A 57,671-nucleotide genomic window follows, 5' to 3' on the forward strand; every position below is an offset into this window, starting at 1 on the left:
ATATTATGTAGCGACAGTAGGCAATATTACAGAAGAAGCTGTAAAAGAATATATACAGCAGCAAAAAGAAGAATCTAAAAGAGAAGATACACGACGGTAAGCCTCTTTCAGAGGCAAGCCGGTATGAATGCTTGAGGCATCCGCCTTTTAGGCGTGCAGGCATAGGACCCTTATAGGGTCAACAACAAACCACCACTTGAAGTGGTGGTTATGACTTTCGACAGCAAAACCTTACATATCTATTTCTTATCAGAAAGATTCACTTTCCAAAGACACAAGATTTTTTACAGCCTCAGCGTCTACGCAGACTTTCACGAGGGTCAGCCGACCCTCGTGAACATAGTCGGAGTTGACGATTAGCTCAGATTTGCGTTACCAGCGGTTGTCCGCTCCCAACGGGCATGCACTCCCTTTCGTCCGTCCTTTCGTCCGTCCTTTCGTCCGTCCTTTCGTCCGTCCTGAAGTCCTGAAGCTCCCTCTTCGAACGAACAACAGACAAGTTACAATTTCTCAATATCCCCGATCAACTGAGCCACTTCTTCCTCTGTGGTAGCCCAACTCGTACAAAATCTCGCAATAACCCCGTCCGGTGTACTTCCGGTTTTTTCAAATGTATAATTCTGTCCAAGCACTTCCTGCTGCTTTTCATTCAAAATCACAAACTGCTGATTCGTAGGACTCTCTACCCAGAAAGTAATCCCTTTCTTTGCAAAAGCATCCCGGATTTTCATAGCCAGCACATCCGCTTTTTTCGTGATTTCAGAATAAAGATCATTCTCCAGCAACGTATAAAACTGCAGTCCCAGAAGCCATCCCTTTGCCAGAACTGCTCCGTTTTGCTTCATAAAAGCTTTAAATCTCCGTTTCAGATCATTCGAAGTGATAACCACAGCCTCACCAAACAAAGCGCCGCATTTTGTTCCGCCAAAATAAAAAACATCCGTAAGAGCTGCAAAATCCTCAACGCTGATATCATTTTCCACAGCACCAAGTCCATATCCAAGACGTGCGCCGTCCACAAACAAATACATTCCATATTTATCACAAACCTCACGGATTGCTTTTAATTCTTCCAGTGAATACAAAGTGCCCTGTTCGGTAGGAAAAGACAAATAAACCATCTTAGGTTCTGTATAATATTCCGGTTCGTTTTCCTCATAATAAGCACCGGCGCATGCGTCAATCTGCGCGGCGGTGATTTTTCCGTCTGTATTTGGGATCGTCTGGATCTTGTGGTTTGTATTTTCCACGGAAGCTGCCTCGTGACAGTTAATATGTCCTGTATCTGCAGCAATCACACTCTGAACAGAAGAAAGCGCACTGGCGATCACGATAAAGTTTGCCTGCGTAGCACCCGGGAAAAAGTGAACGGCTGCATCCGGGCAATGAACTCTTTCTCGGATCAGGTCGGCTGCTTTTTTACACCATTCATCTTCACCGTACCCTCCAAAACTATTATCATTGACAGCACTCAACGCCTCCAGAATCTCAGGATGGGCACCGTGATTGTAATCATTATTAAAACGTATCATAATTAGAATTCTCCTTGTATAAAAATTGATTTACCCCTAGCCACAGGATGGAAAAGATTTGTACTTATTGTATCTGTTCCAGGGGAAAATAGCAAGATAAAATAAAGCAGGCAGTCATGATACTTGCTATCCGGTTGTGGGAATGGTAAAATTGATAAGAAAGCGGATGACTTTTTTGCTTATTCTCAGAAAGAAAAGAGGAGTATAAAATAATGTATTACGTACCAGACGGCACCAAAGAGTGCGGATTTTATGAATGTAAAAAATGCGGCAATCGGTTCCTGTCCCTGCAGACGATGAAAAGAATCCCATGCCCGGACTGCGAAGCCGAGATTGACTATGAAATCGGTCCGGATGAGTCCCTGGAAGATGTTCTTGATACCGCAGAACTGATCGAGAAAATAGAAGGTGTGGAAGAAGTAGAAAAAATGGATGCCCTGCTGAGCCTGGCGATCACCGGTGGAGATGACAGCTGGATCTGAGAAATACAAATCTGTAAGCAAATAATCGAAAAAGACAGTCATACAGAGGAAGACAAAGATTTCCTCCTGTATGGCTGTCTTTTATGTATAATTATAATGTTTTAAGCATTTCCTCCCACACAAACTGATTTTCCTCCCAGATAGTTTCAAACTGATCAGGTGAAACAGGGGTATCTCCGGTGCCGACTTCGATGGTCAGACTGGGAATCCCCTGACTCAGGATCGCCCAGTCCTTATACCCGGCGGGATCGAGAGCCTGATAATCAGCGTCCAGTGGATAGCCTGTTGCAGCAGCGATCGTGTTGGCAAAAGAGAGAGTCTGGTCGTAGAGACTGCCTTCCTGGCCGAAATACCAGTAAATGACATCTCCCTGTGTGTGATAGCTGATCGTACGGGAAAAGTGTTCCTGTAGAGTAAGCTGAATAAGAGCATTACTTTCTGCTTCACATCCGGGTGCCGTTCCTTTGTAATGATCGGCAGATGGGTGTCCGGCAGGATCCGCGTAACTGTCCCATAAAGCATCAAAGTTTCGGTTCAGATCCACACCGTTTGCATTGGATTTCCATTGTTCGAGATAATCATTATCTGAAAGAGAAGCCCCATCCATCTGTGAGATCTGTTCCAGATTCTTCCGGACTGTATCGGTCTGAACACCGTCCAGTCCCTGTTGACTGATGGAAACACCATCCGGATTTACCATGCAGATCACATGGATCGCTGTATCCTGAAGCAGATCTTTATAGGAAATATCTCCGTAGGAATCTCCGCTTTTTATATGTTTAAGAAAAGAGACTGTCTGCTTCATGACAAGCTGACAGGTGATATATTCCCGGGCGTGAATACCGCCGTTGACCAGTATTTTTCTGGAAGCATCTTCATTTCCGATAATAAAATGGAGAATCTGCCGCCCATCTGCAGTTTCTCCGAGACTGTCCGCAGAGAAAACAGAGGAATAACGGGATTTTAACAGATCAGTATCTGAAACCAGATCTTCGTAGGTATAGATAGATGGATTATGATCAACGATCAAAGGCTTATACTCCTTTCGACAGAAGAAAATAAAAACGGTGGATAAAACAAGAATAAGAACGACAGCGGGAACAGCCAGACGGCCAACGAGCCTGTGCTGCTTCTTTTTAGGCCCGGGATGTCTGGATCTTTGTGCTGACACAGCAGTCAGCCGTGTGCCGCAGGAACTGCAAAAATTTGTGCTGTCATTATAAGCCGCACCGCAGCTTGAACATTTTTTCATGAACCTTCCCCCTCATAAATAATGTATGCAGATATCTTATCACGAAAGCAACAGCTTCACAACCGGATTGATTTTACAAATAACAGATTTGTGATATGATAGTTACAGCATTTCAGAAAGAAACAGAAAGGAAGTAATCAATGGTGTTTGATATCATAGAGCATCTGCAGATCAGACCGGAATTAAAGGAGTCCATACTTGAATTTCGAAAACAATATCCCGTGGAGCCACAGTTTCAGTCCAGGATACCCGTTCCGAGTAACATTTATTATGGAACAGATATCTGGGAAAGGGCAGTGACGGCACTTTTATGCGGGAAAAATATTTTGCTTGTTGGTCATAAAGCCACCGGAAAAAATATTTTTGCGGAAAATCTTGCCGCCGCATTCGCAAGACCGCGGTGGGATGTATCGTTTCATGTCAATATGGATGCTGCATCTCTGATCGGTATGGATACTTTTAAAAAACAGGAAGTAATTTTCCGTCCGGGTCCGATCTGCTGTGCGGCGCAGCATGGTGGATTTGCGGTGCTCGACGAGATTAATATGGCAAAAAATGAAGCTCTGGCGGTACTTCATGGAACGCTGGACTTTCGAAGAAGCATCGATGTGCCGGGATATGAGCGGATCGACCTGCACCCGGCCACCCGTTTCATCGCCACGATGAACTATGGGTATGCGGGAACAAAAGAACTGAACGAAGCACTGGTTTCCCGCTTTGTGGTGATCCGGATGCCGATGATCTCGCAGGAACACCTGATTTTGTTATTACAGGATCACTATCCGACACTGAAAACTGAAGGTGCAAAAGAACTGGCAGCCGTCTACCTGGATCTTCAGAAAAAGTGTGAAAATGCCCAGATTTCTTCCCGTGCCATGGATCTTCGGGGGCTTCTTGACGGTGTGGCACTGATGGAAAAAGGATTGAACGTACAGGATGCGCTGGACATGGGAATTACCAATAAAACCTTTGACCCATATGAGCAGACACTGATTCAGGATACGATTCGGGGACGAATCTCAAAAAAGATGAAACCGGAAGATTTATTTGAAGAAAAATGTGGTTCTCGCAGAAAAGAATTCGCATAAACACTCTATCATAATAAAAGGACAGTGCAAAGACATGGAACAGCAGGAGATGCAGGAAGAACGGAGAGCGAGAAATTTTGTTTGGGCAGCGGCGGAACAGTATGGGCTGGAACCGCTGTTTCTCGCCTATGCACCGGATGGGACGGCGGATATGTATCTGAATATTATTATCGGTCTCAGTTATAAGTGGTATGATGCCCAAAAACTGGAAACATTTTTTCATATGCTCGGTGGCAGGCAGGAGGAACTATATCAGGGGATGCTGTGGATCGGTCTGGAACAGGCATTATACGAAAAAGAACAGGCGCATCGGCCGGCACTTACGGATCTTCGCCAGGAATATGCACAGGAAAATCTGGGGAGGTATCGTTCGTTTAAAGAATATGAACTGATTGATCAGCTGCGAAACGGACATTGTGCGGCTATTCTGGGTCAGGACTCCGGGTTATCCGGAAGAATGGAAGAACTGCTTCAGGAACTGACGTTTACCGGAGATATGGAGATCGAACAGATCATCGCCAGGATGAAAGTGATCCTGTGGAAATATTTTTCTTATGAACCGAAGCCGATAAAAAAAGAGCGGGGAACGTATTTTCTGCAAAAACTGCTGCCTGCATTTCATTCGATCGGCAAGATGCATGCTACCTACGTGAAGACAAAGCGGTATGACGATCCGGTGTGGGAAGAGTCCGGAAACGGAGGAACCATGGAAAGAGCCAGACATTATCTGCTTCAGTTTTCCAGGAAGGGAGACGGGGAAAAAGACCGGGCGTATATTGAGGGATGTTTTGGTTCCAGTATCTGTTCTCCCGGGGAAGAAAAACTGATGGAAGAAGAATTGTGTACAGAGAATCATAAAAACAGCCATATTTATATAACCGAAGGATATTCGAAGGCTGTTTCTCCGGCCGGAGAATGGTGGAACGAAAAAGCGGCTGAAGCGGAAAAGAAGATTGACAGAAGAGAGGCAAAGGGGATTCAGGAGTTCCGGGAGAATTGCAGAAGACAGACAGAGAAAAATCGGCAGTATTACGAGAAAAATCGAACCATCTATGAGAACAGTATCCGCAGAATGACAGAAAAACTCCGTCTGGAACTGGATACCCGCCTTGATGACGTTCCTTTACGGGCAAGACAGGGAAAAATCTGTGCCAGTCAGGTATGGAGAGCACTGTATCTGGAGGATCCAAGAATCTTTGAAAAAAGAGAAGAGGTATCAGATGCAGGGTTCTCCGTAGATATCCTGATTGATGCGTCCTCCTCCCGGAAAGACAGTCAGGAACAGATTGCAGCGCAATCCTATATTCTTGTGAAAAGTCTGGATCTTTGCAGGATTCCGCTACAGGTGTATTCTTATTGCAGTATTCGCGGATATACGGTTTTGCGGTTGTTTCAGTCTTACGGGGAGATAGACCGGGCAGAAGAGGTATTTTCCTATGTGGCGGTGGGGAATAACCGCGACGGACTGGCACTTCGGGGAGCCGGTCATCTGATGGAAAACAGTGAACAGGAGAAGAAGTTATTGCTTGTCCTCACCGATGGCAGCCCGCAGGATGACCGGATCGCAGCCGAAGGTGCATTTTACAAAAACAGAGAATACACGGATCAGATTGCAGTGGAAGACACGACCGAACAGGTACAGCACCTGAAAAGGAAAGGCATTCAGGTCGTAGGTATTTTCATGGGGACAGAGCGCGGACTCCAGACCGCTCACCGGATCTTTGGACGAGATTTTGTGCGGATCGAGAATATTCAGCAGTTTTCCGAAGTGGTGGGAAAGATCCTGCAGGAGAAAATCAGGGAGATAATTTGACAAATCCTGTTTATTGTGCTAAAGTATGACAAGAGTAATTCGTACCCGGTTTTCCAGGTGAAGACCGGGTTATTTATAAATCAAATGTTCACAAAAGGAGAAAACAGACTGTATATGAACAAACAAGAAAGCGATATCATGAAAATACTATTACAGACTCCCTTTATCAACCAGCGGATGCTGGCAGAAGCTTCCGGACATTCGCTGGGGGTGGTGAATCGTTCGGTGAAAGAACTGGTGGCTCAGGGCTATCTGGATGAGCAGTTATGGCCGACTTCCCGGGCAAAGAAAGAATTTCAGGAGCGGTCTCCGAAAAGAGCGATTATCCTGGCAGCCGGTTTCGGGATGCGGATGGTTCCCATCAACACAGAGGTGCCGAAAGGACTGTTGGAAGTCAACAAAGAACCTCTGATTGAGCGGCAGATCCGCCAGCTTCATGAAGTCGGGATCCGGGAGATCTATGTGGTAGTCGGATTTATGAAAGAGCGATATGAGTATCTGATCGATGAGTTTGGTGTGGAACTGGTGGTTAATCCGGACTATATGACGAAAAACAATTTACATTCTGTCAGGCTGGTGAGACGCCATCTGGAGAATGCGTATATCATTCCCTGCGACATCTGGTGTGACCGGAATCCCTTTGACCGGTACGAGTCCTACTCCTGGTACATGGTCAGTGATCTGGTGGAAAATGAAAGCTCTGTCCGCGTCAACCGGAAAATGGAACTGGTCACGGTTCCGGAAGGAAATGGCGGCAATGCAATGATCGGAATCTGTTATCTGACCGGGGAAGAAGCAGGTATCGTTGCGGAAAACATAGAAAAGCTGAGCAGGGATCTGCGATATGACGGTGTTTTCTGGGAGGAAGCATTATATCGAAAAGATAAAATGATCGTTGCTGCCAGGGTGGTACACGGTTCGGATGTTGTAGAAATCAATACATACGAACAGCTGCGGGAACTTGACAGCCATTCCGGCCAGTTAAAAACCGATGCGATCCAGGTAATCTGCCAGGCACTTGGTGTAAAACAGGACGAGATTACCGATATCACCGTACTGAAAAAGGGAATGACCAACAGATCCTTCTTATTTACAACTAAGGGAAAAAAATACATTATGCGCATCCCCGGTGAGGGAACGGAACAGCTGATCGACCGGAGGGAAGAAGCAGCAGTTTATCAGACCATCGACGGAAAGAAAATATGCGATGACATTGCATATATCAATCCGGAGAATGGATACAAGATCACGGAATTTCTGGAAGGTGCGAGAGTCTGTGATCCTGAATGTCCCGGGGACGTGGAAAAATGCATGAAGCGCCTGAGAAGGTTTCATGAGATGAAACTGCAGGTGGAGCATACCTTTGATATTTTCGGGCAGATGGAGTTTTACGAAAAGCTGTGGGGTAATACTCCATCAGATTACCGGGATTATCAGAAGACAAAAGAGCATGTACTGGAACTTCGTCCATATATTGAACAGTGGAGTGGGGAAAAGGTACTGACCCATATCGATGCAGTGCCGGATAATTTTCTGTTTATAGAAAAAAACGGTGAAGAGGAGATCCGCCTGATAGACTGGGAGTACGCAGGGATGCAGGATCCTCATGTAGATATTGCCATGTTTGCTGTTTATGCGATGTATGACAGGGAGCAGGTGGATGCGCTGATCGATGCTTATTTTCCGGAAGGGTGCAAAAATGAGATCCGGATCAAGATCTACTGCTATATCGCAGCATGCGGACTTTTGTGGAGCAACTGGTGTGAGTATAAAAAAAGTCTGGGTGTAGAGTTTGGCGAGTATTCGCTGCGGCAGTACCGATATGCGAAAGAGTATTATAGAATTGTAAAGGAAGAACTCAGTCAAATCAAAGGAGCAAAAAATCATGAATAAAGCAGAACGGGCAATTATAATGGCTGCCGGTCTGGGCAACCGGATGCGGCCAGTCACACTGACCACACCGAAACCACTGGTGAAAGTCAACGGTGAGCGGATGATCGATACAGTGATTCAGGGTCTTCATGAGAATGGGATCACGGAAATTTATATTGTGGTTGGTTATCTGAAAGAACAGTTTTACACGCTGGAACAGGAATATCCGGGTGTGACAATTATTGAAAATCCTTATTATGATACCTGCAACAACATTTCTTCACTGTATGTAGCGCGGGATCATATAGAAAATGCCATGATCCTGGACGGTGATCAGATTGTGTATAACAGAACAATCCTTTCTCCGGAGTTTGAACGTTCCGGTTATAATAGTATCTGGACGGACGAAGAGACGGATGAATGGCTGCAGCAGGTAGAAGACGGAATCGTTGTTTCCTGCAGCAGAAACGGAGGGAAGGGTGGCTGGCAGCTGTACAGCATCTCCCGATGGAGCAAAGAAGATGGAAAACGGCTGAAACATCACCTGGAAGTGGAATTTGAAGAGAAGAAAAACAGACAGATCTACTGGGACGATGTGGCGATGTTCTGCTATCCGAAGGAATACCGGCTTGGCATCCGACCGATGCATCCGGGTGATCTGATCGAGGTGGATAACCTGGAAGAGCTGATCGCCCTGGATAACAGCTACCGTGATTTATACACAAAAAAGGAGTAACATAGTGATGAATAAAAATATAACAAATACAAAAGGAAAGATCGACTGGATGATTACACTGGTTCCTCTTGGAATCGTGATTGCACTGTGCATCCTGTTTTTTCTCCTGCCGGATCAGTCAAATGCAGTTCTGAGCCAGATCCGGTTTTTCTTCGGAGATACTTTTGGAACATATTATCTGGTGATCGGACTTGGAATTTTCCTGTTGTCTCTGTATATCGCAGGATCGAAATACGGCGATATCGTACTTGGTGAAAAAGGAGAAAAGCCGAAATACTCTTTCTTTTCCTGGGGAGCAATGATGTTTACCTGCGGTCTTGCAGCGGATATTTTATTTTACTCTTTCTCGGAATGGGTATTATATGCGACAGATCCTCACCTGGAAGAGATGGGAAGCATCCAGGAATGGGCAGGCGTCTATCCGCTGTTTCACTGGAGTTTTATCCCGTGGGGATTCTATCTGGTACTGGCTGTGGCATTCGGTTTTATGCTCCATGTAAGAAAAAGAAACCGCCAGAAATACTCTGAAGCCTGCCGTCCGATCCTGGGGAAACATACCGATGGCTGGGCAGGAAGAATCATTGATCTTCTGGCTGTATTTGCCCTGCTTGCAGGAACGGCAACAACCTTCAGTGTGGCAACACCGCTGATGGCAACGATCATCGGAGAGCTTTTTCATATTACAGTAAGCCGGACAGTTATCAATGCCATTATTTTACTGGTAACATGTGCTGTATATACATATTCTTTGCTCCACGGATTTAAGGGGATCAGCAGACTGGCAAATATCTGTATATATCTCTTTTTTGGATTGCTGGCTGTTGTCCTTCTGTTTGGAGGTGAAACCCGTTATATCATCGAGACAGGTCTGAGTTCACTGGGAACCATGGTTCAGAACTTTATCGGTCTTTCTACCTTTACGGATCCTCTGAGAACCTCAAACTTTCCACAGAACTGGACGATTTATTACTGGGCATACTGGATGGTCTGGTGTGTGGCAGCACCGTTTTTCATCGGCAGCATCTCCCGTGGAAGAACCGTCCGCCAGACTATTCTGGGAGGTTATGGTTTCGGCGTTGGATCCACTCTGATCAGTTTTATCATCCTCGGCAATTACTCCATGGGAATGCAGGTAACCGGAAAAGCTGATTTTATCGCACAATATCTGAAAGATGGCGATCTCTATGGAATGATCGTATCCATGATCAAAACCATGCCCTGTGCCCCGGTTATCATGGTAATAGTACTGCTGACGATGGTTGCCTTCTACGCAACTTCCTTTGACTCCATTGCCCTGACAGCCTCCTGCTACAGTTACCGCAAACTCGAAGAAGGCGAACAACCCGACCGGGGAATCCAGCTGATGTGGTGCCTTCTGCTGATCGCATTGCCGATCGCATTACTGTTTGCGGAAAGCTCCATGAGCAATCTGCAAAGTGTGAGTATTGTGGCTGCCTTTCCGATTGGAGTGGTAATTTTGTTAATTGTTGGAAGTTTCCTGAAAGATGCGAAAAAATACATAAACGAAACCAAATAGAGATAAACATGAATGAAAAAAATTCTGTTTCTTAAAAAGAACAAGAATACGTGAACTGATTTAACATATCATATCTAAAAGTCAGCCGAAAGAGTCCGGTTTCCAGGGTGGACTCGCACTGTGTGGGCGGTTAGCGACTAGCTCAAAGTTGCCCTGCCCACGCGAGTCCCCCTGGAAACCGGGCTCTTTCGGCGTCCGTCAGACAACAACTTTTCATTTCCATCTCTAAAAAGCATGAAAGTACTTGCAACATCTCCCTATTTGTACTATGATAGAAGCATTGAATTTACAATAAATCCAATTTAAATTGGTCCAGCGGACCAATTATTGACATATCATGCAATAAAAACATGAAAGTAACCGACAAACACATGAAAAAATCCAAGGCTGAAACAAACAGCCGGATGTGATTATGAAGGGAAAAAAGAAAAATGGGTAAATATTTTGGAACGGATGGCTTCCGTGGAGAAGCCAATGAAAACCTAACTGCAGACCACGCATACAAAATCGGCCGATTCCTGGGCTGGTACTACGGAGAACAGAAACGCAGAAACGGGGATGATACACCGGCACGGATCGTAATCGGAAAAGATACCCGGAGATCCAGCTATATGTTTGAATACACACTGGTAGGTGGTCTGGTAGCTTCCGGGGCAGATGCATACCTGCTTCATGTAACCACAACCCCATCCGTTGCCTATGTGGCAAGAACCGATAATTTTGACTGCGGAATCATGATCTCCGCCAGTCATAACCCATATTATGATAATGGAATCAAACTGATCAATGGAAACGGAGAAAAGATGGATGAAGAGACCATCGCTCTCGTAGAAGACTATCTGGACGGAAAAGTAGAAGTATTTGGTGAAACTTATGAAGAAGTACCATATGCACATAAAGACCGGATCGGATGTACGGTGGACTATGTGGCAGGAAGAAACCGCTATGTCGGTTATCTGATTTCTCTTGGTATGTATTCTTTCAAAGGCATTAAGGTTGGTCTGGACTGTGCCAACGGAAGTTCCTGGAATATCGCGAAAGCCGTATTTGATGCTCTGGGAGCCAAAACCTATGTGATCAACGCCCAGCCGGACGGAACCAACATCAATAACAACGCCGGATCCACCCATATCGAAGGACTGCAGAAATATGTAGTAGATAACGGACTGGATGTAGGATTTGCCTACGACGGAGATGCCGACCGCTGCCTGTGTGTCGATGAAAAAGGCAATCTGGTAGACGGAGATGCCATTCTCTATATTTATGGAAAATACATGAAAGAGAGAGGAAAACTTCTGACCAACACCGTGGTAACTACGGTCATGTCAAACTTCGGTCTTTATAAAGCGTTCGATGAACTGGGTATCGGCTATGCAAAAACTGCGGTAGGCGATAAATATGTATACGAATATATGAACCAGAACGGCTGCCGGATCGGAGGAGAACAGTCCGGTCATATCATTTTTTCAAAATACGCTTCCACCGGAGATGGTATCCTGACCAGTCTGAAGATGATGGAAGTCATGATGGCTAGAAAAGCAAAGATGAGCCAGCTGACCGAAGGTCTGACTATTTATCCGCAGGTTCTGGAAAATGTAAGAGTAGTCGATAAGACAGCTGCCCAGGAAGATCCGGATGTGAAAGCTGCGGTAAAAGCAGTGGAAGAGGCACTGGGAGACACCGGACGTATCCTGGTCCGTGAATCCGGAACAGAACCGTTACTTCGTGTCATGGTGGAAGCCGAGACCGAAGAATGCTGCCGGAAATATGTCGACCAGGTAGTTGGCGTAGTAAAAGCCAAAGGTCATGTGGCGTAAAATAGAACATACTGTTCTGTCGGGTACTTCAGGCAGAATGGTGAGTGTATATGCATAATCGCGAAAACAAGTGCAGTAACACAAACGATCTGAGAGGAGAAATAATAATATGTGTGGAATCGTAGGCTATACCGGAATGCACAGCGCAGCCCCGGTTTTACTGGATGGACTGTCCAAACTGGAATACCGTGGATATGACTCTGCCGGTATCGCAGTCAGAGACGGGGAAAAACAGGCAGAGGTGATCAAAGCCAAAGGCCGCCTGAAAAAACTGATCGAAAAGACCAATGGTGGCGACTCTGTACCGGGAACCTGTGGAATCGGACATACCCGTTGGGCAACTCACGGAGAACCTTCTGAGAATAATGCACATCCTCATACGAGCGATGATGGCAATGTGGTAGCTGTTCATAACGGTATTATTGAAAACTATCAGGAATTAAAAGACAAACTGATTCGAAATGGCTACACCTTCTATTCAGAAACCGATACGGAAGTGGCTGTCAAACTGGTGGATTATTATTATAAAAAATACGAAGGCACACCGGTAGATGCCCTGACACACGCCATGGTTCGTATCCGTGGCTCTTATGCCCTGGCAATCATGTTCAAGGAGTATCCGGAAGAGATCTATGTGGCGAGAAAAGACAGCCCGATGATCCTTGGGGTGGAAAACGGAGAGTCCTTTATTGCATCTGATGTTCCTGCAATCTTAAAATATACAAGAAATGTTTACTATATCGGTAACCTGGAGATGGCCCGTGTCAGAAAAGGAGAGATTACGTTCTTTAATCTGGATGGCGATGAGGTGGAAAAACAGCCGAAAGTCATTGAATGGGATGCGGAAGCAGCAGAAAAAGCAGGATTTGAGCATTTTATGATCAAAGAGATCCATGAACAGCCGAAAGCTGTAGCAGATACGCTGAATTCTGTTCTGCATGATGGTGTGATCGATCTGAGCGATGTGGGGCTTTCCGAGGAAGAAATCAAAAACATCAGTCAGATCTATATCGTGGCATGCGGATCTGCCTATCATGTAGGTATGGCAGCGCAGTATGTGCTGGAAGATCTTGCAAGAATCCCGGTTCGTGTGGAACTGGCATCTGAATTCCGCTACCGGAAACCACTGTTAGATAAGAATGGTCTTGCTATTATCATCAGTCAGTCAGGGGAAACCGCAGACAGCCTTGCCGCACTTCGGGAAGCAAAATCAAAAGGTGTCCGTACTCTCGGAATCGTCAATGTGATCGGATCTTCCATCGCCAGAGAAGCAGATAATGTCTTCTACACTCTGGCAGGACCGGAAATCTCCGTGGCAACCACAAAAGCCTACAGTACTCAGCTGATTGCTTCTTACCTGCTGGCGATCCAGTTTGCGAAAGTGAGAGAGGAGATCACACAGGAGCAATATGACGGTCTGATTGCAGAGCTGCAGACGCTTCCGGAAAAGATTCAGAAGATCATTGATGACAAAGAACGCCTTCAGTGGTTTGCCGCAAAACAGGTCAATGCGAAAGATATTTTCTTTATTGGCCGTGGCATTGATTATGCCATCAGTATGGAAGGCAGCCTGAAGATGAAAGAGATCAGCTACATCCACTCTGAGGCATATGCCGCAGGTGAACTGAAACATGGAACGATTTCCCTGATTGAAGATGGTACACTGGTGATCGGCTGTCTGACCCAGCCGGCACTGTATGAAAAGACCGTCAGCAACATGGTAGAATGTAAGAGCCGTGGCGCTTATCTGATGGGACTGACGACATACGGCAATTATAATATTGAGGATACTGCTGACTTTGTAACGTATATTCCAAAGACAGATCCACATTTTGCAACTTCACTGGCAGTGATACCGCTGCAGCTGATGGGATATTATGTGTCCGTGGCGAAAGGACTTGATGTAGATAAACCGAGAAACCTGGCGAAGAGCGTGACAGTGGAATAGAGATAACGATTCGGAAATATGAAATCATAAAAATGCATTTTGTTTTCAGCAAACAGAGGTTTACATTGAAAACAAGATGCATTTTTATGATTTACAGAAAAGTTTATTCGGTATTTTTTAAAAACGAAAAATACCTATCTAAAACACTTCTTACAAGGCTCATACCCCCGACTTTCCGCCTCTGACCTGCTGATCTCGCTTGCCTTGCTTGGGTCAGTCTGTCCGCAGTTATTTTTATTATGGTACTTGGATCCGGTAGCTGTGATCCATACCATTTCTTCGTTGGAAGTAGAAGAAGTATCCTGTGGAGCCGCTGTTACCTGTGGGGTGGCTTCCACCTGGCTGGAAGCACCTGCACTTGCAGCAGAGACTTCCTTATTTCCGGAAGAGGAGTTTTCATTTGCAGCTGCCATCGAACCTGAAGAACTGCTGCCTTTTGATTTGCTCGTCTGTGCCTGTGTTCCCTTATCCTCTTTATCTCCTGGGCTGTAGTCATTGCACGGTTCCTGGTCCCAGGTGATGGTTGTTCCGTCACTGACAGCGATGATCGTGCCCTGTTTATCGGTACGATATACCTGAATATCCATGGATTCCAGCTTGTCCATCACATCTTTATCCGGATGTCCGTACTGGTTATCCTTTCCGCAGCTGATCACTGCATATTCCGGAACGGTTGCCTGGAGAAAATCCCAGCTGGTAGCTGTGGCAGAACCGTGATGTCCCGGAACCAGTACATCGCAGGAGAGGTCAATGCCGGATTCACACATGGCTTTTTCACTGGTGTTTTCCGCATCTCCGGTGAAAATAAAAGAATTATCACCATTTGTCAGTTTGATCGCCACTGAATTCTTATTGCTGTCATTCGGATCAATGGTTGCCGGAGCCAGGATCTGAAAACTTCCGCTTCCGAAAGAAAATTCAGTACCGACTGCAGGATGCTGCATCGGAAGTCCTTTGTCGGCAACTGTCTGGATAAAGGACTGATACAGTTTACTGTCATGTTCATAATCACTGGAAATTACATTTTTTACATCAAAAGCATTTAAACATCCGATCAGTCCTGCCATATGGTCACTGTCATAATGGGAAGAGATCAGATAGTCAATGGTGGTAACATTCTGTTTTTGCAGATAAGAAACCACAAAACTGGAAGTACTCTTATCACCACCGTCATAAATCATGGTCTGCCCATCGGACTGTACCAGGATACTTAATCCCTGTCCCACATCCAGAAAATGAACTTTCATCTCACCGGCTTCTTTTGTCGGCTCCGGTGTAGGAGTTTCTGTCGGTGTAGGAGTTGCGGTTTCTTCCGGTGTGGTCTCAGGTGTGGGAGTGTCTGTCGGAACTTCCGCAGGTGTAATCTCCGGAGTATCCGTTACAACAGCTTCCGGTGTGTCAGAGGCCTCATCAGTAATGGCAATTGTTCTGGACTGCGCTGCACTTTCCGGGGTAAACGGTGTGGCAGCGATAAAGAACAAAAGCGGCACCAGAAGCGGAACCCATCGGGCAACCGCTGCTTTTTTACGAATCAGATTCCAGATAAATGGAAAAAGAGACACTCCGGCAAGAGTAACGCATAAGCCGAACGGAACAGAAGCAGACAGATTTCCAAGTCCGCCAATGATCAGTACGACTGCGAAAATATACCGGAGAATGTAGAAAGTTTTTTTTCGTTTCATCGTAATCCTCCCTTGTGAATCAAGTAATTATTTTTATTATGATATCAACTTCTTATAATACTATAGATGGAAGGAAAGGTCAAAAATTCATTGAAATTACCCTTACCATCCAGTATAATAATAGATTGCACGGTAACTGCGCGCTATTCGCTCAGTTCCATTATTTACGAAAAAAACGATGTGACTGCCTTCTGAAAAACAGGAGCGAAACCGCAGTTGCGAAAGGATGAAAATAAAGATGGAAAATAAAAAAGAAACTCTTACCGCTGCTGAAGAACAGAAACGCCAACAGCAGTTTATTGAAAAAGCCCGCATCTATGTCAGAGAAAAATCAGAAGAACTGGGACGTCCGTTATATGCCTGTACGACTACCTTCGGGTGCCAGATGAATGCCCGCGACTCCGAAAAACTGGATGGTATTCTGGAGGCGGTCGGTTATATCAAGACAGATAAAGAAGACGAAGCAGACTTTGTTATTTACAATACCTGTACAGTCCGTGAGAATGCCAACCAGCGTGTCTATGGCCGTCTGGGATATCTTGGCAGCATGAAAAAGAAGAAGCCACATATGATGATTGCGCTGTGTGGCTGTATGATGCAGGAAGCACATGTGGTGGAAAAACTGAAAAAGAGTTACCGGTTCGTGGATCTGATCTTCGGAACCCATAACATCTTCAAGTTCCCGGAACTTCTGTGTTATGCTATGGAATCGGACCGGATGATCATCGATGTCTGGAAAGATACCGATCAGATCGTGGAAGACCTGCCGGTAGATCGAAAATACAAATTCAAATCCGGTGTCAACATTATGTTTGGATGCAACAACTTCTGCAGTTACTGTATCGTACCGTATGTCCGTGGCCGTGAGCGAAGCCGGAATCCGGAAGATATCGTAAGAGAGATCGAACATCTGGTAGCGGACGGTGTGGTGGAAGTCATGCTGCTTGGTCAGAATGTAAATTCCTATGGAAAAAATCTGGAGCATCCGATTACATTTGCACAGTTGTTAAAAGAGATTGAAAAGATTGAAGGGCTGAAGAGGATCCGGTTCATGACCTCTCATCCAAAGGATCTGTCCGATGAACTGATCGAGGTGATGGCTGAGAGTAAAAAGATCTGTCCGCATCTTCATCTGCCTCTGCAGTCAGGCAGCAGCCGGGTGTTAAAAGAGATGAACCGTCGGTATACAAAAGAGTCCTATCTGGCACTGGTTGACCGGATTCGTGAGAAATTGCCGGATATTTCTCTGACGACAGATATTATTGTGGGATTTCCGGGAGAGACAGAAGAAGACTTTCTGGAGACCATGGATGTAGTCGGAAAAGTGGGATATGACAGCGCATTTACCTTTATTTATTCCAAAAGAAGCGGAACACCTGCAGCGGCCAAAGAGGATCAGGTGCCGGAAGAGGTTGTAAAAGATCGTTTTGACCGTCTTTTAGCGCAGGTGCAGGAAATTGCACGAGAACGTTCTTCCCGTTTTGAGGGAACGGTACAGGAAGTTCTGGTAGAGAGTGTCAACGATCAGGATGCATCTCTGGTAACCGGACGAATGGGCAATAATCTTCTGGTACATTTCCCGGGGGATGCTTCTATGATTGGCACATTCAAACAGATTCATCTGGACGTATGCAAGGGATTCTACTATATGGGAACGCCTGCAGAATAGAAAATGTTACTGTTCACTCTGACTTTTACCTCAACATCATAGAATAGTATCAAAACAGAATAGTAATGTCATGGAAAAAGTATCATTTCAGTAGTAAAATACTGGCTAAAAGCAGACAGTATTTGGAAAGTACCGTTTAGACATCAGGAGGTAACATAATGGGTAAGAACACGACAAATGATATGACGCAGGGAAACTGTATGCGTTTGCTGGTACAGTTTTTCCTGCCGATCCTGGCAGGAAATCTGTTTCAGCAGTTATACAGCTTTGCAGACTCTATGGTGGTGGGAAAAGGAATTGGCGATACGGCACTTGCGGCGGTTGGAAACACCGGTTCCGTACATTTTCTGATCATCGGTTTCGCAATTGGTCTGACAGGAGGATTGGGAATCTGTATTTCTCAGTCTTTTGGAAGTGGCAATTATGAAAAACTTCGTAAAGAGCTGGCAATGTCTGTCTGGATCTGTCTGGCCGTTGGGATTGTGATCACAGTGGTAAGTCTGGCCTTCATGCGGCCATTATTTACATTTCTCCATACACCAGAAGATCTGATGACGGAAACACTGCAATATTTCGGAACAATTCTTGCGGGAACCACCATTACAATTTTTAATAATTTTGCCATGACACTTCTGCGTTCCGTCGGAAACAGCAGGGTGCCTCTGGTTGCAATGATAATTTCCGCCATTGCTAACGTTCTGATGGATCTGTTATTCGTTTTCCCGTTACACATGGGTGTTTTTGGCGCAGCGTTAGCCACTGTTCTGGCACAGGTTCTGTCTGCCCTTTACTGCTGTTACTACATAGGAAAGGAAAAAAATCTGATCCCGAAAAAAACGGACTGGAAACCACTGGGTGTGATCATCAAAAAACTGACATTGAAAGGCCTGCCGGTTGCCGTTATGAATTCTGTCACTGCAGTGGGTGGAATGGTATTACAGACATTTGTCAACAATATGGGAACAAGCTATGTGGCTGCCTATGCGGCATGCACCAAGATCCTCAGTCTTTTTGAACAGCCGGCAAATACAGTGGGCCTGGCACTTCTTACTTTTGTGGGACAGAATTATGGTGCCGGAAAAAAGGAGCGGATACGTACCGGTATCCGGGAAGGAGTTATCCTGACGATCCTGATAAATATTCCACTGGCTCTGATGTTGCTGTGTATTCCTGAGTTTCTGACTTCTTTCATGTTAAATGATGCGTCGATTATTTCTTACACAAGAGATTTTCTGGCGGTTACAGGCATCTGTCTGTTTCCTCTGGGATGGCTGTTTGTGTTCCGCAACGGGTGTCAGGGCATGGGACATACGTTTGTTCCGATGCTTTCAGGAGTCCTGGAAGTGTCTCTTCGAGTGGTCATGGTAAAGCTGCTGACTCCATATCTGGCCTTTCGTGGTGTTGCTCTGGCAGAAGTATCTGCCTGGATCGGCGCCTGGATCATGTTGATGATCACTTACTGGATCTATCAGGAAAGAACGGATTCTTTTCGGTAAGTCTGAGGAGAACATCCTACCTTGGTGCGAAACTGTCGATTGAAATTTGAAAGGTTATGAAATCCGGTATCGAAAGCAATGTCGGAGATATTGCGATCCGTATTGCGCAGAAGGTCGCATGCTGATCGGATACGTACCTGATTCAGATATTCAATGGCTCCGAGACCGAAATTCTGTTTGAAACAGCTCATAAAGTAACTGTTGCTCATATGAGCGATCTTTGCCAGCTGCTCTATGGTAACAGATTCGGAATGATGTTTCTGTATATAAGTGAGAACAGGCCGAAGTGTTTCGGTTAGCCGGGATTCTGTCGAAGCCGTGTGTTCGGTACAGAGTCCCGGTGTCGATGCCAGCAGATAAAATAAGCGGAGCAGTTCGCTTTTCAGCAACAGATCCGACGTTGCAAGATTATTGTGCGCACACTGCATAATAGTCCGGACCGAATCATGGAGTTCATGATACCCCGGGGTTTCCTGAGATACAGGGACCAGAACTCTTCGTCTGGAAGAAAAGATCGGCAACAGAATATCTGTATAACAACGGTCATCGTAACTTCCCACCAGCATATTCTGATGAAAAACAATGGTATCATAAAAAAAAGAGCTGTGCTCATCCGACATGATAGCATGAAGGACGTTGGGCTGGATCAGAAAGATGTCTCCCGGTTTGGCAGAGATGGTCTGATCCTCGTATTTGAAAAAACCATTTCCAGATTTTATGTAATTTAATTCCATTTCACTGTGCCAGTGCAGCGGTACACTCGTAAAATAATCCGGTATACCGCAGTCATAGTAACTGTATGGAACCTGAATGGATCCGTGTTGGCACTTTTCTTTTATCGCATAAAGATTCATAACATACGCCTCCGTAAAATAAATATCTCCGGCAGAATAATTAAAATCATAGGATAGTATTGCAAAGAATACTGTTTCCGGGAAATATAAAAGAATCAGTTGTAATATATCATATAATGATACGTGTCGCAACGGAAAACAGAGAAGGGTATGATGTTGCAGAATGAAAATCTGTGGCATCAGGAACCCTTTTTTGCTGTGCAAAATAATATAAATTATTTTTTGAGAATGAAATAAAGGATAAAAATAACCAAAAAAAATATATGGATAAGAAGAAACACAAGAACATTATACAAAAATAATAGAATAGTATCAGAAATAAATAGTATATTGTTTGAAACCTAAGAAAATAAATAGTATTCTGGTAAAAGAAGGTAGTTGTTATAGAGAAACGAGACAACATTAGAAAGAAAGAGGGTTTTACAAAATGTCAAAATGGTTAGATGATGCAATTTTTTATGAAATCTATCCGCAGTCATTTAAAGATACTAACGGGGACGGCATCGGAGATTTTCAGGGTATTATCGAAAAATTAGATTATATCAGAGAACTTGGATGTAACGCTTTATGGATCAATCCTTGTTTTCTCTCTCCGTTTGGAGATGCAGGATACGATGTTGCAGATTACTGTCGTGTAGCTCCTCGTTACGGAACAAACGAAGATCTGAAACAGTTATTTGAAGAAGCACATAAAAAAGGAATTCATGTACTGCTGGATTTGGTGCCGGGACATACTTCTATAGAACACCCATGGTTCATCGAATCCATGAAAGCAGATAAGAACCCATATACCGACCGCTATATCTGGACCGATAAAGTATGGGAATCACCGGAGGTCAGCTTCGGCGGCTCTCTGAGAGGTATCTCTGAGCGTGACGGTGCGGTGGCTGTCAACTTCTTCTCCAATCAGCCGGCATTAAACTATGGTTTCTATCAGCCGGATCCGGAGAAACCGTGGCAGCAGTCAATCGACGATGAAGGACCACAGGCAACTATCGCAGCAATGGAAGATGTAATGAGATTCTGGCTGGGTATGGGCTGTGATGGCTTCCGGGTAGATATGGCAGAGTCTCTGGTGAAAAATGATCCGGAGAAAAAAGGGACCATCCGCGTATGGAAACAGATCAGAGAATTCCTTGATAAAGAATTTCCGGATGCAGCAATGGTATCTGAATGGGGTGATCCACAGAGATCTCTGGAGGGAGGATTCCACATGGATTTTCTGCTGGAGTTTGGTACTTCACATTCCAACGATCTGTTCCGCTGCAAAGAGCCGTATTTTTCATCCCGTGCAAAAGGAAATATCTATGATTTCGTAGAATCCTATAAAGAAAACTGTGAAAAGACAGCCGGCAAAGGTCTGATGTGTATGTTTTCAGGAAACCATGATGTAGACCGCCTGGCACGCCATCTTCACGGTGATGAATTGAAAGTGGCTTTTGCATTTATCCTGTCTATGCCAGGTGCGCCATTTATCTATTATGGCGATGAAATCGGTATGCGTTATGTAGAAGGACTGAAATCTGTAGAAGGCGGTTACAACCGTACCGGTTCCCGTTCTCCGATGCAGTGGGATGACAGCACCAATGCAGGCTTCTCCAGTGCACCGGCAAGTGATCTGTATATTGCCATGGATCCGGATAAAGATCGGCCAACAGCAAAGAAAGAGATGGCAGCTCCGGATTCTCTGTATCATGAAGTAAAAAAACTGATCCGGATCCGTCAGAGCCACAAAGCTCTGCAGAGCCGAGGAAAGATCACTTTTGTTTATGCAGAAAAGAATGCATATCCGCTGGCATATATCCGTGAAGCCGGTGATGAGAAGATCCTCGTGATCATCAACGCAGCCGCAGAGGCAAAAACATTTGCATGCGATGCAGAGCCAAAAGAAGCAATCTATAACTTTGGCGCAGCCGCAGAGGCTAAAAATGGAAAAATAACTGTTCCGGCACAGTCAGCAGGATTTTACCGGATCTGAGAAAACATAAGATAGTTGATAGTTGTTCGCAAAGATTTATGCGATTCGTATAAATTCTGTACATCGCGAAGCGTGTTACTGGGCACAGAGTGAACAGTAACGTTATGATAATTATATATGGAGGTGTAAAATGAGGGAAAACAAAGTAGTTTACGGACTGATCGGATATGGCGGCATGGGCAGATGGCATACCGAGATCCTTTCCAATGTTCCGGAAGCTATAATCGGTGGTATCTATGACATTAAGGAAGAAAAGAGAGAAGAAGCGAAGGAGAAGGGCTTTTCTGTATATGAAACAGAAGAAGCCATGCTGGCAGATCCGGATATCGATGTGGTTCTGATCGCTACTCCGAATGACTGCCACAAACCCATCGCCATTCGTGCCATGCATGCAGGGAAGAATGTAATATCGGAAAAACCGGTGACATTATCTTCCGCTGATCTGCTGGAAATGGAAAATGCAGCCAAAGAGACAGGAAAATTACTTACTGTACACCAGAACAGACGGTGGGATGATGATTTCCTGATCATCAAAAAGCTGGTAGAGGAGCAGAAACTGGGCCATGTCTTCCGGATCGAGAGCCGTGTCCATGGTTCAAGAGGTATCCCGGGCGACTGGAGAAAAGAAAAGGTCCATGGTGGCGGAATGGTCCTGGACTGGGGCGTACATCTGCTGGATCAGATCTTATATATGTACGGTGACAGAAAGATCGAGACCGTATACGCATCACTTACCAATGTCACCAACCAGGAAGTGGACGATGGCTTCACTGCTATCCTGACATTTGAAGGTGGAACGGAAGTCCTGGTGGAAGTCGGTACCAACAATTATATTTCCCTGCCGAGATGGTATGTACTGGGAGAAGACGGTACCGCAGTGATCCGGGACTGGCAGTTAAACGGTGAGATCATCCGTAAGACCGGTAGGACGGAAGAGACGGTAGTACCGGTTAAGACAGCAGCCGGTCTGACAAAGACCATGGCACCGAGACGGGAAGATACCATTGTGAAAGAGGACTTGCCAAAGGTATCCGGAGATATTGCAGACTTCCACAGAAATGTAGTTGCAGTGATCCGGGACGGAGCAGAACCTGAGATCAAACTGTTCCAGGTGATGCGTGTCATGAAACTGATGGAAGCAATCTTCCGGTCAGCGGAGACAAACCAGGTGATCAAATTTCAGGATCAGGTGTAACAGGGAAGAACGTGAACAATTATAAGTAGAAACCATAAATAAAAATTAAAAATAAATGGGAGAAAACAGGAGGAAATAAGTATGAAACAGATTAAAATCGGAACCTGCGTGCCGGGAACAAAGGCGGAAGAATGGTTAAAGGGATTTGCGGGAAAAGGCTTCGAAACATTTTCCATCAATTTCCATATGTCACTGGAAGGAACAGACCTTGACAAACTGGCACTGACCACAGAACAGATTCTTGCCGGTACAGATTCCAAGATCACTACACTCGGATATTATTGTAACCCGATCCAGTACGCAGAGCACAGAAAGACACTGGAAAAGGTGATCTGCACTGCTGAAAAATTCGGAGCTACCCATGTAAGCACCTTTGCAGGAGCCTGGGAAGGAAAACCGGTAGAATCCGCATACGAAGAGTTCGGAAAAGTGTTCCGTGAACTGGCAGACCTTGCAGAAGAAAAAGGTGTGAAACTGGGTATTGAAAACTGCCTGATGGATGGAACCTGGGAACATGCCACCTGCAACATCGGTTTCAACCCGAAAGCCTGGGAAGTGATGTTTGAGGAAGTAAAGAATGACAACTTCGGTCTGGAATGGGAGCCGACCCACCAGATGGTACAGCTGATCGACCCTGTGGCAGAACTGAGAAAATGGTGCAAAAAGATCGTCCATGTACATGGAAAAGATGCGACCATCGACTGGGATGCAGTAAGACACGGCGGAATCTCCGGAGCAGTTCCGTTCGTATGGCACCGTATGCCGGGATTTGGTGACACAAACTGGAGAGATATCATTTCTATCTTAAGAAGCAACGGATATGAGGACGATATCTGTATCGAGGGATATCATGATCCGGTATACAACGGAGAACTGGAGATGACCGGACAGCTCCACGCACTGAACTATCTGAAATGGTGCAGAGGCGGAGAGTTCACACCAACTCCATGGGAGAAATAATACAGATATACAGAGACAGAAAGAAACAGGAGGGCATTCCTATGAAACTTGGGTTTGTTACAGCGATCCTTGACAGCTGGACCTATGAAGAGATGATGGATTTTGCGTCTGAGCAGGGATTTGAATGTGTGGAAGTGGCATGCTGGCCACAGGAAAAAGCAGAAAGAAGATATGCCGGTGTAAGCCATATCGATGCGGAACGGGTCAACCAGGATGATACATATGCAGAGCATATCGTGGAATATGCAAAAAAATCAGGAGTGGAGATCTCGTCACTGGCCTATTATCCAAACGTGATGGCGGCAGATAAAGAGAAAAGCGCAGCCGCTGTGGAACACCTGAAACAGGTGATCCTTGCAAGTAAGAAATTAGGTGTGGGCATGGTCACCACATTTATCGGAAGGGACCAGACCAAAAATGTACAGGAGAACCTGGAACTGGTAAAAGAGATCTGGCCGCCGATCATAAAACTGGCTGAGGAATGTGACGTGAAGGTTGCCATCGAAAACTGCCCGATGCTTTTCGGCGAGGACCAGTGGCCGGGAGGACAGAACCTGATGACAACACCGCCGATCTGGAGAGAGGTATTCCGGATCCTGGACAGTGACCATCTGGGCATCAACTACGATCCATCCCACTTTATCTGGCAGATGATCGACTATATCCGCCCGCTTTATGAGTTCAAAGATAAGATCTTCCATGTCCACTACAAGGACATCAAGATCTACAAAGACAAGCTGGAATCCTGCGGTATCATGGCATATCCGCTGGAATACATGTCACCGAAGCTCCCGGGACTCGGAGATGTGGACTGGGGAAAATATGTATCAGCACTTACGGATATCGGATATGACGGTTATACCTGCATTGAGGTCGAGGACAAGGCCTTTGAAGATTCCAAGGAAAAGGTTGAGAATTCTTTGATCCTCAGCAAGAGATATCTGGAACAGTTCGTGATTTGATCGAATAAACTGCGAAGCGGATTGCGAATATCCGCTTGACTATAAAATTTATTGACTACAGGTAACTATTCAGTACCTTCACAGTTACAGGCAAAAATGTATATGAAATCACCTTCGGTGCTGGCATTTTTGCTTGTATGCCTCGGAATTTTGGCGTATTCATGCCAAAACATCTCGTGGGATAGTGACTACTGAATAGTTACTACGGAATAAAAAGGAGATAATACCATGAGAAAATTAAAAGCAGGAATCGTAGGATGCGGAGGAATCGCCAACGGAAAACACCTTCCGGCTATGAAGAAAAGTGGTCTCTATGAGATCGTAGCTTTCTGTGACATCATCAGAGAGCGTGCAGAGAAAGCAAAAAAAGAATATGGTACAGAAGATGCAAAAGTATTTGAAGACTATCAGGAGCTTATCAAAGAGGACCTGGATGTTGTATATGTAACCACACCGAACCGCTCCCATGCAGAGATCTCTATCGCAGCCATGGAAGCAGGAAAAGATGTTATGTGTGAAAAACCGATGGCAAAGAATTATGCAGAAGCACAGAAGATGGTAGAGACTTCAGAGAAAACAGGCAGAATCCTGAACATCGGATACCAGAACCGTTACCGTCCAGATTCCCTGTTTCTGAAGGAGATGTGCAAGGCTGACGAACTGGGAGAGATCTACTTTGCAAAAGCCCATGCACTCAGAAGAAGAGCAGTTCCTACCTGGGGTGTATTCTTAAATGAAGAAGAACAGGGCGGCGGTCCGCTGATCGATATCGGAACCCATGCGCTGGATCTGACTTTATGGATGATGGATAACTATGAAGTAGAGTCTGTAACAGGACAGACCTTCCGCAAACTGGCTGACCAGACCAATCAGGGAAATGACTTTGGAGACTGGGATCCGAAGGAATTCAGTGTAGAAGATTCCGCTTTCGGATTCATCCGTATGAAAAACGGTGCAGTGATCGAGCTGGAAGCAGCCTGGGCACTGAACACACTGGAAGTTGATGAGGCCAAGACAAGTCTGTGCGGAACAAAAGCCGGAGCAGATATGAAAGACGGCCTGCGGATCAACTACATCCACCACAATAAACAGGTAGTAGAGAAACCGGCATTATCCGGCGAAGGAGTAGCATTCTTCTCAGGAGAAGAGAAAGAAGCACCGGACTATGAGCAGGAACTGTTCTACCACATTGTTGCTGACGGAGCAGAACAGATCGTAAAACCTGCACAGGCTGCAGTTGTCACCCGTGTACTGGAAGCAATCTATGAGTCTGCAAAGAGCGGTAAGACAATTTATTTTGATTAAAAGAGTTTTTTGGAAGCTATATTCAATAAACAGAGGGTCAGTCGTGATGGACTGGCCCTTTTCAAATGCCTGTTTCCTGGATAAATCGTAAAAATTTCGAAAATGGTCGGTGAAGCAATCTTGAAAGTTAATTATCAAAATGCTAATATAGTACGGAGTGTCATGTATTATCCCTGTAAATAACAGTAAAATCATGGAAAATGATTTACAGGAAGATGAACGTGGAAGAGAATGATACAATGGATTAGAAAGAGGTATTTTATAATTTGAACTCAAAAATATCAACAAATGTATTTGAAGAGGCCGGAATAACGCCGGAAACCCTTATAAAACTGGGACTTCCGCAAGACAGTAGGTCATTATCACCGATGATGGTCCATTACTGTCAGACAAAATGTGCGTATAAAGATTCGATTCTTTTTTATCGTCTTGGGGACTTTTATGAAATGTTTTTTGAGGATGCGAAAACTGTCTCCCGTGAACTGGAACTTACACTTACCGGCAAAGACTGTGGTCTTTCTGAACGGGCTCCGATGTGCGGGATTCCGTATCACGCAGCAGAAACATATATCAATCGTCTGATCGATAAAGGGTATAAAGTAGCCATCTGCGAACAGGTAGAGGATCCGAAAACGGCAAAGGGAATCGTAAAAAGAGAAGTGACCCGTGTTGTGACACCGGGAACGAATCTTAATATGCAGGAACTGGATGAAGGAAAGAATAATTATCTGATGGCCATCGTATGTGTGGGGGATCATTTTGGGGTATCCACTGCAGATATCACAACCGGTGATTGCTATGTGACAGAGATTGATGAGGAGCGGAAACTCTGGGATGAGATCAATAAGTTCGTTCCGGCAGAGATCATCTGTAATGACGCTTTTCTGGTCTCCGGTGTGGATGTGGACGACCTGAGGAACCGTCTGCATATCTCTGTGTTTGCACTGGAATCCTGGTATTTTGGAGATGATCTGTGTAAGCAGACATTACTGGAGCATTTTAAGATTTCCTCTCTTGAGGGGCTGGGACTGGCTGATTATGACAGCGGTGTGATCGCAGCCGGTTCCCTGTTCCGGTATCTTCTGGATACCCAGAAAAATACCATGGAGCATATGAATAAAATTATCCCGTATACTACAGAACGCTATATGGTTATCGACAGTTCTTCAAGAAGAAATCTGGAACTGGTGGAGACCCTGCGGGAAAAACAGAAACGCGGCTCCCTTTTGTGGGTGCTGGATAAGACGAAAACTGCCATGGGTGCCCGTATGCTGCGAAGCTTTGTGGAACAGCCATTGATCGATGCAGATGCGATCAACGAACGACTGGATGCGGTAACGGAACTGAACATGCAGGCGATGCTTCGCGAGGAGATCCGGGAATACCTGAATCCGGTATACGACCTGGAACGTCTGGTCAGTCGGATCAGTTATCGTTCTGCGAACCCGAGAGATCTGCTGGCATTTAAAATGTCTCTGGAAATGATTCCTCATATTAAGAATCTGCTGGCGAACTTTACCAGTCCGCTGCTGGTACGCATTAACGAACAGATGGATGGCCTGGAAGATCTGTATACACTGTTAGAAGCCTCCATTACGGAAGATCCACCACTGGCAGTCAAAGAAGGCGGGATCATCCGGGAAGGCTATAATGAACAGGTAGATACCTATCGGAATTCCAAAACCCAGGGAAAATCCTGGCTGGCACAGCTGGAAGCAGAAGAGAAAGAAAAAACCGGTATCCGGAATCTGAAGATCAAATATAATAAAGTATTTGGCTATTATCTTGAAGTGACGAACAGTTTTAAAAATCTGGTGCCGGAATACTATACAAGAAAACAGACGTTGACCAATGCCGAGCGCTATATCACACCGAAGCTAAAAGAACTGGAAGATATGATCCTCGGTGCGGAAGATAAATTATTTGCCCTGGAATACGATCTGTTCTGTCAGGTGAGAGAAGAACTGGCTGCACAGATTCCGCGAATCCAGGAGACAGCGAAAGCCATCGCGCAGCTGGATGTCTATGCATCGTTATCTGTGGTCGCCCAGCGCAATAACTATGTACGCCCAACGGTCAATACAAAAGGTGTGATCGACATCAAAAATGGCCGCCACCCGGTTGTTGAAAAGATGATCAACAACGATATGTTTATTGCAAATGATACCTATCTGGACAACGGCAGCAAGCGTGTCTCCGTGATCACCGGACCGAACATGGCAGGAAAATCCACTTATATGCGGCAGACTGCCCTGATCGTTTTGATGGCGCAGATTGGTTCTTTTGTTCCGGCAGAAAAAGCAAAGATTGGTGTGGTAGACCGGATTTTCACCCGTGTCGGAGCTTCGGACGACCTGGCCAGCGGACAGAGTACGTTCATGGTGGAGATGACAGAGGTGGCCAATATTCTTCGCAATGCGACTGCGAAAAGTCTGTTGATCCTGGATGAGATTGGCCGTGGAACCAGTACCTTTGACGGACTATCCATTGCCTGGGCAGTTATCGAACACATCAGTAATACAAAACTTCTGGGGGCAAAGACTCTGTTTGCTACCCACTATCACGAACTGACAGAGCTGGAAGGAAAGATTCCGGGCGTTAATAATTACTGTATCGCGGTGAAAGAACGGGGCGATGATATCGTATTTTTACGAAAAATCGTAAAAGGCGGTGCCGATAAAAGTTATGGTATCCAGGTGGCAAAGATTGCAGGTGTTCCGGATAGTGTTCTGGATCGTGCAAAAGAACTGGTGGATGAACTGGTACATACGGATATTACCAGTACATTTAAAGATCTGGCAGAGAATTCCAGAAAGACAAAACCGAAAGCCGTACATTATGATGAAGTGGATCTGGAACAGATTTCCCTGTTTGATACGGTACAGGATCAGGATATCATAGAGGAACTGAAAAATCTGGATATTACGATGCTGACACCGATGGATGCGATGAATACGTTATATCGGTTACAGAATAAATTAAAAAATCGATGGTAAACGAAATATAGCAGATGTTATAGCTTAGGAAGGAAATAGATCGATGAAACGACAGATTTCAGTCTTGGATCAGAGTACAATTGATAAGATTGCAGCAGGAGAGGTGGTGGAGCGCCCTTCTTCGGTTGTAAAAGAACTGGTGGAAAATGCCATTGATGCGGGAGCCAGTGCGATTACTGTGGAGATCAAGGAAGGCGGTACCACATTTATCCGTATCACCGATAATGGTACAGGTATTGAAAAAGAACAGGTTCCGCTGGCATTCCTTCGTCATGCGACCAGCAAGATCCGTAAAGTGGAAGATCTTTCGTTGATTTCTTCTCTTGGATTTCGTGGCGAGGCGCTGTCGAGTATTGCTGCTGTTTCCCGTGTGGAACTGATCACAAAACCCCATGAACAGCTGATCGGAGTCCGCTATCAGATTGAGGGCGGTATGGAAAAGGGAATGGAGGAGATCGGTGCGCCGGACGGAACGACTTTCCTGATACGGGATCTGTTTTATAATACGCCTGCAAGGGCAAAATTCTTAAAGACACCGACTACAGAAGCCGGTTATATCAGCAGTTTTATCGAACAGCTGGCACTGTCGCATCCGCATATTTCTTTCAAATATATGCAAAACGGTCAGACGAAACTGCATACTTCCGGAAATAATAATCTGAAAGAAGCGATTTATCAGATCTACGGGAGAGATATTACCAGGGAACTGATTGAGATCCATACAAAAGACCGGGAAGAGACGATCCGAATCGATGGATTTATCGGGAAACCGGTAATTTCCAGGGGAAACCGTAATTTTGAAAATTATTATGTCAATGGACGATATGTAAAGAGTAAGATCGTGACAAAAGCAGTGGAAGATGCTTATCATACGTTTATGATGCAGCATAAATATCCTTTTACCTGTCTTCATATTCAGATCAAAGGCTCTGATGTGGATGTCAATGTGCATCCGACCAAGATGGAAGTACGTTTTTCTGATCAGGAACTGATCTACCGACAGATTTATCAGACAATTATACAGGGTCTGCAGCACAAAGAACTGATTCCACAGGTGACGATTGGAAAAGACCGTTTGGCGGTACGTCCTGCGAACCGGGATAAAGCACCGGAACCTTTTGAGGTACAGCGCCGGCAGATCGAACAGCCGAGAGGATATCAGATGCAGCAGAAAGTGCAGCCGGAAGAGTTGAAAAACCGTGCGAAAGCGGCTAACTCGATAGCTGACAGGACAGTAGCAGTGGCAGCTTCCGGTGAAGAAACTCACAAAGGATCGGTTGTAAGGGAGCAGGGAACGGGATGTTACGGAGAAAAGCGTGAGACTGGATACAGGAATGAGAATCCGGCGAAGCAGAATCCGAATTTGCAGGCAGGACAAGTCGTTTCAGACAGAAGAGACAATATAGCTGCTCCGGGTGTTCAGAAGGCTGAACAGATGGATCTTTTTGACGGAAAACTGCTAAGTCCGGAAGCAAAAAAACATCACAAGATCATCGGACAGGTTTTTGATACGTACTGGCTGGTACAGATGGAAGATAAACTGTATATCATTGACCAGCATGCGGCTCACGAAAAAGTGTTGTATGAACGAATCGTAAAAGAGATGAAAGAACGGAATGTAAGTTCACAGATCGTCAGCCCGCCGATCATCATTTCTCTGAATCTGGAAGAACAGGAGAAAATGAAAAAGTATCAGAATATTTTTAAAACCCTTGGGTTTGAGATTGAATCCTTTGGAGGAAGGGAATACAGTATCCGGGCAGTGCCGCAGAATCTGTTCGGAATGACAGAACAGGGATTTTTTATTGAAGTACTGGATCATCTGGAGGAGGATCCATCCTTAAAAACGCTGGATGTCCTTTCGGATCGGATGGCGACCATGGCGTGTAAGGCAGCGGTGAAGGGAAATCAGAAGTTATCGCTTCGGGAGACAGAAGCACTGATCGATGAACTGTTGCAGTTGGAGAATCCGTATAACTGTCCCCATGGCCGACCGACCATTATTTCCATGACCAAATACGAACTGGAAAAGAAATTTAAGCGGATTGTGTAGGTGAACAGAGTGAAGAAACCTTTGATTATATTAACAGGTCCTACTGCAGTAGGAAAAACAAGCCTTTCCATTGCACTGGCAAAAGCGGTGAACGGAGAAATTATCTCCGCGGATTCCATGCAGGTCTATCGTCATATGGATATCGGTTCCGCAAAGATCCGACCGGAGGAGATGCAGGGAGTCCCCCATCATCTGGTGGACTGTCTGGAGCCGGATGAAGAATTTAATGTGGTACGGTTTCAACAGATGGCAAAAGAAGCCATGAAAGGAATCTATGACCGCGGGCGGATTCCTGTACTGGTGGGCGGTACCGGATTCTATATCCAGGCAGTAACCGGAGATATTGATTTCACTGTGCATGGAGAGGATACGACTTATCGGCAGATGCTGGAAGAAAAAGCAAAGACTGAGGGAGCGCAGGTGCTTCATGAGATGCTTGCTGCTGTGGATCCTGCATCTGCGGCGGCGATTCATGCAAACAATGTAAAACGGGTGATCCGTGCACTGGAATATTACCGGCAGACGGGAAAGCCGATTTCTCAGCATAATGAGGAGCAGCGCCAGAAAGAGTCCCCATATAATCTGGCGTATTTTGTGTTAAATGATGAAAGAACCCGTCTGTATGAACGAATCGATGCCAGAATTGACCAGATGCTTGCCGATGGATTGATCGATGAAGTGAAAAGACTGAAAAAAATGGGCTATCATAAAGGAATGGTGTCCATGCAGGGACTGGGATATAAAGAAATTCTTTCTTATCTGGATGGTACCTGGTCGCTGGAAGAAGCGATTTATGTATTAAAACGGGATACCAGACATTTTGCCAAGCGGCAGATCACCTGGTTTAAGAGAGAACGTCAGGTGGAATGGTTTGCCAAGCAGGATTTTGGGTATGATGCACAGGTGATTCTGGATGCCATGCTTGCTTCATTAAGAGAGAAAAAAATAATCAGGTGAGCGTGGAAAATTTCAAATAAATTATAAGATATGCATGAAAGGAAAAACAGAAAATTATGGATACGGCAATAACAAAAGAAATGTACAAAGAAATGGGAATTGATGGGAAAGTCTATTCTTTCGGACAGGAAATTGCTGAGAGTCTGAAACAACGATTTGAGGAGATCGATCGTGTGGCAGAGTATAATCAGTTGAAGGTGGTTCATGCCATGCAGCAGTGTCGTGCCAGTGAAGCCTGCCTGTATGCTTCCAGCGGTTACGGATATAACGATGTGGGAAGAGATACCCTCGAGGAGATTTACGCGGCTACATTTCATACAGAATCCGCTCTGGTACGTCCACAGATTGCCTGCGGAACCCATGCGCTTGCTGTTGCACTGGCAGGTAACCTGCGTCCGGGAGATGAACTTCTCTCTCCGGTAGGAAAGCCATATGATACTTTGGAAGAAGTGATCGGTATCCGGCCATCAAACGGTTCTCTGGCGGAATACGGGGTTTCCTATCGGCAGGTGGATCTGCTGGAAGATGGTTCTTTTGATTTTGAAAATATCAAAAAAGCAATCAATGAGAAAACAAAACTGGTAACTATCCAGCGTTCCAAGGGGTACCAGACCAGACCTACACTTTCTGTAGCAAGGATCGGACAGCTGATTGATTTTATAAAAGAGATCAAACAGGATGTGATCTGCATGGTGGATAACTGTTATGGTGAGTTTGTAGAAACGATAGAGCCTACAGATGTAGGAGCAGATCTGATAGTAGGTTCTCTGATCAAGAATCCAGGTGGCGGACTGGCTCCGATCGGTGGTTATATTGCAGGAAAGAAAGAATATGTAGACAACGCAGCATACCGCCTGACTTCTCCGGGACTCGGAAAAGAAGTAGGGGCAACACTGGGCGTAAATCAGTCTTTCTATCAGGGATTTTTCCTTGCACCAACAGTTACGGCAGCGGCTCTGAAAGGTGCGATTTTTGCAGCCAACGTGTATGAACGTCTTGGCTTTGCAGTAGTTCCGAACAGTACGGAGAGCCGCCACGATATCATTCAGGCAGTCACCTTCGGAGCACCGGAAAAAGTAATTGCTTTTTGTAAAGGCATCCAGGCAGCAGCGCCGATCGACAGCTATGTGGATCCTGAACCCTGGGCGATGCCGGGATATGACAGCGATGTGATCATGGCAGCAGGTGCATTCGTACAGGGTTCTTCTATTGAACTGAGTGCGGACGGACCGATCAAGCCTCCGTATGCGGTATATTTTCAGGGCGGACTGACCTGGCAGCATGCAAAACTTGGTATTATGATGAGCTTGCAGAAACTATATGAAAAAGGACTGGTAGAACTTCCATGAAAAGAGTTGTGATCATAGGCGGTGGGGCTTCCGGAATGATGGCAGCGATCCAGGCCGCCCGGGCGGGAGCCGCGGTTACGCTTTTAGAACACAATGAGAAACCCGGGAAAAAGATTCTTGCAACAGGAAACGGACGATGTAATCTGACAAATCTTGTACAGGAACCTTCCCGATATCGGAGCAGCCAGCCGGATTTCCCATGGAAAATCATTACACAGTATCCATTAGAAGATACACTGGCATTCTTTTCGGAACTTGGAATCTATATAAAAGACCGGGGTGGCTGGGTATATCCGTACAGCGATCAGGCAGCAGGTGTTGCACAGGTTCTTGAGATGGAAGCAAGACATCAGAAAGTGAAGATAAAAACTACGGAAGAGGTGACAGATATTCTCCGGGAAGATGACCGGTATCTGGTGAAGACAGCTACCTGGAAGTATCCCTGTGACAGCGTGATCGTAGCCTGCGGAAGTCCGGCGTCAAATGTAGAGGGGAGCAGTGCAACAGGTTATGCACTGGCCGAAAAACTGGGACACGCAATAGTGAAACCGTTACCGTCGTTGTGTGGAATCCGTGGAAAAGACAATTATTATCCGAAATGGGCAGGAAGCCGGATGGATGGCCGCATCATTTTGGAAGTGAACGGAAAAATCATCGGACAGGAACAGGGAGAGATTTTATTTACGGAATATGGAATATCCGGAATCAGTGTTTTCCAGCTGAGCCGTTATGCAGTGCGTGAGGCTGCGGAAGGAAAAACAGCTGTTTATCATCTGGATCTGATGCCAAAGCTGACAAAAGAAGAACTCGTACAATATCTGGCAGACAGACAACGGCAGAATGGCACTTATAAGAATCCACAGGAATTACTGATCGGACTGCTTCCGAAGAAGATAATAGATGTTCTGGTAAAGAAAACTTATGAACCGGAAAAGATCGCAGAGAAATTAAAAGACTGGCAGATATCGGTAAAAGGAGCATACGCACTGCGACAGGCACAGATCTGTTCCGGAGGTGTGGATCCGGAAGAACTGACGGACCACTTAGAATCCCGTTTCTATCCGGGAGTTTATTTTGCCGGAGAAGTGATCGATGTGGATGGTCCATGTGGTGGATATAATCTACAGTGGGCATGGTCGAGCGGAGCAGTGGCCGGAAAAGCTGCGGCCAGGGAAGGGAAAATATTATGATTCGTATTTCACAGTTAAAATTGCCGGTGGATCATACTCCGGATGCACTGGAAAAGAAAATCTGTCAGCAGTTAAAGATAAAAAAAGAAGAGATTTCTTCCTGGAAGATTGTACGCCGATCCCTGGATGCACGGAAAAAGCCGGATTTGAAATTTGTTTATGTGGTTGATGTGGATACCCCCAAGGAACGGAAAATCCTTCATCGCATGCAAAAGGTTAACGATAAAAATATTATGTTAACAAAAAAAACGGAATATCAATTTCCTGCAGGAGGAACTGAGAAACTAAAACAGCCGCCGGTTGTCATCGGAAGTGGTCCGGCAGGATTGTTTTGCGCATGGGCACTCGCAAAAGCAGGACTTCGACCGGTTGTTTATGAGCGTGGAGAGAAAGCATCAGAACGAAAGAAAACGGTTGATCAGTACTGGAAAGACGGTATTCTGGACCCGAACAGCAATGTGCAGTTCGGTGAAGGGGGCGCCGGTACATTTTCGGATGGCAAATTGAATACTCTGGTAAAGGATCCGGTGGGAAGACATAGAAAAGTATTGGAGATTTTTGTTCAGGGAGGCGCACCGGACCACATTTTATATGAACAGAAACCCCATCTTGGTACGGATCAGCTGATTGGTATCGTCACATCGTTGCGGGAACAGATTGAACAGATGGGTGGGAGATTCTGTTTTACAAAACAGGTAACAGATCTGGATATCTGCGATGGAAAGATCTGTCGGATCCAGCTGAACCGGAATGAGTGGATAGAAACACAGGTCTGTATTGCGGCTGTTGGACACAGTGCCAGAGATACCTTTTCTATGTTAAAAAGACATGGGATCTATATGGAAGCAAAATCGTTTGCGGTAGGTGTGCGTATCGAACATCCGCAGAAGATGATCAATCTGAGCCAATATGGACAACCGAAGGTAAAAGAACTTGGTGCTGCCAGCTATAAACTGACACATCAGCTGGAAAACGGAAGAGGAATCTATTCGTTCTGCATGTGCCCGGGTGGTTATGTAGTGGATGCTTCTTCTGAAAAAGGTTATCTTGCGGTCAACGGTATGAGTTATCAGGCACGGGACAGCCGGAATGCAAACAGTGCTATGATCGTAACGGTTTCACCGCAGGATTATGTGACGTATGGAATGGAGTATCTGCAGCGGATGGGGGAGGATGCTCTTGCGGCTGAACTGGATCAGAATCCACTGGCAGGAATATTCTTTCAGCGGTATCTGGAGCAGAAAGCTTATCAGCTTCATGAAGGCAGGATTCCCGTACAGACCTATGGTGATTTTCATGAAAGAAAAGAGACAAAAGCTTTTGGTGAAGTTGAACCATGCATCCGTGGAAGATATGCTATGAGTAATCTGCGGGAGATCTTCCCGGATTTTCTGGCAGAATCGCTGGATCTTGGAATCGCTGCCTGTGGAAGAAAGATTCATGGATTTGACCGACCGGATGCAATCCTTTCCGGTGTGGAGAGCAGAACCTCTTCTCCGGTCCGGATCTCTCGAAACGAGCAGATGGAAAGTAATGTCCGGGGGTTTTATCCCTGTGGAGAAGGTGCCGGCTATGCCGGTGGGATTACTTCAGCTGCAATGGACGGTCTGCGGGTGGCCGAGGCTGTCTGTAAAAAATATTGCTTATAAATCAGGAATCTTGAATTCACAGAAAATTTATGATAAGATAAATCAAAGTCTGGCAAACAGACTTTCGCTCTCAGCCTGAAGAGATCCTGGCAAGGAGAGCTATTTATGAAATATTCACAACGTATTCAGGAACTTCCGCCGGACGAACGCCCATATGAAAAATGTCTTCATTCCGGACCGGAGAAGCTGACAGACAGCGAACTTCTGGCTGTTGTTCTACGATCCGGTACCCATGGAAGCTCCTCTGTACAACTGGCCGATGAGGTTTTGCATCTTGGACAAAATGAACAGGGTCTGCTTGGAATCTATCATCTTTCCATGGAAGATCTGATGCAGATTCGGGGAATCGGCCAGGTAAAAGCCGTACAGATCAAATGTATTGGAGAACTATCCAAGCGGATTGCAACCAGAGAAGCCGGAAAACTTCTGGATTTTCACAGTCCGGACACAATTGCAGCGTATTATATGGAACGGATGCGGCACGAGGAGCAGGAGCAGATGATTTGTACGATGTTAAATACAAAAAATCAGTTTTTAGGTGACGAAGTGATCTCGAGAGGAACAGTTAATTCTTCTCTGGTATCGCCAAGAGATCTCATCCTTGCGGCCTTTCGTCACCGGGCTGTCTATATGATCCTGGTGCATAATCATCCCAGCGGTAATCCGGAACCAAGCAAAGACGATCTTCTTTTTACAAAAAGAGTATGGGAAGCCGGAGCACTGGTAGATATTCCACTTCTGGATCATATTGTGATAGGGGATCAGCAGTATTTCAGCTTTCGACAGGAGGGGTTGCTTTCCTGACAGAGATATTGCCGGAATATAGCGGTTCGGTGAAAGCGGTGAACCGTTATGTTGGGATATGCAAAACAGAAGGGATATGCATTTATGTTTAAAAACCATGTATATGGAATTGACCTGGGCAGTAATATGATCAAGATTTACTCTCAGAACAGTAATGAAATCTTAAAAGAGAAAAATATGATTGCCATTCGCAACAAAGATACTGTACTTGCCGTTGGAGATGAAGCATATGAAATATACGAAAAGAATCCGACAAATGTAAAGGTATCTTCTCCGATGCTCAATGGTATGATCGCAAACATCAGTCACCTGGAGATCATGCTTCAACTGCTGCTGGACAAGACCGGACGCAGCGTTGGGCGGCACCCGGTGATTTATTTTGCTGTTCCGGTAGATATGACAGAGATAGAAAAGCGTGCATATTACAGTATCGCCCATACCGGACAGCTCAGACAAAGTAAGGTACTTCTAGTGGAACGTCCGATTGCAGATGCACTGGCACTTGGCATTCCGATCATGCGTACCAAGGGATCCATGATCGTAAACATTGGAGCAGCTACAACAGAGATTTCTGTTATTGCAGATACCCGTGTGATCATCAGTAAGGTGATACCCGTAGGCGGTGACCGTCTGACACAGGATATCCTAACAACGATCCGCAGAAAGCTTAATTTTTCTATCAGTGAACGTACAGCCGGAAGATTGAAAGTATCTCTTGCAAATCTGGAACAAGATACGAAGGATGCGAGAAAAATCATCGGTATTGACTGTGTGAGCGGTTTGCCAAGAGAACGCGTGATTACTTCTCCGGCAGTAAATGAGGCGATCACTCCGGCGATTTGTGAGATCATCACAGAGATTCGGGCTTTTCTGGAGCGTATTCCACCGCAGATACATAAAGTGATCTTATCAGAAGGGATCTATCTTACCGGTGGCAGTACACATCTGCCATATATTGATAGGGTTCTGTCCAGGCAGATCGGCTGCCCGATCCTGCTGTCACATTATTATGAACTGTGTACGATCTATGGGCTGAAAGAAATTATCACCCACGATGCACTTCATCACTGGGCTTTCACTCCCAAAAAACAGAAATAAGGAGCTGTCATGAAAAAAAAGAACCAATATAAAATGAAAACAAAACATCTGATAACTATGATGACAATCCTGTGTCTCGGACTGATCGTCCTGTCTCTTTCAACCAGTTTTTCTTTTGCACCGGTGCGTAATGTCCTGGGTTATGTGATTGTTCCTTTTCAGAATGGGATTAATGAAGTGGGAAACTGGATGACGGATCAGAAAAACGGATTCCAGAGTATGAAAAAGCTGTCTGCGGAGAATGAAAAACTTCAGAAACAGGTGGATGAACTTCAGGCTAAAAACACCACACTGTCTCAGGACCAGGAAGAACTGGATCGTCTGAGAACATTGTATAACTTGGACACAGACTATTCGGAATTTGAGAAAGTCGCTGCGCAGGTGATCGGAAAAGATACCGGTAACTGGTACAGCACGTTCCTGATCAACCGGGGAAGTTCAGATGGTATTGCGGTAGATATGAATGTTATCGCGGATGGTGGTCTGGTAGGAATCGTTACGGAAACCGGGGCACATTGGGCTACGGTTCGTTCGATCATTGATGACAGCAGTAATGTCAGCGCAACTGTCACATCCATTTCTCAGAACTGTATGGTAACGGGAGATCTGCAGATGATGGACGACGGTAAGATCCGTTTTATTCAGCTGACAGATAAAGAGGATCAGGTACAGGAGGGAGATAAAATCGTAACCTCTTCTGTCAGTAACAAATTTTTAAAAGGAATTCTGATCGGTTATATCAGTGAGGTTTCTACAGACGCCAATAAACTGACCAAAAGCGGTACGATCATTCCGGCAGTGGATTTTAATGATATTCAGGAAGTCCTGGTTATCAAGGAACTGAAGCAGCAGAAGACAGAGGATGTGACTTCGGAGGAATCACAGACACCAGATGACAGCACAACTCCGACACCGGATCCGACGCAGGATGCACAGGAGGATGAGAAACAATGAGAAGAAAGCTGATTCTGGCGGTATTGATTCTGCTGGCATTTGTCTTACAGGGAACCGTGTTCCAGACACTGTCCATCGCTTCCATCGTTCCCAATCTGCTTTTGATCCTCACAGTATCGTTTGGATTTATGAGAGGAAAAAAGGAAGGAATGTTCGTAGGATTTTTCTGCGGTCTCCTGATTGATATTTTTTATGGAAGTATGATTGGCTTTTATGCCCTTATTTACATGTATATTGGATTTTGCAATGGCTTTCTGTATAAAATCTTTTTTGATGAAGATGTAAAAGTGCCAATGGTACTGGTTGCCGGCAGTGATATCGCATATGGAGTACTTGTATACGGATTGCAGTTTATGCTCCGTGGTCGGCTGGATTTTTTCAGCTATCTGCAGCATATTATTCTTCCGGAGATGGTATATACAGTACTGCTTACGGCAGTTTTATACCGACCGCTCTATCGATTAAACCGCTGGCTTACGGAAAATGAATGGGAGGGACCCAAGTTACCTTGATGAGACGACCAAAAAAAAGACATAAAAAATTTATTATTCCACGGACTACAGTGCTGATTTTTATTTTCGCAGCTCTGAGTATGGTATTGATTCACCGCTTGTTTTCTCTGCAGATCATCCATGGACAGGAATATGCGGACAATTTCAGTATTATGACGACAAAAACGAGAACACTGAAAAGCACCCGAGGAAATATCTACGATCGAAACGGTCAGGTGCTTGCTTCCAACGAACTGTCCTATTCGATCACACTGGAAGACAGTGGTGACTATGCAAATAATACAGAAAAAAACCGCAGCCTGAATGGAGAAATCTACAAGATTATCCAGATTATCGAAAGCAACGGAGATGCTATCAGCAGTGATTTCCGTATTAGTGTCGACAGTTCCGGAAACTACAGTTATGATGTGGAGGGTACAACACTGTCACGTTTTAAAGCGGATGTGTATGGACACAGTTATATTGACGATCTGACAACAGAGGAGGCAAATGCTTCCGCTCAGCAGATGGTAGAAGATATGCTGAAACGATATGAAATTCCATATGATCACAGTGACTATAAGGCTTCGGAACTGAAAAAAGCGCAGGAAGCCGGTCTTCCGGAGCAGCTGACAAAAGAAGAAACATTGAAGATTATATCGGTAAGATATGCACTTTCCACAACCAGTTTCCGAAAATATATTCCGGTAACGATCGCAACCGATGTTTCTGAAAATACGGTAGCTGCGATCCAGGAAAACAAGAGTCTGCTGGAAGGTGTGGATGTGCAGGAAGATTCCGTGCGTGTCTATACCGATAGTATTTATTTTGCACCGCTTCTTGGATATACCGGAAAGATTTCTTCGGACGAACTTGCAGATCTGCGGACAGAGAATCCGGATGCAGGTTACAGCACTACTTCTATTGTAGGAAAATCCGGTCTGGAGAAGGTTATGGAGTCGACGCTTCAGGGAAAAGACGGATCGGAAAAAGTATATGTAGATTATTACGGAAAAGTGTTACAGATCGGTGAAGATTCCAAAGAAGATCCGGTACAGGGCAATAATGTATATCTTACTATCGATAAAGATCTGCAGATTGCCTGCTACAAGGTGCTTGAACAGAAGATTGCCGGTGTGCTGGTAGCCAATATCCAGAACATCAAGACTTTCAAAGCAGATGAAAATACCGATGCATCCACGATCCCGATCCCAATCTATGATGTGTATTATGCGCTGTTAAATAATTCCGTAATCGATATCGATCATTTTACGGCAGCAGATGCCTCTGAGACTGAGCAGAAGATTGCGGCAGCATTGGAACGGAAGCAGGAAGAAATCTTCCGGAAAGTGGACGAACAGCTGACCGGAAGTGATACAAAACCATATAAAGACCTCAGCGAGGAGATGAAGGGATATGTCAGCTATATTGTCAATGATCTGCTGATGGACAAAACAGGTATTCTTTCTGAGACATCCATCGATAAGAATGATGAGATGTACAAGGCATGGACGAAAGATGAGACAATTTCTCTTCAGGAATATCTTACCTATGCGGCAAGCCAGAACTGGATCGATATTTCCAAGTTTTCAGATAAAAACACATATCTGGATTCCACAGAAGTATACCAGGAACTATCTGCATATATTTCAGATTATCTGTCTACGGATCAGGACTTCAGTAAGATGTTATACAAATATCTGCTTCTGGACGATGAAATTACAGGAAAGCAGCTGTGTACAGTACTGTATGAACAGGGAGTCCTTTCCACCGATGATGAGGACTATCAGAACTTCAAAGCCGGAAATCTTTCTGCGATGGATCTGATGCTTCATAAGATCAGTTCTCTGGAAATCACACCGGCGCAGCTGGCACTGGATCCTTGTTCCGGTTCTGTTGTTATCACAGATCCGTCCACCGGAGAGACACTGGCATGTGTATCTTATCCGGGATATGATAATAATCGTCTTGCTAACAATATGGATACAGATTATTACAGAAAACTGAATAAAGATTTGTCTACACCATTTTATAATAAGGCGACACAGGAACGTACGGCACCAGGTTCTACATTTAAACCGGTAACAGCGATTGCCGGTCTGTCAGAAGGAGTTATTACAGATAATGACTACATTTACTGTGGCGGCCGATTTGATAAACTGCAGGGAGCACCACTGAACTGCTGGTTGCTGAGCGGACATGGTGCACTTTCTATCAGGGATGGTATTGCCAATTCCTGTAACGTATTTTTCAGTGAAACCGCTTATCGTCTTGGACAGAATGCAGAAGGAACATTTAATGATAATACAGCGATGCAGCAGCTGATTAAGTATGCGAATCTGCTTGGGCTGGATAAAAAGTCCGGGCTGGAGATTTCTGAAGCATCGCCACAGGTTTCCAACGAACTGCCAATCCCGTCCGCTATCGGACAGGGTACTCACAGTTATACCACGTCTCAGCTTGCCAGGTATGCAACGGTTCTGGCGAGCAGTGGTAATGTATATAATCTTTCACTGTTAGATAAATCAACAGATTCCGATGGAAATCTGATTGAAGATTATACTCCGGAAATGATTGATCATGTGGAACTGAGTCAGGGGATCTGGGATGATGTCCATGTCGGTATGGAAGGCGTTATTACCAAATCCAACTGGGGTATTTTCCAGGATCTGAACGTTACACTTGCAGGTAAAACCGGTACAGCACAGCAGAGTAAAAACCGTGCAAACCACAGTTTATTTATCGGTTATGCACCGGCAGATAAACCACAGATTGCGTGGGCAATCCGTATTGCAAACGGTTATGCGTCAACAAACTCCGAACTGGTGGCAAAGGATATTCTGAACTATTACTTCGGACTGAAAGATGAAACAGAGATTCTTACCGGACAGGCAAGTACAGCCAGCAATTCCAACGCAGGTACAGACTGATCGAGATGCAAAAGACAGACAATATGAACAAATATCAGGAGGATTGGATATGAGTGAAGTAATTGTTGTTACATCCGGGAAAGGCGGGGTCGGTAAAACGACAACTGCTGCCAATATCGGTACCGGACTTGCGGCACTGGATAAAAAAGTAGTTCTGGTAGATACAGATATCGGCCTTCGAAATCTGGATGTGGTACTGGGACTCGAAAACCGAATTGTGTATAATCTGGTAGATGTCATCGAAGGAAACTGTCGATTAAAACAGGCGCTGATCAGGGATAAACGGTATGCCAATCTGTTTTTGCTTCCATCTGCACAGACCAGAGATAAAACCTCTGTTACACCGGAGCAGATGAAAAAATTATGTGAGGAACTGAAAAAACAGTTTGATTACATCCTGCTGGACTGTCCGGCAGGAATTGAGCAGGGATTTCGGAATGCCATCGCCGGAGCTACCAAAGCTCTGGTAGTGACAACACCGGAGGTTTCAGCGATTCGTGATGCGGATCGGATCATTGGTCTTCTGGAAGCGGAGGATCTGAGAGATATCCGTTTGATTATCAATCGCCTCCGCATGGATATGGTAAAACGGGGAGATATGATGTCCGTGGAGGATGTGTCGGATATTCTGGCAGTACCTCTGATCGGCATCCTCCCTGATGACGAACAGGTTGTAATTGCTACGAATCAGGGAGAACCTCTGGCAGGCAAGCCAGGTCTGTGCGGACAGGCTTATCTCAATATCTGTCATCGACTTCTTGGTGAAGAAGTCCCCTTCCAGGATCTCGATGTGAAAAAAGGAATTTTGGGACGATTGTTTGGCAGATAGGAGGGAAGCAATGAGTATCTTCGGCAAAAAACGGAAAGCCTCTGGCACCATTGCAAAAGACAGACTCAAACTGCTTCTTATATCGGATCGGGTGAGCTGCTCACCTCAGACGATGCAGATGTTAAAAAACGATATGATAAAAGCTGCGGGAAAATACATACCTGTTGATGCAGGAAAGGTGACAATCTGTTTTCATCAGTCACCACCCGTTCTCACAGCAGATATACCGTTAAAATCCAGAAAGGATACAGGATCTTAACATGTTTAAACTTTACAGATTGAAAAATTATAATTTCCGGCTGATCATCTGGCTTCTGATGATCAGCGGAATCGGAGTGCTGCTGGTGGGAAGTGCAAAAGCTTCTCTGCAGTCGAGACAGCTGATCGGTGTGATTCTTGGTCTCGTGGTGATGGTTGTAGTTTCTTTGATGGACTACAGCTGGCTGTTGAATTTTTACTGGATCATCTACGGGGTAAACATTATAATGCTCCTGATCGTTCGGTTCTTCGGGGATTCTGCAGGTGGTGCTACCCGATGGCTGGATCTTGGCTTTGTACGTTTTCAGCCGACCGAGCTTTCGAAGATCTTGCTGATCATGTTTTTTGCTCGCTTTCTGATGGATCACGAAGATACCCTGAATACCTGTAAGACTATTCTGGCTTCCGTAGTGCTCCTTGCAGTGCCGCTGGTTTTAATAAAGATTCAGCCGGATCTGAAAAACACGATCACTGTTACGATTATATTCTGTCTGATGATGTATGTGGCAGGACTGAGTTATAAGATCATAGGTGGTATTCTGGGAGTTGCCATTCCGCTGGTTATTGTGGCATTCATTCTGATCACACAGACAGATATCAAGATTATTGACTCCTATCAGAAAGACAGAATCATGTCCTGGATGTACCCGGAAGACGAGACCTACAAAGATGATGTTATCCAGCAGCAAAATTCAATTACAGCTATTGGTTCCGGTGAACTTACCGGAAAAGGATATAATAACAACAAAGTTTCCTCTGCAAATAAAGGAAATTTTGTTACTCAGATTCAGACAGACTTTATCTTTGCGGTTGCAGGTGAAGAACTTGGGTTCATCGGAAGCGTTTTTATCATATTACTCTTATTCCTCATTGTGGTTGAATGTATAATTACAAGCAGAAAGGCCAAGGACCTGTCCGGTAAGATTATATGTTGCGGCGTAGCAGGCGTCGTTGGCTTCCAGAGTTTTCTGAACATCTGTGTAGCCACCGGCGTTCTTCCAAACACAGGAACACCGCTTCCCTTTGTAAGTTATGGTTTGACATCTCTGGTCAGTCTGTATATTGGTATGGGTCTGGTATTAAACGTAGGTTTGCAAAACAGAAGATATTTGGGAGGAGAAAAAAATGAACATTGGCTTCATCGCACACGAATCTAAGAAAAAACTGCTTCAGAATTTTTGTATTGCATACAGAGGAATCCTCAGCAAGCATCAGCTTTATGCCACCGGGACATCCGGGCGTCTGATTGAGGAGGCTACGAATCTGGACGTCCATAAACTTCATGCGGGACATGTGGGCGGCGAACAGCAGATGGCATCTATGATTGAACAGAATCAGATGGATCTGGTGATTTTCCTTTGCGGACCATAACAGGAGAAAAAGCATGAACCGGATGCACATAAAATTTTCCGTTTATGTGATACACATATTATTCCGCTGGAAACAAATCTTGCCACAGCGGAACTTCTGATCAAATCCCTGGAAAGAGGAGAACTTGACTGGCGTGAAATGTATAAAAAATAGAAAACGATTATTGAAACCTATCAAAAAAAAGTATCGGGATACACTGATTCTTACAGGGATTCTGATTCTGTTTTTTGGTGTGGGAATTACCGCACTCGTACTTCTCCGCCGCTCTTCACAGCTGGATATGACTTCAGCTTATTCGGTAAAAGAAGAGATGTACGGTACACATGGTGCAGAAATCAGTACACAGAAAGCCGATTCCTTTGCCTCGTCATATGCAGTTTCCTCCGGAAATATGAGTCTGGAAGGTGTTGCGATCAGTGATACGACAAAAGCCGGTCTTTTCGATCTGGATCATGGATCTGTGATGTTTGCTCAGAATATTCATGAAAAATCATATCCGGCGAGTATCACAAAAATTATGACAGCGATTCTGGCATTTAAGCATGGGAATATGGACGACATAGTGACAATTCCGGCAGAGGCTCTGAACCAGGAATCCGGTTCCACAGAGATTGGCTTTCAGGAAGGAGATCAGGTAACACTGGATGAACTTCTTCATGGTCTGCTGATCTATTCCGGGAATGATGCTGCGGTTGCTATAGCACAGCATATCGGCGGAAGCGTGGATCAGTTTGTGGAAATGATGAATCAGGAAGCACTGGAGCTTGGTGCAACCAATACACATTTTGCCAATCCTTCAGGACTGCAGGATGAAAATCATTATACAACAGTATACGATATTTATCTGATGTTACAGGAAGCGATGACGTATCCACATTTTCTGGAGATTGCACAGCTTAGTTCTTATAATCTTACCTGTAACAGAAGTGAGCAGGAAGTAACTTTTCATCTGGATGCTACCGATCAGTATCTGACCCGTCAGGTGACGGCACCGAAGAATGTGACGGTGCTTGGCGGTAAGACCGGTACAACATCAGATGCAGGCTCCTGTCTGGCACTGTTGAGCCAGAATGCCTATGGGGAACCGTATATTTCTATTGTTCTTCACGCGGCAAATAAGACGAATCTGTACACGTATATGAATCAGTTGCTTTCTGCGATCAATCAGTAGAATCAGCTGATTTTCAAAAATATCAGAAACAGGAAAGAAATGCACCAGGCGTTGTGCGTTTATTTCCTGTTTTTTTTGAAATTTTTCAGATTTTTTCAAATTTACCATTGTATTTCTTGGTGAAATATTCTATAATTACAACAACAGAACAGTACTTTTTGGTAATATATACCAGAAATCAAAGGAGGAAACTGCTATGGTTCAATTAATTGTAGGCAAAAAAGGTAAAGGAAAAACTAAGCAGCTTTTAGATAAAGTGAACGGAGCCATTAAAGTTGCTGAAGGTAACATTGTATATCTGGATAAAAGTTCCAAACATATGTATGAACTGAACAATAAAATTCGTCTGATCGATGTATCCGGATATCCGATTAAAAATGCAGATGAATTCATCGGTTTTGTATGTGGTATTGTATCTCAGGATCATGATCTTCAGGAAATGTATCTGGACAGCTTCCTGAAAAATGCAAAATTGGAAGGAAAAGATATTACCGATGCACTGCATCAGTTAAAAGATATTTCCGAGGCATATAAAATTAATTTTGTATTAAGTGTTTCCATGGATAAAGAAGAATTACCTGCTGAATTTCAGGATGATATCATCATTGCCTTGTAAAACTGTAGCAGATGAAAAGAGGGTTGCCTGTTGGCGACCCTCTTTTCATGTTTTACGCGAGTAACGAGCCAAAGTCCGTGCATGCACGCGACCCTGGTGATTGCCGCGATAACTATGAGAAACTCGCGGAACGTGTTTCTCATAGTTATCCGCAGCTTACGGGTTAGTGTCGGCGAGACGACTGAAAAAGGTGCAAAGGTACAGACCGCTTAATCCAACCAGGATATAGATGATCCTGGAAAGCCAGGATAAATTGCCGAACAAGAAAGCAACCAGATCGAATTTGAACAGTCCTACCAGCCCCCAGTTAATTGCACCTGTGATTGTCAGTATCAGTGCTGTATAATCCAAAACTTTCATCTTAATTTGATCAACCTCCTGTTTTTTTCGTTATCTCCAGTATTTCCACGATTTCACAGAATATGCATATTTTTTTTCTTGTGTATTCGTCAGAGGAATGATAGAATAATTTTATATGAGTATAAGTCAGAAAAACGAAGGGGAGTGTTTTCATGACTACAAAAAGGAAAAATAAAATATCCGGATGGTTTCGTAAGATCCCGTTAAATATAGGAACCTTTATCTTTGGGGCACTTTTTGTGTATATGGTAATTACGGTCATTCTGTATCTTACTGCAGATCATATTCAGTCCTATCAGGTGACCGCAGGTCCCTTATCCAATAATAAGACATATACAGCACTGGCAATCCGTGAAGAATCTGTGGTAAATACGAATGCCGCCGGTTATATCACCTATTATGCAAGAGAGAACAGTAAAGTTGGAAAATCCGGAGCAGTCTATACTCTGGGGGACACTCCGGTGCAGGCTGCAGTCAATGAACTGACCGAACAGGATTATGCCGGAATCCGCTCTTCCATTGCAGGATTTGCCTCCACATATGACAGTGACAACTTTTATGATGTTTATAATTACAAATACGAGCTGGAGGGATCTATTCTCCAGTACAGTGGTCTTCAGACGGATGACTCCACGGAAACTACGCAGACGGCCAATGGACAGACAATTTACCGGGCAGCACAGGATGGTATCGTTGTTTATGCAGTGGATGGCTACGAAGGGATTACAGCAGATCAGCTGACGGCAGATCTTTTTAGTAAGAAAAACTATCAGATTACCAATCTTCAGAAAGAACGAAAGGTATCCTCCGGGGATCCTGTGTATAAACTGATAACCAGTGAGACCTGGTCAGTAGTGATACCGCTGAGCACAGATCAGATTGTTTCACTGGCAGAAAAAAAGACGATCCGAGTGAAGTTTTTAAAAGATGATGCCACGCAGACAGGTTTACTGACCATTGTTACCGGTGAAGACGGCAATTATTACGGCAAGATCACATTCAGCCGTGGAATGATTCGCTATAGTGGTGATCGCTTTCTGAATATTGAATTGGTAACAAACACACAGACAGGATTAAAGATTCCGCTCAGTTCCATTGTGAAAAAGAACTTTTATGTGATTCCGAAAGAATACATTGCTACTGATGAAGAAGATGGTGATGCCGGCTTCTACCGAAAGGTTACCAGAAGGGGAAAAGATGATTCCTCTGAATTTGTCAAGGCTACGATTTATCAGGAAGACGATGATTACTATTATGTGGATATGGATACTTTTCAGGACGGAGATGTGATTTTGAAGCCTGACAGCCAGTCTGTTTATGAAATAAAAGAAAAGAAAGCATTAGAAGGTGTGTATTGTATTAATAAAGGCTATGCTGTTTTCAGGAAAATCGTCATGATTGAACAAAATGATGAATATTGTATAGTTGAGACAGGTACCACCTATGGACTTTCCCAGTTTGATTACATTGTCAGAAACGGAAATACCGTGAAAGAAGACGATATTCTGTTTAAATAAAGACTTACAAAGGAGAATAATGTATGGTAGCAGAACAGTTACAGAACGTACGAGCTGAGATCAGAAAAGCCTGTGAAAAAAGCGGTCGGAATCCGGAAGAAGTAACTCTGATCGCAGTCAGTAAGACAAAACCGATTTCCATGATTCGGGAGGCGATGGATGCAGGACAGACGATCTTCGGAGAAAATAAGGTACAGGAACTTTGCACCAAATACGAAGAACTTCCGAAAAATCTCGAATGGCATCTGATCGGGCACCTGCAGAGGAATAAAGTAAAATATATTGCAGACAAAGCAGCACTGATTCATTCTGTGGATTCTCTGCGTCTGGCAGAAACAATCAACCATGAGGGAGAAAAGATTCAGAGAGTGATTCCTGTCCTGATTGAAGTGAATGTTGCGCAGGAGGAAACAAAGTTTGGAGTATCAGTGGAAGAAACCATGTCTTTGATTGAGGAGATCTGTAAGCTTCCGTATGTGCAGATTCAGGGACTGATGACAATTGCTCCATATGTACCGGATCCTGAAGAAAATCGGCCTGTTTTCCGAAAATTGAAACAATTAAGTGTTGACATAAGCAGTAAAAACATGAATAATGTACATATGGATATTCTGAGTATGGGTATGACGAACGATTATCAGGTAGCTGTTGAAGAAGGTGCCACTATGGTTCGTGTTGGTACCGGTATTTTTGGTGAGAGAGATTATTCCAAAACAAAATAGATAGGAGATAAAAAATGAGCGTTTTAGATAAGTTTTTAGATGCCATCCGTTTGAATGATGATTTTGACGATGATGATGAATTCTTCGATGATGAAGATTTGGAAGCCCTTGACGAGGAAAAACCGAAACATCGTTTCTTTAAAAAACTGGATGACGATGATGATGAAGATGAAGAAGTTGAATATGTAAAACCGGAGAAAAAAGTGGCACCAAAGCAGACAAAAGCTCCGAAACAGACTGTAAAGCAGGCAACTCCGTCTGCATCCAGCAAGATCACTCCGATGAGAAAGAAAAACAGCGGAAATGGCACGATGGAAGTCTGTGTGATCAAACCTTCTTCCATGGAAGACACCAGAGAGATCGCAGATACTCTGATTGACCGTTGTACTGTAGTACTGAATCTGGAAGGTATTGATGTAGATGTGGCGCAGAGAATCATAGATTTTTCTTCCGGTGCATGCTATTCTATCGCAGGAAGTCTGCAGAAGATTTCCAGTTATATTTTTATCCTGACACCAGCCAATGTGGAAATTTCCGGTGATTTCCAGGAAATATTAAGCGGCGCTTTTGACGTTCCTTCTGTTCGGACAAACTTCTAAGATGAAAGAACAGGAAGTACAGTTCAGAAAGCGGCTGGCAGATCTGGCAAGAACAGCCTATTATCGGGAGATTCCTATGTTTACGGATTTTCTGGATTTGAATGAACTTCATATGGTACATAGCTTTCGACCGGAGGAAGCGGGTGTTATGATCCGTACCTTCGGTGGCTATGAAGAAGCAGAGCGTCAGATAGCAGCATTTCTTCCTGATGCTCTTTCTTATGATTATGGGGAAAAAGAGTGTTTTCTTTCGATGTATCCGATTCGGTGTATCCGTATCTCGCCTTGTTCCGGAAAATTCAGTGAGACGCTTACTCATCGGGATTATCTGGGAGCCCTGATTCACCTGGGAATCGAACGCTCCAGACTTGGGGATATAGTGATCAAGGGCCAGGATGCGTATGTATTCTGCCATGCACAGATGGAAGAATTTCTTATGCAGAACATTACCAGAATTCGGCATACAACAGTGAAAGTGTCCGCTGTTGAGAATCCGGACGACCTTCCGAAACCACAGTTTCAGGAGATCCACGGAACAGTCAGTTCAGTACGGCTGGATGCGATGATTGCTCTGGCATTCTCGTCATCCAGAAGTAGTATGCTGGGATTGATCGAGGGCGGAAAAGTTTTTGTCAATGGTAAAATGGTTGTATCTAACGGACATCCTTTAAAACCGGAAGATATTGTGTCGGTCCGTGGATATGGAAAGTTCCGCTATGACGGAATGGCGGGAACAACAAAAAAAGGACGGTGCAGTGTTACCGTACAGAAATATATATAACGTATTCTCAAATACGATCCTGCATTTCCACAAAAATAAAACAGGATGTAACTGTTCAGTAACTTCACAGTTACGAGCAAAAATGCATTTAAAATCACCTTCGGTGATGGCATTTTTGCTTGTATGTCTCGGGATTTTGGCATATTTATGCCAAAACACCTCGTGGGATAATGGCTACTGAATAGTTACAACAGGATGATCATTTTGGAGGAGAATTTTATGAGCAAACAATTACGCGTATACAGAGAAGGCGCAAAGACAGAATTTGATTACCAGATTCTCTGGGAAGAAGATTTTACAAAACTGACGGATGCAGTTAAGAAACTGGAGCTTTCCTGTGGAAAGATCTGCATTGTAGCAGATGATATAGTGGGAAATCTGTATGGGAAAGAAGTACAGAAGGCACTGGAAGAACTGGATGTAACGGTTGATTTGTATACTTTCCCGGCGGGAGAAGCTTCTAAAAATCTGGATACAGTAAAAGAGCTGTACGCGTTTCTGATCGAACATCACTATACAAGAAAAGATGTACTGGCAGCACTTGGCGGAGGCGTTACCGGAGATCTTACCGGATATGCTGCTGCCACCTATCTGCGTGGTATTGACTTTATCCAGATTCCAACGACTCTTCTGGCTCAGGTAGACAGCAGTGTAGGTGGAAAAACAGGTGTGGATTTTGCACAGTATAAAAATATGGTAGGTGCATTCCATCAGCCGCGGCTTGTCTATATGAATCTGAATACGCTGAAAACTCTTCCGGAAGATCAGTTTGCCAGTGGCATGGGAGAAGTGTTGAAATCAGGTCTGATTCGTGATGCCAGATTTTATGAGTGGACGATTAATCATATGTCGGAGATTCAGGAACGAATCTATCCGGTTCTTGTGAAAATGGTTCGCAAATGCTGCGAGATTAAGGCTGCTGTCGTGGAAAGTGATCCGACGGAACAGGGAGAACGTGCACTGTTGAATCTTGGACATACAGTGGGTCATGCAGTGGAAAAACTGAAGAATTTTGAACTTCTTCATGGCCAGTGTGTGGCACTTGGAACCATTGCCGCTGCCTATATCTCTTTCAAAAGAGGCTGTCTGTCGACAGAGGAATTCTACGAGATCCGTGATATGAACGTGGGATTTGATCTTCCGATTTTCTTTAATGGTCTGGATAATGAAGCTGTATTGCAGACGACAAAGTCGGATAAAAAGATGGATAACGGAAGGATTAAGTTTATTCTTCTCAAGAAGATCGGACAGGCATACATCGATAAAACAGTTACAGACGAAGAAATTCTGGATGCGATTCAGTTTATTAACGGAGATATGATCGAAGGAGAATAAGGGATGGTGAAAAATAAGAAAACCATACAATTTATCGGAGTGGACTGTATTCTTATGGTGATTCTGACACTTCTGGATCAATGGACAAAAAGTCTGGTTGTGCATCAACTGAAAGATCAGAGTGACATTATACTGATTCCTGGAGTTTTCCAGTTGCATTATCTGGAAAACCGTGGAGCTGCGTTCGGCATTTTGCAGAACCAGAGAATTATTTTTGTGATTCTGACGATTATCTATCTGGCTGCAGTATTCTGGTTTTTGCATCGTTGTCCGAAAAACGGACGTTATACATTGCTGCATATTATAGCATCAGTTCTGACAGCGGGAGCCATGGGGAACTTTATAGATCGGCTCCGCCTGGGATATGTGGTGGATTTTTTCTATTTTTCACTGATTAATTTCCCGGTATTTAATGTAGCGGATATTTTTGTGGTAATTTCTTTTATTGGTATTGCAGTAAGCATTTTATTCATATATAAAGATGACGAATTTGAGTTCTTAAGCATCAGGAAAAGGGAGTCTAAGGCATAGTGGAAATCTATACATTTACACCGGATGAGGAACAGAAAAATTTAAGAATAGATAAATTTCTTTCTGAACAGCTGCCGGATCAGTCGCGATCCTATTTACAGAAATTATTGAAAGAAGGAAATGTGACAGTCAATGAAAAAACGGTAAAGGCAAATTATAAAGTACAGCTTTCCGATACAGTGAAGCTGGAACTTTCGGAGCCGGAGTGTCCGGACATTCTTCCGGAAGATATTCCACTGGATATTTTGTATGAAGATGAAGATGTGCTGATCATCAATAAATCCAAAGGAATGGTAGTTCATCCAAGTGCCGGACATTATACCCATACAGTGGTCAATGCAGTAATGTTTCACTGCAAGGAACATCTTTCCGGAATTAATGGAGTGATGCGTCCGGGTATCGTGCACAGGATCGATATGGATACAACGGGTGCTATTGTGATCTGTAAAAATGATATGGCACATCAGAGTCTGGCAGATCAGCTGAAAGAGCATTCAATCACCAGAAAATACTGCGCCCTGGTACATGGAAATCTGAAAGAAGACGAAGGAACAGTAGAAGGGCCTATTGGCCGTCATGCCACAGATCGGAAAAAGATGGCAATCAACTACAAAAACGGAAAACCTGCAGTAACGCACTATAAGGTGCTGGAACGTTTTGGTGCATACACTTTTATTGAGTGCCAGCTGGAGACCGGGCGCACTCATCAGATTCGCGTGCATATGGCAAGCATCGGTCATCCACTTGTGGGAGATATTACCTATGGGCCGGCGAAGTGTCCGTTCAAACATCTGCAAGGGCAGTGCCTTCATGCCATGGTTTTAGGGTTTGTTCATCCACGGACGAATGAATATATTGAATTCTCAGCCCCATTACCAGAATATTTTACTGATTTGTTAGAAAATTTAAGAAAATAGGTACTGTACAATTGATTTGTTTTATTTTATAATAATTATAATAAATTAAAAGAACGGGAGGGGTTGCTATGAAGACCAATACCATTATTACAATAGGTCGTCAGTACGGAAGTGCCGGACGTCAAATTGGAAGAGTCCTTGCAGAAGAGTTAGGTATTAAGTGTTACGATAAAGAGTTACTGGAACGTGCAGCAAAGGAAAGTGGACTTTGCGAAGAACTTTTTGAGAATCATGATGAAAAACCAACCAATAGTTTTCTGTATTCTCTGGTTATGGATACATACTCTTTTGGTTATACTTCATCTGCATTCTCTGATATGCCAATTAATCAGAAAGTTTTCCTGGCTCAGTTTGAAACTATCAAGAAAATCGCAGCTGAGGGACCTTGTATCATGATTGGTCGTTGCGCGGATTATGCACTGGCAGATTTTGATAACTGTTTCAGCGTATTTTTCCACGCGGATCTGCAGACGCGTATTCGAAGAATTGCAAAAATTTATGATCTGACAGATGCAAAAGCAAAAGATCGTATCATCAAAACAGATAAAAAACGTTCTAGCTATTACAATTACTACACCAGCAAACGTTGGGGTGATGCAGATTCCTATGATCTGTGTATCGACAGTGGTAAAATGGGAGTAGATGGCTCTGTAGAACTGATGTTAAATGCAATTCAGCTGAAAGAAAAGGGATATAAAACAGCTATTTACTAAATTTTATGTAACTGTTCAGTACCTTCACAGTTACAATTTTATTATACTGTCTGAAGCTGTATATTGTGTAGTATAATAAATAAGCCCGCATAACAGGTGAGAGGATCTGTTATGTGGGCTTGTTTCTTACACATATATGTAAATCAGCGGATTTTTGGTGTCCAGTCAGGAATGTTGCCGTTTACAATTGCAGAAAACATCCGCTCTTTCACACCGGGATTCTCCTGATTCAGTTTTCGGAGCAGGTCTTTTACATACTGTCGTTTTGTATATCCGTCTGCCGGACAGGGGCTTTTTACGACAGGAAGCTGATATTTGTTACAGAAGCCTTTCACATCTGCTTCAGAAACATACATCAGCGGGCGGATCACCGTAAGGTCGGTGCGGTCAAGATGGGTGACCGGAGGAAAAGAATAAAAATGCCCTTCGTAGATCAGAGACATCATCATGGTTTCTACAATATCATCCTTGTGATGGGCATAAGCTATTTTATTGCAGCCCAGTTTTTTTATCGTGTCGTTTAAAGCACCTTTGCGCATTTTTGCGCACAGGGAGCATGGATTCTTTTCGTTTCTTTCATCAAACACGATCCGGGCTATTTCGGTTTTTACCACGGTATAGGGAACTCTCATGGTTTCGCACAGGGAGTGAATGCCTGACACATCAAAATCAGGATGCCCCAGATCGACCGTAATTGCCTCCAGATCGAATTTTTTCAGATAGTAGCGTTGTAGTCCATGGAGTGCGTATAAAAGCGTTAAACTGTCCTTTCCGCCCGATATACCGATAGCAATTCTATCCCCGTCCTGAATCATGTTGTAATCATCGATAGCACGTCTTGTATAACTCATTAATTGTTGCAGTTTCATTGTATGGTTCCTCCAATTATAAAATATCAGAATAATTGTATAAATCAGAATAGATTTGTAAATTCTTTGAATAACATAAATTTACAGTTATTTAAGTATATCAAATAAAGACTTTACAGAAAAGTCATAAATAGTTAATACATGGATTTTATTCTGTGCTATAATAGATAATATATGTTTATTAACAGAAAACTCGTGGAGGCGTTCAGATGAAAAACTTCTTGGGAAAGAAATATGTCCAGATTGGAATCACAGCATTTTGCGTTATAGCTGCCAGTATGTTATTTTACTTTGGTATCTTTCATACGGCATCAATTGCCAGGGGATTGAATACGATTTATACCATCCTTACGCCAATTGTATATGCAGCAGCAATATCATATGTTCTATGGCCGGTTATCCGCTTTATGGAGCGCAGTGTGGTTTATCGGATCTGTGAGAAAAAAAACTGGAATCCAACTCATAAAGTACGCCATGCGATTCGGATGATTTGTGTTATTATTACATTACTGTTGTTTTTACTGGGAATCTATGGTTTGTTATCTGTGCTGATCCCGGAACTGATCAACAGTATCACAAACATTATCGACAATTTGCCACGATATATTAATAATATAGAAAAATGGCTGACGAATCTTCTGAAAAATTATCCGGATCTTGAAGAAAACTCCAGTATGATTTTCTCAGCCGTAACATCTAAAGCGGAAACCTGGCTGACGGATGATCTTCTGCCTAAAATAAATCTTCTGGTTGCAAGCTTTTCTACAGGATTCCTGGGAGTTCTGGTATTCTTGAAAAACTTTCTGATCGGTGCCATGATATCTATTTATCTGTTGTACGGTAAAGAATCTTACGTTGCGCAGGGAAAGCGGTTGCTGTACTGCTTGTTCAGTACCAGAACAACAAATAATATCATTCGTGACCTTCAGTATGTAGATAAGACCTTCGGTGGATTTATCATTGGAAAAGTGTTAGACTCATTTATTATTGGGATTTTGTGCTATATAGGTACAACGATTCTGAATTTGCCATATGCATTGCTTGTCAGTGTTATTGTGGGCGTGACGAATGTAATTCCGTTCTTTGGTCCATATATTGGTGCGGTGCCGAGTGCGCTGCTGATTTTGCTGGTTAATCCGATCCAATGTGTTTACTTTGTTATTTTTATCCTACTCTTGCAGCAGTTTGACGGAAATTTTCTTGGACCGAAGATTCTTGGTGGTTCCACAGGACTTTCAAGTTTTATGGTTATAGTTGCTATTCTTGTAGGAGGTGGATTTTTCGGCATTTTCGGTATGTTTGTCGGAGTTCCTGCCTGTGCGGTGATCTGTACAGTAATCCGCAATGGTATACAGAATCGTCTGACTAAGAAGTGTATGCCGATTGATCTGGAAAGTTATCAGAATATCGATCATCTGGATGCAGAAACGCTGAAACCGGTGGCACCATCTGCAGAGAAACCGGGAAGTGACAGCGTATTTAAAAGTTATCGTAAAATTCGGACAAAAGCGAATGCCAATAATGAGGTGAATACAGAGGATCACAAAACAACGGAATAAATGATATGATATACAGAAGGAGAAAAAGTCATGAAGTTTGTAATACAAAGATGTCAGGAAGCCAGTGTTTCTGTGGATGGAAAAACAGTAGGGGCGATTGAAAAGGGATTGATGGTCCTGATTGGTGTAGGGAAAGATGATACTACAGAAGTGGTGGATAAATATCTGAAAAAACTATTACAGTTACGAATTTTTGAAGATGAGAACGGCAAGACAAATCGTTCTCTGATGGACATAGGAGGACAACTTTTGCTGGTGTCTCAATTTACTTTATACGCAAATTGCAGACATGGAAATCGACCAGGCTTTACGGATGCCGGAGATCCTCAAAAAGCAGAAGAGTTGTATGAATATCTGATAGAAAGAGCAAAAGAACAGGTTTCGGTTGTTGAACAGGGGATTTTTGGAGCAGATATGAAAGTTGCTCTTGTGAATGATGGACCGTTTACAATTATTTTAGATGAAGCAGCGTTCGCTTAAATGCAAACGCTGCTTTTTTTGCATTGCATAACGAGTATAATTCGCAAATCGTATTTTATCTCGTTGCATTGCATATCAATAATTGGTCCGGTGGTTCAATTATTGATTTAAACTAAAATAAATATAAAGAACGAATGGCTTTAAGAATCGGGATTTTCACGAAGACGAAGAGCGGATGCTGCCTTTCTGCGTCGTTCATCACCGATAGCTGCATAGTGTTTTCTGGTGGTATTAACGTCTTTATGGCCTAATACGTCGGCTACCAGATAAATATCACCGGTTTCCCGATATAAGGCAGTACCATATGTGCTTCGGAGCTTATGTGGCGTGATTTTCTTTGTGGAAGTAATTTGTTTTGCATATTTTTTTACGAGATTTTCCACAGCCTGAATAC

Annotated in this window: 49 protein-coding genes and 2 pseudogenes (1 of these 51 running past the window's edge); 43 read left to right on the plus strand and 8 right to left on the minus strand. The window is 44.2% G+C overall.

What is annotated here, in order from left to right; translation table 11 throughout:
* Positions 1-500: 500 nt before the first annotated feature.
* Positions 501-1,532, minus strand: coding sequence for a threonine aldolase family protein (locus FYJ57_RS00895; RefSeq protein WP_154431187.1), 1,032 nt, complete (start codon positions 1,530-1,532; stop codon positions 501-503).
* A gap of 212 nt (positions 1,533-1,744) precedes the next feature.
* Between FYJ57_RS00895 and FYJ57_RS00900 the strand changes: the two genes are divergently transcribed.
* Positions 1,745-2,014 carry an FmdB family zinc ribbon protein gene (locus tag FYJ57_RS00900; RefSeq protein WP_022171700.1) on the plus strand — a complete coding sequence of 90 codons (270 nt, stop codon included), beginning with the start codon at positions 1,745-1,747 and terminating at the stop codon, positions 2,012-2,014.
* A gap of 91 nt (positions 2,015-2,105) precedes the next feature.
* Here FYJ57_RS00900 and FYJ57_RS00905 read toward each other — a convergent pair whose 3' ends face one another.
* Positions 2,106-3,044 (minus strand): M14 family zinc carboxypeptidase, encoded by a 939-nt coding sequence (locus FYJ57_RS00905; protein WP_205839880.1) that lies wholly within the window; start codon positions 3,042-3,044, stop codon positions 2,106-2,108.
* 37 nt (positions 3,045-3,081) lie between these two features.
* Between FYJ57_RS00905 and FYJ57_RS15085 the strand changes: the two genes are divergently transcribed.
* Complete coding sequence (locus FYJ57_RS15085) at positions 3,082-3,237, plus strand: hypothetical protein (protein ID WP_205839881.1); 156 nt, start codon at positions 3,082-3,084, stop codon at positions 3,235-3,237.
* On the opposite strand, the pseudogene FYJ57_RS16470 reads toward FYJ57_RS15085, so the two are convergent.
* Positions 3,222-3,266 (minus strand): annotated as a pseudogene (locus FYJ57_RS16470) (hypothetical protein); the annotation flags it as partial. The gene FYJ57_RS15085 and the pseudogene FYJ57_RS16470 overlap by 16 nt on opposite strands.
* A gap of 140 nt (positions 3,267-3,406) precedes the next feature.
* On the opposite strand from FYJ57_RS16470, the gene FYJ57_RS00910 reads away from it, so the two are divergent.
* The 7 genes from FYJ57_RS00910 (at position 3,407) to glmS (ending at position 14,077) form a co-directional block, all read left to right on the plus strand.
* Entirely contained in the window at positions 3,407-4,354 is a 948-nt protein-coding gene (locus FYJ57_RS00910; protein WP_154431189.1) for an AAA family ATPase, read from the plus strand.
* 34 nt (positions 4,355-4,388) lie between these two features.
* Entirely contained in the window at positions 4,389-6,167 is a 1,779-nt protein-coding gene (locus FYJ57_RS00915; protein WP_154431190.1) for a vWA domain-containing protein, read from the plus strand.
* A 114-nt stretch (positions 6,168-6,281) separates the two neighbouring features.
* Positions 6,282-8,060, plus strand: a complete 1,779-nt coding sequence (locus FYJ57_RS00920; protein ID WP_154431191.1) for a phosphotransferase — start codon at positions 6,282-6,284, stop codon at positions 8,058-8,060.
* A complete protein-coding gene (locus FYJ57_RS00925; protein WP_154431192.1) occupies positions 8,053-8,775 on the plus strand; it encodes an NTP transferase domain-containing protein in 723 nt (240 codons plus the stop codon). Before FYJ57_RS00920 ends, FYJ57_RS00925 begins: the two co-directional genes overlap by 8 nt.
* A 7-nt stretch (positions 8,776-8,782) precedes the next feature.
* Complete coding sequence (locus FYJ57_RS00930; RefSeq protein WP_154431193.1) at positions 8,783-10,312, plus strand: BCCT family transporter; 1,530 nt, start codon at positions 8,783-8,785, stop codon at positions 10,310-10,312.
* A gap of 431 nt (positions 10,313-10,743) precedes the next feature.
* Positions 10,744-12,129 (plus strand): phosphoglucosamine mutase, encoded by a 1,386-nt coding sequence (gene glmM, locus FYJ57_RS00935; RefSeq protein WP_022172174.1) that lies wholly within the window; start codon positions 10,744-10,746, stop codon positions 12,127-12,129.
* A gap of 109 nt (positions 12,130-12,238) precedes the next feature.
* Positions 12,239-14,077 (plus strand): glutamine--fructose-6-phosphate transaminase (isomerizing), encoded by a 1,839-nt coding sequence (gene glmS, locus FYJ57_RS00940; RefSeq protein WP_154431194.1) that lies wholly within the window; start codon positions 12,239-12,241, stop codon positions 14,075-14,077.
* 134 nt (positions 14,078-14,211) lie between these two features.
* Here the strand turns inward: glmS and FYJ57_RS00945 are convergent, their stop codons facing one another.
* The gene (locus tag FYJ57_RS00945; RefSeq protein WP_235904315.1) at positions 14,212-15,759 is read right to left on the minus strand and encodes a ComEC/Rec2 family competence protein; all 1,548 of its coding nucleotides are present in this window, start codon (positions 15,757-15,759) and stop codon (positions 14,212-14,214) included.
* A gap of 238 nt (positions 15,760-15,997) precedes the next feature.
* Here FYJ57_RS00945 and miaB point away from each other — a divergent pair, with 238 nt between their 5' ends.
* Together miaB and FYJ57_RS00955 are read left to right on the plus strand one after the other, a co-directional pair.
* The gene (gene miaB / locus FYJ57_RS00950; protein WP_227339012.1) at positions 15,998-17,428 is read left to right on the plus strand and encodes a tRNA (N6-isopentenyl adenosine(37)-C2)-methylthiotransferase MiaB; all 1,431 of its coding nucleotides are present in this window, start codon (positions 15,998-16,000) and stop codon (positions 17,426-17,428) included.
* Between the two features lie 158 nt (positions 17,429-17,586).
* Positions 17,587-18,924: an MATE family efflux transporter gene (locus FYJ57_RS00955; RefSeq protein ID WP_154431195.1), complete on the plus strand. Its 1,338-nt coding sequence runs from the start codon at positions 17,587-17,589 to the stop codon at positions 18,922-18,924.
* Here FYJ57_RS00955 and FYJ57_RS00960 read toward each other — a convergent pair.
* Positions 18,897-19,778, minus strand: a complete 882-nt coding sequence (locus FYJ57_RS00960) for an AraC family transcriptional regulator (protein ID WP_205839882.1) — start codon at positions 19,776-19,778, stop codon at positions 18,897-18,899. The genes FYJ57_RS00955 and FYJ57_RS00960 overlap by 28 nt on opposite strands.
* 427 nt (positions 19,779-20,205) lie before the next feature.
* On the opposite strand from FYJ57_RS00960, the gene FYJ57_RS00965 reads away from it, so the two are divergent.
* From FYJ57_RS00965 to FYJ57_RS01070, 22 genes and pseudogenes are all read left to right on the plus strand, one after another.
* Entirely contained in the window at positions 20,206-21,756 is a 1,551-nt protein-coding gene (locus FYJ57_RS00965; protein WP_022171792.1) for an alpha-amylase family glycosyl hydrolase, read from the plus strand.
* Between the two features lie 130 nt (positions 21,757-21,886).
* Entirely contained in the window at positions 21,887-22,951 is a 1,065-nt protein-coding gene (locus tag FYJ57_RS00970; protein WP_154431197.1) for a Gfo/Idh/MocA family protein, read from the plus strand.
* A gap of 81 nt (positions 22,952-23,032) precedes the next feature.
* The gene (locus FYJ57_RS00975; RefSeq protein WP_154431198.1) at positions 23,033-23,911 is read left to right on the plus strand and encodes a sugar phosphate isomerase/epimerase family protein; all 879 of its coding nucleotides are present in this window, start codon (positions 23,033-23,035) and stop codon (positions 23,909-23,911) included.
* 41 nt (positions 23,912-23,952) lie between these two features.
* Positions 23,953-24,873 carry a sugar phosphate isomerase/epimerase family protein gene (locus FYJ57_RS00980; protein WP_154431199.1) on the plus strand — a complete coding sequence of 307 codons (921 nt, stop codon included), beginning with the start codon at positions 23,953-23,955 and terminating at the stop codon, positions 24,871-24,873.
* 228 nt (positions 24,874-25,101) lie between these two features.
* Positions 25,102-26,178: a Gfo/Idh/MocA family protein gene (locus FYJ57_RS00985; protein ID WP_154431200.1), complete on the plus strand. Its 1,077-nt coding sequence runs from the start codon at positions 25,102-25,104 to the stop codon at positions 26,176-26,178.
* Between the two features lie 368 nt (positions 26,179-26,546).
* Positions 26,547-29,174 carry a DNA mismatch repair protein MutS gene (gene mutS, locus FYJ57_RS00990; protein WP_154431316.1) on the plus strand — a complete coding sequence of 876 codons (2,628 nt, stop codon included), beginning with the start codon at positions 26,547-26,549 and terminating at the stop codon, positions 29,172-29,174.
* A 43-nt stretch (positions 29,175-29,217) separates the two neighbouring features.
* A complete protein-coding gene (mutL, locus tag FYJ57_RS00995; protein WP_154431201.1) occupies positions 29,218-31,227 on the plus strand; it encodes a DNA mismatch repair endonuclease MutL in 2,010 nt (669 codons plus the stop codon).
* Positions 31,228-31,236: 9 nt separating this feature from the next.
* The gene (gene miaA / locus FYJ57_RS01000; RefSeq protein ID WP_277663933.1) at positions 31,237-32,184 is read left to right on the plus strand and encodes a tRNA (adenosine(37)-N6)-dimethylallyltransferase MiaA; all 948 of its coding nucleotides are present in this window, start codon (positions 31,237-31,239) and stop codon (positions 32,182-32,184) included.
* A 56-nt stretch (positions 32,185-32,240) separates the two neighbouring features.
* Positions 32,241-33,533: a methionine gamma-lyase family protein gene (locus FYJ57_RS01005; RefSeq protein ID WP_154431202.1), complete on the plus strand. Its 1,293-nt coding sequence runs from the start codon at positions 32,241-32,243 to the stop codon at positions 33,531-33,533.
* A complete protein-coding gene (locus FYJ57_RS01010; protein ID WP_154431203.1) occupies positions 33,530-34,723 on the plus strand; it encodes a BaiN/RdsA family NAD(P)/FAD-dependent oxidoreductase in 1,194 nt (397 codons plus the stop codon). The genes FYJ57_RS01005 and FYJ57_RS01010 overlap by 4 nt, the downstream gene beginning before the upstream one ends.
* Positions 34,720-36,372, plus strand: a complete 1,653-nt coding sequence (locus FYJ57_RS01015; protein ID WP_154431204.1) for an NAD(P)/FAD-dependent oxidoreductase — start codon at positions 34,720-34,722, stop codon at positions 36,370-36,372. The genes FYJ57_RS01010 and FYJ57_RS01015 overlap by 4 nt, the downstream gene beginning before the upstream one ends.
* Before the next feature lie 105 nt (positions 36,373-36,477).
* Complete coding sequence (radC, locus tag FYJ57_RS01020; protein ID WP_154431205.1) at positions 36,478-37,176, plus strand: RadC family protein; 699 nt, start codon at positions 36,478-36,480, stop codon at positions 37,174-37,176.
* Between the two features lie 48 nt (positions 37,177-37,224).
* Positions 37,225-38,274 carry a rod shape-determining protein gene (locus FYJ57_RS01025; protein WP_235904317.1) on the plus strand — a complete coding sequence of 350 codons (1,050 nt, stop codon included), beginning with the start codon at positions 37,225-37,227 and terminating at the stop codon, positions 38,272-38,274.
* A gap of 9 nt (positions 38,275-38,283) precedes the next feature.
* Entirely contained in the window at positions 38,284-39,228 is a 945-nt protein-coding gene (mreC, locus tag FYJ57_RS01030; protein ID WP_106493037.1) for a rod shape-determining protein MreC, read from the plus strand.
* The gene (gene mreD / locus FYJ57_RS01035) at positions 39,225-39,740 is read left to right on the plus strand and encodes a rod shape-determining protein MreD (protein WP_022172526.1); all 516 of its coding nucleotides are present in this window, start codon (positions 39,225-39,227) and stop codon (positions 39,738-39,740) included. Before mreC ends, mreD begins: the two co-directional genes overlap by 4 nt.
* Positions 39,740-42,649, plus strand: coding sequence for a penicillin-binding transpeptidase domain-containing protein (locus FYJ57_RS01040; RefSeq protein ID WP_235904336.1), 2,910 nt, complete (start codon positions 39,740-39,742; stop codon positions 42,647-42,649). The genes mreD and FYJ57_RS01040 overlap by 1 nt, the downstream gene beginning before the upstream one ends.
* Before the next feature lie 49 nt (positions 42,650-42,698).
* Positions 42,699-43,478, plus strand: coding sequence for a septum site-determining protein MinD (gene minD, locus FYJ57_RS01045; RefSeq protein WP_022172524.1), 780 nt, complete (start codon positions 42,699-42,701; stop codon positions 43,476-43,478).
* A 10-nt stretch (positions 43,479-43,488) separates the two neighbouring features.
* Complete coding sequence (gene minE / locus FYJ57_RS01050; protein ID WP_022172523.1) at positions 43,489-43,737, plus strand: cell division topological specificity factor MinE; 249 nt, start codon at positions 43,489-43,491, stop codon at positions 43,735-43,737.
* A 1-nt stretch (position 43,738) separates the two neighbouring features.
* Positions 43,739-44,893, plus strand: coding sequence for an FtsW/RodA/SpoVE family cell cycle protein (locus FYJ57_RS01055; RefSeq protein WP_022172522.1), 1,155 nt, complete (start codon positions 43,739-43,741; stop codon positions 44,891-44,893).
* Positions 44,862-45,260 (plus strand): annotated as a pseudogene (locus FYJ57_RS16155) (methylglyoxal synthase). Before FYJ57_RS01055 ends, FYJ57_RS16155 begins: the two are co-directional and overlap by 32 nt.
* Positions 45,241-46,278, plus strand: a complete 1,038-nt coding sequence (locus FYJ57_RS01065; RefSeq protein WP_328597416.1) for a D-alanyl-D-alanine carboxypeptidase family protein — start codon at positions 45,241-45,243, stop codon at positions 46,276-46,278. The pseudogene FYJ57_RS16155 and the gene FYJ57_RS01065 overlap by 20 nt, the downstream one beginning before the upstream one ends.
* A 196-nt stretch (positions 46,279-46,474) precedes the next feature.
* The gene (locus FYJ57_RS01070; protein ID WP_154431207.1) at positions 46,475-46,894 is read left to right on the plus strand and encodes a twitching motility protein PilT; all 420 of its coding nucleotides are present in this window, start codon (positions 46,475-46,477) and stop codon (positions 46,892-46,894) included.
* Between the two features lie 156 nt (positions 46,895-47,050).
* Here FYJ57_RS01070 and FYJ57_RS01075 read toward each other — a convergent pair whose 3' ends face one another.
* The gene (locus FYJ57_RS01075; protein ID WP_154431208.1) at positions 47,051-47,254 is read right to left on the minus strand and encodes a DUF378 domain-containing protein; all 204 of its coding nucleotides are present in this window, start codon (positions 47,252-47,254) and stop codon (positions 47,051-47,053) included.
* Positions 47,255-47,406: 152 nt separating this feature from the next.
* Here FYJ57_RS01075 and FYJ57_RS01080 point away from each other — a divergent pair, with 152 nt between their 5' ends.
* The 8 genes from FYJ57_RS01080 to FYJ57_RS01115 all read left to right on the plus strand — a co-directional run bounded on the left by FYJ57_RS01080 (position 47,407) and on the right by FYJ57_RS01115 (position 54,369).
* Entirely contained in the window at positions 47,407-48,771 is a 1,365-nt protein-coding gene (locus FYJ57_RS01080) for a biotin/lipoyl attachment domain-containing protein (RefSeq protein ID WP_154431209.1), read from the plus strand.
* 23 nt (positions 48,772-48,794) lie between these two features.
* Complete coding sequence (locus FYJ57_RS01085) at positions 48,795-49,493, plus strand: YggS family pyridoxal phosphate-dependent enzyme (protein ID WP_022172516.1); 699 nt, start codon at positions 48,795-48,797, stop codon at positions 49,491-49,493.
* A gap of 14 nt (positions 49,494-49,507) precedes the next feature.
* On the plus strand, positions 49,508-50,092 hold the full coding sequence (locus tag FYJ57_RS01090; protein WP_022172515.1) for a cell division protein SepF: 585 nt from the start codon (positions 49,508-49,510) through the stop codon (positions 50,090-50,092).
* Between the two features lies 1 nt (position 50,093).
* Positions 50,094-50,873 (plus strand): YlmH family RNA-binding protein, encoded by a 780-nt coding sequence (locus FYJ57_RS01095; RefSeq protein WP_154431210.1) that lies wholly within the window; start codon positions 50,094-50,096, stop codon positions 50,871-50,873.
* A 219-nt stretch (positions 50,874-51,092) separates the two neighbouring features.
* Positions 51,093-52,208, plus strand: coding sequence for a 3-dehydroquinate synthase (gene aroB, locus FYJ57_RS01100; protein ID WP_154431211.1), 1,116 nt, complete (start codon positions 51,093-51,095; stop codon positions 52,206-52,208).
* Positions 52,209-52,211: 3 nt separating this feature from the next.
* A complete protein-coding gene (lspA, locus tag FYJ57_RS01105) occupies positions 52,212-52,739 on the plus strand; it encodes a signal peptidase II (protein WP_154431212.1) in 528 nt (175 codons plus the stop codon).
* 5 nt (positions 52,740-52,744) lie between these two features.
* Positions 52,745-53,656 (plus strand): RluA family pseudouridine synthase, encoded by a 912-nt coding sequence (locus tag FYJ57_RS01110; protein WP_408636453.1) that lies wholly within the window; start codon positions 52,745-52,747, stop codon positions 53,654-53,656.
* A 68-nt stretch (positions 53,657-53,724) separates the two neighbouring features.
* Entirely contained in the window at positions 53,725-54,369 is a 645-nt protein-coding gene (locus tag FYJ57_RS01115; RefSeq protein ID WP_154431213.1) for a cytidylate kinase-like family protein, read from the plus strand.
* 143 nt (positions 54,370-54,512) lie between these two features.
* On the opposite strand, the gene FYJ57_RS01120 is transcribed toward FYJ57_RS01115, so the two are convergent.
* Positions 54,513-55,238, minus strand: a complete 726-nt coding sequence (locus FYJ57_RS01120; RefSeq protein WP_154431214.1) for a tRNA 2-thiocytidine biosynthesis TtcA family protein — start codon at positions 55,236-55,238, stop codon at positions 54,513-54,515.
* Between the two features lie 209 nt (positions 55,239-55,447).
* Here FYJ57_RS01120 and FYJ57_RS01125 point away from each other — a divergent pair, with 209 nt between their 5' ends.
* Both FYJ57_RS01125 and dtd read left to right on the plus strand, forming a co-directional pair.
* Positions 55,448-56,797: an AI-2E family transporter gene (locus FYJ57_RS01125; RefSeq protein ID WP_154431215.1), complete on the plus strand. Its 1,350-nt coding sequence runs from the start codon at positions 55,448-55,450 to the stop codon at positions 56,795-56,797.
* A gap of 30 nt (positions 56,798-56,827) precedes the next feature.
* Positions 56,828-57,277 (plus strand): D-aminoacyl-tRNA deacylase, encoded by a 450-nt coding sequence (gene dtd, locus FYJ57_RS01130; protein ID WP_154431216.1) that lies wholly within the window; start codon positions 56,828-56,830, stop codon positions 57,275-57,277.
* Positions 57,278-57,417: 140 nt separating this feature from the next.
* On the opposite strand, the gene FYJ57_RS01135 is transcribed toward dtd, so the two are convergent.
* Positions 57,418-57,671, minus strand: the end of a protein-coding gene (locus tag FYJ57_RS01135) for a tyrosine-type recombinase/integrase (protein WP_154431217.1). Its footprint extends 811 nt past the window's final position; 254 of the gene's 1,065 nt are visible here — the last part of the coding sequence; the start codon falls outside the window, past its right edge — the gene reads right to left on this strand; its stop codon occupies positions 57,418-57,420.

It is taken from the genome of Oliverpabstia intestinalis, from assembly GCF_009696065.1.
Taxonomy (GTDB): domain Bacteria; phylum Bacillota; class Clostridia; order Lachnospirales; family Lachnospiraceae; genus Oliverpabstia; species Oliverpabstia intestinalis.

Bases quoted from the DNA above. Each gene is read 5' to 3' on its own strand.
- minE (WP_022172523.1), top strand. From the start codon at position 43,489: ATGAGTATCTTCGGCAAAAAACGGAAAGCCTCTGGCACCATTGCAAAA.
- FYJ57_RS00945 (WP_235904315.1), bottom strand. From the start codon at position 15,759: ATGAAACGAAAAAAAACTTTCTACATTCTCCGGTATATTTTCGCAGTC.
- mutS (WP_154431316.1), top strand. From the start codon at position 26,547: ATGATGGTCCATTACTGTCAGACAAAATGTGCGTATAAAGATTCGATT.
- FYJ57_RS00895 (WP_154431187.1), bottom strand. From the start codon at position 1,532: ATGATACGTTTTAATAATGATTACAATCACGGTGCCCATCCTGAGATT.
- FYJ57_RS01055 (WP_022172522.1), top strand. From the start codon at position 43,739: ATGTTTAAACTTTACAGATTGAAAAATTATAATTTCCGGCTGATCATC.
- dtd (WP_154431216.1), top strand. From the start codon at position 56,828: ATGAAGTTTGTAATACAAAGATGTCAGGAAGCCAGTGTTTCTGTGGAT.
- FYJ57_RS01120 (WP_154431214.1), bottom strand. From the start codon at position 55,238: ATGAAACTGCAACAATTAATGAGTTATACAAGACGTGCTATCGATGAT.
- FYJ57_RS00985 (WP_154431200.1), top strand. From the start codon at position 25,102: ATGAGAAAATTAAAAGCAGGAATCGTAGGATGCGGAGGAATCGCCAAC.
- FYJ57_RS01095 (WP_154431210.1), top strand. From the start codon at position 50,094: ATGAAAGAACAGGAAGTACAGTTCAGAAAGCGGCTGGCAGATCTGGCA.
- aroB (WP_154431211.1), top strand. From the start codon at position 51,093: ATGAGCAAACAATTACGCGTATACAGAGAAGGCGCAAAGACAGAATTT.
- FYJ57_RS00960 (WP_205839882.1), bottom strand. From the start codon at position 19,778: ATGAATCTTTATGCGATAAAAGAAAAGTGCCAACACGGATCCATTCAG.
- FYJ57_RS01085 (WP_022172516.1), top strand. From the start codon at position 48,795: ATGGTAGCAGAACAGTTACAGAACGTACGAGCTGAGATCAGAAAAGCC.
- FYJ57_RS00915 (WP_154431190.1), top strand. From the start codon at position 4,389: ATGGAACAGCAGGAGATGCAGGAAGAACGGAGAGCGAGAAATTTTGTT.
- FYJ57_RS01090 (WP_022172515.1), top strand. From the start codon at position 49,508: ATGAGCGTTTTAGATAAGTTTTTAGATGCCATCCGTTTGAATGATGAT.
- FYJ57_RS00920 (WP_154431191.1), top strand. From the start codon at position 6,282: ATGAACAAACAAGAAAGCGATATCATGAAAATACTATTACAGACTCCC.
- FYJ57_RS01115 (WP_154431213.1), top strand. From the start codon at position 53,725: ATGAAGACCAATACCATTATTACAATAGGTCGTCAGTACGGAAGTGCC.
- FYJ57_RS01015 (WP_154431204.1), top strand. From the start codon at position 34,720: ATGATTCGTATTTCACAGTTAAAATTGCCGGTGGATCATACTCCGGAT.
- FYJ57_RS01040 (WP_235904336.1), top strand. From the start codon at position 39,740: ATGAGACGACCAAAAAAAAGACATAAAAAATTTATTATTCCACGGACT.
- FYJ57_RS00970 (WP_154431197.1), top strand. From the start codon at position 21,887: ATGAGGGAAAACAAAGTAGTTTACGGACTGATCGGATATGGCGGCATG.
- mreC (WP_106493037.1), top strand. From the start codon at position 38,284: ATGAAAAAAAAGAACCAATATAAAATGAAAACAAAACATCTGATAACT.
- lspA (WP_154431212.1), top strand. From the start codon at position 52,212: ATGGTGAAAAATAAGAAAACCATACAATTTATCGGAGTGGACTGTATT.
- glmS (WP_154431194.1), top strand. From the start codon at position 12,239: ATGTGTGGAATCGTAGGCTATACCGGAATGCACAGCGCAGCCCCGGTT.
- FYJ57_RS00975 (WP_154431198.1), top strand. From the start codon at position 23,033: ATGAAACAGATTAAAATCGGAACCTGCGTGCCGGGAACAAAGGCGGAA.
- minD (WP_022172524.1), top strand. From the start codon at position 42,699: ATGAGTGAAGTAATTGTTGTTACATCCGGGAAAGGCGGGGTCGGTAAA.
- FYJ57_RS00925 (WP_154431192.1), top strand. From the start codon at position 8,053: ATGAATAAAGCAGAACGGGCAATTATAATGGCTGCCGGTCTGGGCAAC.
- mutL (WP_154431201.1), top strand. From the start codon at position 29,218: ATGAAACGACAGATTTCAGTCTTGGATCAGAGTACAATTGATAAGATT.
- FYJ57_RS00910 (WP_154431189.1), top strand. From the start codon at position 3,407: ATGGTGTTTGATATCATAGAGCATCTGCAGATCAGACCGGAATTAAAG.
- radC (WP_154431205.1), top strand. From the start codon at position 36,478: ATGAAATATTCACAACGTATTCAGGAACTTCCGCCGGACGAACGCCCA.
- glmM (WP_022172174.1), top strand. From the start codon at position 10,744: ATGGGTAAATATTTTGGAACGGATGGCTTCCGTGGAGAAGCCAATGAA.
- miaB (WP_227339012.1), top strand. From the start codon at position 15,998: ATGGAAAATAAAAAAGAAACTCTTACCGCTGCTGAAGAACAGAAACGC.
- FYJ57_RS01010 (WP_154431203.1), top strand. From the start codon at position 33,530: ATGAAAAGAGTTGTGATCATAGGCGGTGGGGCTTCCGGAATGATGGCA.
- FYJ57_RS01005 (WP_154431202.1), top strand. From the start codon at position 32,241: ATGGATACGGCAATAACAAAAGAAATGTACAAAGAAATGGGAATTGAT.
- FYJ57_RS01125 (WP_154431215.1), top strand. From the start codon at position 55,448: ATGAAAAACTTCTTGGGAAAGAAATATGTCCAGATTGGAATCACAGCA.
- FYJ57_RS01025 (WP_235904317.1), top strand. From the start codon at position 37,225: ATGTTGGGATATGCAAAACAGAAGGGATATGCATTTATGTTTAAAAAC.
- FYJ57_RS01080 (WP_154431209.1), top strand. From the start codon at position 47,407: ATGACTACAAAAAGGAAAAATAAAATATCCGGATGGTTTCGTAAGATC.
- mreD (WP_022172526.1), top strand. From the start codon at position 39,225: ATGAGAAGAAAGCTGATTCTGGCGGTATTGATTCTGCTGGCATTTGTC.
- FYJ57_RS00965 (WP_022171792.1), top strand. From the start codon at position 20,206: ATGTCAAAATGGTTAGATGATGCAATTTTTTATGAAATCTATCCGCAG.
- FYJ57_RS00900 (WP_022171700.1), top strand. From the start codon at position 1,745: ATGTATTACGTACCAGACGGCACCAAAGAGTGCGGATTTTATGAATGT.
- FYJ57_RS00930 (WP_154431193.1), top strand. From the start codon at position 8,783: ATGAATAAAAATATAACAAATACAAAAGGAAAGATCGACTGGATGATT.
- FYJ57_RS01075 (WP_154431208.1), bottom strand. From the start codon at position 47,254: ATGAAAGTTTTGGATTATACAGCACTGATACTGACAATCACAGGTGCA.
- FYJ57_RS00955 (WP_154431195.1), top strand. From the start codon at position 17,587: ATGGGTAAGAACACGACAAATGATATGACGCAGGGAAACTGTATGCGT.
- FYJ57_RS01070 (WP_154431207.1), top strand. From the start codon at position 46,475: ATGGTTCAATTAATTGTAGGCAAAAAAGGTAAAGGAAAAACTAAGCAG.
- FYJ57_RS00980 (WP_154431199.1), top strand. From the start codon at position 23,953: ATGAAACTTGGGTTTGTTACAGCGATCCTTGACAGCTGGACCTATGAA.